The organism is Hyphomonas beringensis (genome assembly GCF_000682755.1).
Classification (GTDB): Bacteria; Pseudomonadota; Alphaproteobacteria; order Caulobacterales; family Hyphomonadaceae; genus Hyphomonas; species Hyphomonas beringensis.
Genome location: NZ_AWFF01000065.1, coordinates 113,217 through 159,162 on the forward strand (window position 1 = coordinate 113,217; position 45,946 = coordinate 159,162).

The 45,946-nt window shown below is 59.9% G+C and carries 47 protein-coding genes and 2 tRNA genes (1 of these 49 running past the window's edge); 34 read left to right on the forward strand and 15 right to left on the reverse strand.

Annotated elements, in window-relative coordinates; all coding sequences use genetic code 11:
• From HY29_RS14905 to HY29_RS14940, 8 genes are all read left to right on the forward strand, one after another.
• Nucleotides 1–137 carry the 3' portion of a PepSY domain-containing protein gene (locus HY29_RS14905; protein WP_034798307.1) on the forward strand. 175 nt of this gene lie to the left of the window's left edge, so only the last 137 of its 312 coding nucleotides appear in the window; its start codon lies beyond the left edge, outside the window; it ends in the stop codon at nucleotides 135–137.
• Nucleotides 138–174: 37 nt separating this feature from the next.
• On the forward strand, nucleotides 175–858 hold the full coding sequence (locus HY29_RS14910) for a response regulator transcription factor (protein ID WP_034798309.1): 684 nt from the start codon (nucleotides 175–177) through the stop codon (nucleotides 856–858).
• Between the two features lie 25 nt (nucleotides 859–883).
• On the forward strand, nucleotides 884–2,317 hold the full coding sequence (locus HY29_RS14915) for an ATP-binding protein (RefSeq protein WP_034798311.1): 1,434 nt from the start codon (nucleotides 884–886) through the stop codon (nucleotides 2,315–2,317).
• On the forward strand, nucleotides 2,314–2,946 hold the full coding sequence (locus tag HY29_RS14920; protein ID WP_034798313.1) for a tetratricopeptide repeat protein: 633 nt from the start codon (nucleotides 2,314–2,316) through the stop codon (nucleotides 2,944–2,946). Before HY29_RS14915 ends, HY29_RS14920 begins: the two co-directional genes overlap by 4 nt.
• Nucleotides 2,947–3,045: 99 nt before the next feature.
• Entirely contained in the window at nucleotides 3,046–3,471 is a 426-nt protein-coding gene (locus HY29_RS14925) for a cytochrome c maturation protein CcmE (protein WP_034798316.1), read from the forward strand.
• Entirely contained in the window at nucleotides 3,468–5,360 is a 1,893-nt protein-coding gene (locus HY29_RS14930; RefSeq protein WP_034798319.1) for a heme lyase CcmF/NrfE family subunit, read from the forward strand. Before HY29_RS14925 ends, HY29_RS14930 begins: the two co-directional genes overlap by 4 nt.
• Nucleotides 5,357–5,773, forward strand: coding sequence for a cytochrome c-type biogenesis protein (locus HY29_RS14935; RefSeq protein WP_034798321.1), 417 nt, complete (start codon nucleotides 5,357–5,359; stop codon nucleotides 5,771–5,773). Before HY29_RS14930 ends, HY29_RS14935 begins: the two co-directional genes overlap by 4 nt.
• A gap of 126 nt (nucleotides 5,774–5,899) precedes the next feature.
• Nucleotides 5,900–7,528: a hypothetical protein gene (locus HY29_RS14940; RefSeq protein ID WP_034798323.1), complete on the forward strand. Its 1,629-nt coding sequence runs from the start codon at nucleotides 5,900–5,902 to the stop codon at nucleotides 7,526–7,528.
• Nucleotides 7,529–7,567: 39 nt separating this feature from the next.
• Here HY29_RS14940 and HY29_RS14945 read toward each other — a convergent pair whose 3' ends face one another.
• Entirely contained in the window at nucleotides 7,568–8,131 is a 564-nt protein-coding gene (locus HY29_RS14945) for a prepilin peptidase (protein WP_051601583.1), read from the reverse strand.
• 618 nt (nucleotides 8,132–8,749) lie between these two features.
• Here HY29_RS14945 and HY29_RS14950 point away from each other — a divergent pair.
• The 11 genes from HY29_RS14950 to HY29_RS15000 all read left to right on the forward strand — a co-directional run bounded on the left by HY29_RS14950 (nucleotide 8,750) and on the right by HY29_RS15000 (nucleotide 19,698).
• Entirely contained in the window at nucleotides 8,750–10,291 is a 1,542-nt protein-coding gene (locus tag HY29_RS14950; RefSeq protein WP_034798325.1) for a Do family serine endopeptidase, read from the forward strand.
• Between the two features lie 36 nt (nucleotides 10,292–10,327).
• Nucleotides 10,328–10,999 carry a response regulator transcription factor gene (locus HY29_RS14955; RefSeq protein WP_034798462.1) on the forward strand — a complete coding sequence of 224 codons (672 nt, stop codon included), beginning with the start codon at nucleotides 10,328–10,330 and terminating at the stop codon, nucleotides 10,997–10,999.
• Nucleotides 11,000–11,032: 33 nt separating this feature from the next.
• The gene (locus tag HY29_RS14960) at nucleotides 11,033–12,436 is read left to right on the forward strand and encodes a sensor histidine kinase (protein ID WP_034798327.1); all 1,404 of its coding nucleotides are present in this window, start codon (nucleotides 11,033–11,035) and stop codon (nucleotides 12,434–12,436) included.
• A gap of 4 nt (nucleotides 12,437–12,440) precedes the next feature.
• Nucleotides 12,441–15,119, forward strand: coding sequence for a bifunctional [glutamine synthetase] adenylyltransferase/[glutamine synthetase]-adenylyl-L-tyrosine phosphorylase (locus tag HY29_RS14965; RefSeq protein ID WP_034798329.1), 2,679 nt, complete (start codon nucleotides 12,441–12,443; stop codon nucleotides 15,117–15,119).
• Between the two features lie 55 nt (nucleotides 15,120–15,174).
• The gene (locus HY29_RS14970) at nucleotides 15,175–15,666 is read left to right on the forward strand and encodes an EF-hand domain-containing protein (RefSeq protein ID WP_051601584.1); all 492 of its coding nucleotides are present in this window, start codon (nucleotides 15,175–15,177) and stop codon (nucleotides 15,664–15,666) included.
• Between the two features lie 100 nt (nucleotides 15,667–15,766).
• A complete protein-coding gene (locus tag HY29_RS14975; protein ID WP_034798332.1) occupies nucleotides 15,767–16,309 on the forward strand; it encodes an RNA polymerase sigma factor in 543 nt (180 codons plus the stop codon).
• Nucleotides 16,306–16,752 carry a hypothetical protein gene (locus HY29_RS18635; RefSeq protein ID WP_051601586.1) on the forward strand — a complete coding sequence of 149 codons (447 nt, stop codon included), beginning with the start codon at nucleotides 16,306–16,308 and terminating at the stop codon, nucleotides 16,750–16,752. The genes HY29_RS14975 and HY29_RS18635 overlap by 4 nt, the downstream gene beginning before the upstream one ends.
• Nucleotides 16,749–17,210: a periplasmic heavy metal sensor gene (locus tag HY29_RS14985; protein WP_034798334.1), complete on the forward strand. Its 462-nt coding sequence runs from the start codon at nucleotides 16,749–16,751 to the stop codon at nucleotides 17,208–17,210. The genes HY29_RS18635 and HY29_RS14985 overlap by 4 nt, the downstream gene beginning before the upstream one ends.
• Before the next feature lie 63 nt (nucleotides 17,211–17,273).
• Nucleotides 17,274–18,722 carry an amidase gene (locus HY29_RS14990; RefSeq protein WP_034798336.1) on the forward strand — a complete coding sequence of 483 codons (1,449 nt, stop codon included), beginning with the start codon at nucleotides 17,274–17,276 and terminating at the stop codon, nucleotides 18,720–18,722.
• Nucleotides 18,723–18,812: 90 nt separating this feature from the next.
• Nucleotides 18,813–19,292 carry a YbjN domain-containing protein gene (locus HY29_RS14995; RefSeq protein WP_034798338.1) on the forward strand — a complete coding sequence of 160 codons (480 nt, stop codon included), beginning with the start codon at nucleotides 18,813–18,815 and terminating at the stop codon, nucleotides 19,290–19,292.
• Between the two features lies 1 nt (nucleotide 19,293).
• A complete protein-coding gene (locus HY29_RS15000) occupies nucleotides 19,294–19,698 on the forward strand; it encodes a GFA family protein (RefSeq protein WP_034798340.1) in 405 nt (134 codons plus the stop codon).
• On the opposite strand, the gene HY29_RS15005 is transcribed toward HY29_RS15000, so the two are convergent.
• From HY29_RS15005 to HY29_RS15030, 6 genes are all read right to left on the reverse strand, one after another.
• Entirely contained in the window at nucleotides 19,695–20,099 is a 405-nt protein-coding gene (locus HY29_RS15005) for a metallopeptidase family protein (protein ID WP_034798342.1), read from the reverse strand. The genes HY29_RS15000 and HY29_RS15005 overlap by 4 nt on opposite strands.
• The gene (locus HY29_RS15010) at nucleotides 20,096–20,416 is read right to left on the reverse strand and encodes a YbjQ family protein (protein ID WP_034798344.1); all 321 of its coding nucleotides are present in this window, start codon (nucleotides 20,414–20,416) and stop codon (nucleotides 20,096–20,098) included. The genes HY29_RS15005 and HY29_RS15010 overlap by 4 nt, the downstream gene beginning before the upstream one ends.
• Before the next feature lie 56 nt (nucleotides 20,417–20,472).
• Complete coding sequence (locus HY29_RS15015; protein WP_034798347.1) at nucleotides 20,473–21,087, reverse strand: class I SAM-dependent methyltransferase; 615 nt, start codon at nucleotides 21,085–21,087, stop codon at nucleotides 20,473–20,475.
• Nucleotides 21,088–21,104: 17 nt separating this feature from the next.
• On the reverse strand, nucleotides 21,105–21,656 hold the full coding sequence (locus HY29_RS15020) for a hypothetical protein (protein WP_155838371.1): 552 nt from the start codon (nucleotides 21,654–21,656) through the stop codon (nucleotides 21,105–21,107).
• Nucleotides 21,657–21,735: 79 nt separating this feature from the next.
• Entirely contained in the window at nucleotides 21,736–23,898 is a 2,163-nt protein-coding gene (gene scpA, locus HY29_RS15025) for a methylmalonyl-CoA mutase (protein WP_034798350.1), read from the reverse strand.
• Nucleotides 23,898–25,817 carry a methylmalonyl-CoA mutase family protein gene (locus HY29_RS15030; RefSeq protein WP_034798352.1) on the reverse strand — a complete coding sequence of 640 codons (1,920 nt, stop codon included), beginning with the start codon at nucleotides 25,815–25,817 and terminating at the stop codon, nucleotides 23,898–23,900. Before HY29_RS15030 ends, scpA begins: the two co-directional genes overlap by 1 nt.
• A gap of 126 nt (nucleotides 25,818–25,943) precedes the next feature.
• On the opposite strand from HY29_RS15030, the gene HY29_RS15035 reads away from it, so the two are divergent.
• A complete protein-coding gene (locus HY29_RS15035; RefSeq protein ID WP_034798354.1) occupies nucleotides 25,944–26,162 on the forward strand; it encodes a hypothetical protein in 219 nt (72 codons plus the stop codon).
• Between the two features lie 34 nt (nucleotides 26,163–26,196).
• On the opposite strand, the gene HY29_RS19630 is transcribed toward HY29_RS15035, so the two are convergent.
• Both HY29_RS19630 and HY29_RS15045 read right to left on the reverse strand, forming a co-directional pair.
• Nucleotides 26,197–26,637 (reverse strand): hypothetical protein, encoded by a 441-nt coding sequence (locus HY29_RS19630; RefSeq protein WP_034798356.1) that lies wholly within the window; start codon nucleotides 26,635–26,637, stop codon nucleotides 26,197–26,199.
• Between the two features lie 130 nt (nucleotides 26,638–26,767).
• Nucleotides 26,768–27,949 carry a glycoside hydrolase family 43 protein gene (locus HY29_RS15045; protein WP_034798358.1) on the reverse strand — a complete coding sequence of 394 codons (1,182 nt, stop codon included), beginning with the start codon at nucleotides 27,947–27,949 and terminating at the stop codon, nucleotides 26,768–26,770.
• Nucleotides 27,950–28,124: 175 nt separating this feature from the next.
• Between HY29_RS15045 and HY29_RS15050 the strand changes: the two genes are divergently transcribed.
• The 6 genes from HY29_RS15050 to HY29_RS15075 all read left to right on the forward strand — a co-directional run bounded on the left by HY29_RS15050 (nucleotide 28,125) and on the right by HY29_RS15075 (nucleotide 33,638).
• Nucleotides 28,125–29,126: an NAD(P)H-dependent flavin oxidoreductase gene (locus tag HY29_RS15050; RefSeq protein ID WP_034798361.1), complete on the forward strand. Its 1,002-nt coding sequence runs from the start codon at nucleotides 28,125–28,127 to the stop codon at nucleotides 29,124–29,126.
• Nucleotides 29,127–29,242: 116 nt separating this feature from the next.
• Nucleotides 29,243–29,662, forward strand: coding sequence for a D-Ala-D-Ala carboxypeptidase family metallohydrolase (locus HY29_RS15055; protein WP_034798363.1), 420 nt, complete (start codon nucleotides 29,243–29,245; stop codon nucleotides 29,660–29,662).
• Nucleotides 29,650–30,117, forward strand: a complete 468-nt coding sequence (locus HY29_RS15060) for a hypothetical protein (RefSeq protein ID WP_034798365.1) — start codon at nucleotides 29,650–29,652, stop codon at nucleotides 30,115–30,117. The genes HY29_RS15055 and HY29_RS15060 overlap by 13 nt, the downstream gene beginning before the upstream one ends.
• Nucleotides 30,118–30,170: 53 nt before the next feature.
• Nucleotides 30,171–31,652 (forward strand): glycerol kinase GlpK, encoded by a 1,482-nt coding sequence (gene glpK, locus HY29_RS15065; RefSeq protein ID WP_034798366.1) that lies wholly within the window; start codon nucleotides 30,171–30,173, stop codon nucleotides 31,650–31,652.
• A 121-nt stretch (nucleotides 31,653–31,773) separates the two neighbouring features.
• On the forward strand, nucleotides 31,774–33,270 hold the full coding sequence (locus tag HY29_RS15070; RefSeq protein ID WP_034798368.1) for a hypothetical protein: 1,497 nt from the start codon (nucleotides 31,774–31,776) through the stop codon (nucleotides 33,268–33,270).
• A 146-nt stretch (nucleotides 33,271–33,416) separates the two neighbouring features.
• Nucleotides 33,417–33,638, forward strand: a complete 222-nt coding sequence (locus HY29_RS15075) for a hypothetical protein (RefSeq protein WP_034798370.1) — start codon at nucleotides 33,417–33,419, stop codon at nucleotides 33,636–33,638.
• Between the two features lie 61 nt (nucleotides 33,639–33,699).
• Here HY29_RS15075 and HY29_RS15080 read toward each other — a convergent pair.
• Nucleotides 33,700–33,774 (reverse strand) — tRNA-Thr (locus tag HY29_RS15080).
• A 77-nt stretch (nucleotides 33,775–33,851) separates the two neighbouring features.
• Here HY29_RS15080 and HY29_RS19835 point away from each other — a divergent pair.
• From HY29_RS19835 to HY29_RS15100, 5 genes are all read left to right on the forward strand, one after another.
• Entirely contained in the window at nucleotides 33,852–33,986 is a 135-nt protein-coding gene (locus tag HY29_RS19835; RefSeq protein ID WP_277813028.1) for a hypothetical protein, read from the forward strand.
• Between the two features lie 156 nt (nucleotides 33,987–34,142).
• Entirely contained in the window at nucleotides 34,143–35,423 is a 1,281-nt protein-coding gene (gene murA, locus HY29_RS15085) for a UDP-N-acetylglucosamine 1-carboxyvinyltransferase (RefSeq protein WP_034798373.1), read from the forward strand.
• 18 nt (nucleotides 35,424–35,441) lie between these two features.
• Nucleotides 35,442–35,894, forward strand: a complete 453-nt coding sequence (locus HY29_RS15090; protein WP_034798375.1) for a DUF2948 family protein — start codon at nucleotides 35,442–35,444, stop codon at nucleotides 35,892–35,894.
• A 2-nt stretch (nucleotides 35,895–35,896) separates the two neighbouring features.
• Entirely contained in the window at nucleotides 35,897–37,198 is a 1,302-nt protein-coding gene (gene hisD, locus HY29_RS15095) for a histidinol dehydrogenase (RefSeq protein WP_034798377.1), read from the forward strand.
• A complete protein-coding gene (locus tag HY29_RS15100; protein ID WP_034798378.1) occupies nucleotides 37,198–37,683 on the forward strand; it encodes a UPF0262 family protein in 486 nt (161 codons plus the stop codon). The genes hisD and HY29_RS15100 overlap by 1 nt, the downstream gene beginning before the upstream one ends.
• On the opposite strand, the gene HY29_RS15105 is transcribed toward HY29_RS15100, so the two are convergent.
• The 3 genes from HY29_RS15105 to HY29_RS19935 form a co-directional block, all read right to left on the reverse strand.
• On the reverse strand, nucleotides 37,680–38,414 hold the full coding sequence (locus tag HY29_RS15105; protein ID WP_034798379.1) for a PepSY domain-containing protein: 735 nt from the start codon (nucleotides 38,412–38,414) through the stop codon (nucleotides 37,680–37,682). The genes HY29_RS15100 and HY29_RS15105 overlap by 4 nt on opposite strands.
• 57 nt (nucleotides 38,415–38,471) lie before the next feature.
• Nucleotides 38,472–41,159 carry a TonB-dependent receptor gene (locus tag HY29_RS15110; protein WP_034798380.1) on the reverse strand — a complete coding sequence of 896 codons (2,688 nt, stop codon included), beginning with the start codon at nucleotides 41,157–41,159 and terminating at the stop codon, nucleotides 38,472–38,474.
• An 80-nt stretch (nucleotides 41,160–41,239) separates the two neighbouring features.
• Complete coding sequence (locus HY29_RS19935) at nucleotides 41,240–41,641, reverse strand: DUF2946 family protein (protein ID WP_034798381.1); 402 nt, start codon at nucleotides 41,639–41,641, stop codon at nucleotides 41,240–41,242.
• Nucleotides 41,642–41,830: 189 nt separating this feature from the next.
• Between HY29_RS19935 and HY29_RS15120 the strand changes: the two genes are divergently transcribed.
• The 3 genes from HY29_RS15120 (at nucleotide 41,831) to HY29_RS15130 (ending at nucleotide 45,276) form a co-directional block, all read left to right on the forward strand.
• On the forward strand, nucleotides 41,831–43,531 hold the full coding sequence (locus HY29_RS15120) for a class I adenylate-forming enzyme family protein (RefSeq protein ID WP_034798382.1): 1,701 nt from the start codon (nucleotides 41,831–41,833) through the stop codon (nucleotides 43,529–43,531).
• 39 nt (nucleotides 43,532–43,570) lie between these two features.
• Nucleotides 43,571–44,272 (forward strand): hypothetical protein, encoded by a 702-nt coding sequence (locus tag HY29_RS15125; RefSeq protein ID WP_034798384.1) that lies wholly within the window; start codon nucleotides 43,571–43,573, stop codon nucleotides 44,270–44,272.
• Nucleotides 44,273–44,481: 209 nt separating this feature from the next.
• Entirely contained in the window at nucleotides 44,482–45,276 is a 795-nt protein-coding gene (locus HY29_RS15130; RefSeq protein WP_034798386.1) for a GNAT family N-acetyltransferase, read from the forward strand.
• Between the two features lie 210 nt (nucleotides 45,277–45,486).
• Here the strand turns inward: HY29_RS15130 and HY29_RS15135 are convergent.
• Nucleotides 45,487–45,563: transfer RNA gene (locus tag HY29_RS15135), tRNA-Arg, on the reverse strand.
• 19 nt (nucleotides 45,564–45,582) lie between these two features.
• A complete protein-coding gene (locus HY29_RS15140; protein ID WP_034798388.1) occupies nucleotides 45,583–45,891 on the reverse strand; it encodes an ETC complex I subunit in 309 nt (102 codons plus the stop codon).
• Nucleotides 45,892–45,946: the final 55 nt, after the last annotated feature.

Consider the following 45,946-nt stretch of genomic DNA (forward strand, 5'->3'; position numbering starts at 1 on the left):
ATCAGCTGGGCGCGGACCTGTTCGACCGGGGCGGCAGTCCGCAATACCGCATCGACTGGATGACCGGAGATGGCCGGAAGGTGCGCTTCATTGTCGACGCCCGTACGGGCCGAATCCTTGACCGGCAAGGCGCTTGACCCGACATTACTCACGAGATTTGTAAAGGACGTTCCTATGCGTATCCTGGTAGTTGAAGATGATGCAGACCTGCGCCGCCAGTTGGCGGATGTGCTGTCGCAATCCGGCTATGCCGTGGATCTGGCGGCAGACGGCGAGGACGGCCACTTCCTGGGCGATACCGAGCCATATGATGCCGTGATCCTGGATCTTGGCCTGCCCAAGATGGATGGGGTCAGCGTTTTGAAGAAATGGCGCGCCGACGGCAAATCCTTCCCCGTGTTGATCCTGACCGCCCGAGATTCGTGGAGCGAGAAGGTGGCAGGCTTTGATGCCGGCGCGGATGATTATCTGACCAAGCCCTTCATCACCGAGGAATTGCTGGCCCGTCTCCGCGCCCTGCTGCGCCGGGCGGCAGGCCATTCTGCGGCGACGCTGGAGGCTGGCAAGCTGGTGGTCGACACGCGCGCGGCCCGCGCCAGCGTGAATGGCGAGCCGGTGAAGCTGACCGCGCATGAATACCGCGTCCTGTCTTACCTGATGCACCATATGGGCCGCGTCGTGCCGCGCACGGAACTGGTCGAGCATATTTATGATCAGGATTTTGACCGCGACTCCAACACGATCGAGGTGTTCATCGGACGCCTGCGCCGCAAGATCGGCCAGGACCGGATCCAAACCGAGCGGGGCCTCGGCTATCGCCTGGTGGTGCCGGACGTCGAAGCCCGCGTTGCGGGATAGGGCGCCGAGGCGCTAAAGCGGACGGATGAGCGACAGCGCCCCTTCCAAACCGACCTTGCTGGACCGCTGGACGCGCCTGTCCCTGGCGCGGCGCATCATGCTGGCCGCTGCAGTGTGGGGGCTGGTCGTGCTGGTCGGCGGAGCGATTGCGCTGTCGGCGGTTTATCGTGCGCAGACGCTGACCCTGCTGGAAGAAGACCTGGAGCAGACACTGGTTGCCCTGACGCGGGAAATGACCCGCGAGGACGCCTTCCTGCCGGATGGCCGTGTGACGGATTCAGACCGGGAATTCTTTGCCGGGGATGTGCGCTTTCGCACGCAATATTCCGGGCGGTACTGGTTAATCGTCGGCGTGAATGAGGCCGGCCAGATCGTCGGCGATATACGCTCCAAAAGCCTGTGGGATGAGCCCGTCCCGATCCGGCAGAAACAATTGGACCGCACGCTCGCCTCCCCCGGCACGACGCATTTTGGTGACTATCGCTTCAGCGGCCCGGCGGGCCAGCGTGTGCGGGTTGCCTCCCGCGCCATCCTGATTGCCGAGCGTCCGACGCCGCTGGTGCTGATCACTGCGGCTGACCGTGCGCCGAATGATGAAGCGGCCGAGCGCTTTCGCAGCTTGCTGTTGTTCACGATGATTGCGCTGTTCGGTGGCGTGTTCGCGGCGATGGTGGCGGGTATCCGCTATTCCCTGCGGCCCCTGCAGAAGATCGGTCATGACATTGCCGAAGTGCGCGAAGGCACGCGGCAGAAGCTGTCAGAGGATTACCCGTCAGAAGTGCGCCCGCTGGCCGATGAGTTGAACAAGCTGATCGATCACAACCGGCAAGTGGTCGAACGCGCCCGCACGCATGTCGGTAACCTTGCCCATGCCCTGAAAACACCGCTGGCCGTGCTGCGCAATGAAGCGACAGGCGACACCCAGCTGGATGATGTCGTACGCCGCCAGAGCGAAGCGATGCAGACCAATGTGGAACATTATCTGAAGCGCGCCCGGGTTGCCGCGCGCGCCGAGGCGCTGGGCGCGCGGACCGAAATCCGCCCCGTTCTGGATGGCCTTGCGCGGATGCTGAACCGCCTGTTTGACCGCAAGGGCGTCAACGTGTCCGTTGACGGCGGGACGAATGCCGTGTTCCGGGGAGAGCAACAGGATCTGGAAGAGATGGTCGGCAATCTGATGGAGAACGCCTGCAAATGGGCGCGCAGCGAAGTTCTGGTGCGCGTGGACAATACTGCAGATGCGTTGGTCATTGCGGTGGAAGATGACGGTCCAGGCCTGACGCCGGAGGAGCGCGAAGGCGCCCTGAAGCGCGGCGTGAGACTGGACGAGACGACGCCTGGAACGGGTCTGGGCCTGTCTATTGTGAACGAACTGGCGGAGTTGCACCGGGGGAGCCTGGAACTCGGCGATGCCAGTCTGGGCGGCCTGAGCGCCGTATTGAGGTTTCCGAAGAGATGACACGTCTGAACTGGATCATTGCCGCAATCTGTGTCGCCCTTGGCATTGGCGGCTATTTGCTGATCGGCAAGCCCGGCATGGCGGACCAGCCCATGGCCGAACGGCAGGCGGGCCTGATGAAGAAGATCCGCGAACACCCGGAACAGCTGACCCCGGCAGAGACCCTGTCGCGCCTGGAAGCCACAGTGAAGGAACGCCCGGACGATCCGCAGCCGCATTTCTTCATTGGAGAGATCCTGCGGGCACAGGGCCGAACCTCTGATGCCGCGCGGGCGTATCAATCTGCGCTGCGCCGGGACAAGGATTTCGTGCCGGCCCTGGTGGCGCTGGCCAATACGCTGGTGGAGCTGAACAATGGCGCGGTCAGCCCGGAAGCGACGCGCCTCTTCGCCAAGGCCTATGAACTGGACGAGACGCAGGTCCGCTCCGGCATGTGGGCCGCGATGGGCGCAGCGCAGGCAGGCGACCAGGAAAAGGCCGAGCAGGCCATGCGCTATATTTATTCCCGCCTGCCGGAAGACGACCCGCGCCGCGACCGCTTCCGTGCCATGATCGATGCCATCGGCCAGGACGGCGACGCAGCCCCACCCGCCGCAAGCCCTGAAACGCCGGAACCGCAACAGGAATAGGCTTCCCGCAAGCCGGCAAAGGATCTTGTTGCAGCTCCCTGACAAAAGGTTACATCTGCCGCACTCCCAAAAGGGAGCGGTGCAGCCTATAAGGGCCCCATGCGAGCACGTACACGGCGACTCTATACATTCGGCATTGCGGCCTTGCTGCTGGCAGCAGCGGCGGCGCTGGCATTCTTTGCCCTGCGCGAGAATGCGAACCTGTTCTACACGCCGGAAATCCTGGCTGAGAAGGGCACGCCCGATCATGGCAAGGAAGTGAAAGTCGGCGGCTGGGTAGAGCCCGGATCGCTGACCTATTCCGAAGATGGCGCAACGATGATCTTCACGGTCATCGACAACAGCCCGAACACCATCACCGTCAGCTATACCGGCATTGCACCGGACCTGTTCCGCGAAGGCCAGGGCGTCGTCGCGACCGGTACATTCCAGGCTGATGGCAGCTTCACTGCGCGCCAGATTCTGGCCAAGCATGACGAGAATTACCAACCGCGGGAACTGAAACCGCTGGAAGCGGCGGGATGATCGAACTTGGCCATCTGGCGGCCTTCCTGTCTCTGGCGCTGGCGCTGGCGCAGGGGATTTACGGCCTTATGGGGCAGCGGCGTATAGCTGGCTGGGCGGCGATGGCCGCGTTCGGCCTGATGCTGATCTCGTTCCTGACGCTGGTTATGGCCTTTGTGCGGTCTGACTTTTCCGTGGCGCTGGTGGCGCAGCATTCCCACACGCTGAAGCCGATGCTGTACAAGATCTCCGGCGCGTGGGGGAACCATGAGGGCTCCATGGCGCTGTGGTGCCTGGTGACGCTGGGCTTTGGCGCGGCGGGTGCAGTGTGGATGAAGACCGGGCGCGAAAAGCTGGAAGCGCGTACGCTGGGCATTCAGGGCCTGCTGGCCGTTGGCGCGATGAGCTATCTGCTGTTTGCGTCGTCGCCCTTCCTGCGCCTGGACCCGGCCCCGTTTCAGGGCGCGGGCCTGAACCCCCTGTTGCAGGACCCGGCGCTGAGCTTTCACCCGCCCATGCTGTATCTCGGCTATGTCGGCTATTCCTTTGTCTTTGCGCTGGCCGCGGCCGGCATGATGGAAAGCCGCATTGATGCGGTCTGGGCGCGCGAAGCGCGGCGCTGGTCTCTGGCGGCCTTTGTGCCGCTGACCATCGGCATCGCGCTCGGGTCCTACTGGGCCTATTACGAGCTCGGCTGGGGCGGCTGGTGGTTCTGGGACCCGGTGGAGAATGCCTCCCTGATGCCGTGGCTGATCGGTGCCGCGCTGCTCCATTCCGTCATCGTGACGGAGAAGCGCGAGGGCTTTTCTGCCTGGACCGCGCTGCTGGCGGTGCTGGCATTCCTGTTCTCGATCATGGGCGCCTTCCTTGTGCGCTCCGGCGTTTTGACCTCCGTGCACGCCTTTGCTGTTGATCCGGAGCGGGGGGCGATCCTGCTGTTCGGTCTCGTCCTGTATGGCGGATTTGCGCTGATCCTGTTTGCGCTCAGGGCCTACAAGCTTTCCGGGGGCAAGCCCTGGGTATTGCTCAGCCGCGAAGGTGCGCTGATGGCGAATAATATCGTGTTGATCGTGGCGACGCTGACGGTGCTGCTGGGCACATTGTTCCCGCTGATGGCGGAAGCGGCCGGCAAGACGATCTCAGTTGGCGAGCCCTATTTCCGGCTGACCTTCACGCCGATGCTGGCCGCCTTGCTGGTGATCTTGCCTGTGGTACAGGCCTGGGCGTGGGGCAAGGCGGATCTCAGCAACTGGATGAAATGGGCCGCAGGCGGCATTGCGCTGGTGCTGGTGTTCATGGCTTTGGGCGTCGGCATCTGGAGCATTTCGCTGGGCGCGGCCTTTGGCCTGGCGCTGGGCGTATGGCTGGTGTTTGGCGCGCTGTATGAACTGTCACGCCGGGCGGTGACCGTGAAACGTGTGTTCAAGATGCCGCCACGTGTCTGGGGTATGACGCTGGCGCATGTCGGTCTCGGCCTGTTCGTGATCGGCGCGGTTGTGGAGACGACGGGGCGTTATGAAACCACGGTCGCCCTGGCCGAAGGTGGCACGGGAACGGCGGCTGGCTGGACGCTGACGCTGGACGAAGTGCGCGCGATCGAAGGCCCGAACTGGTATGCAGACCGCGCGGTGCTGACGGCGGTGAAAGGCGGCACGAAAGCCGTGCTGGCCCCGATGAAACGCTACTATCCCGCCGCGCAGATGCCGACGACGGAAACGGCGATCCACAAGACCGGCACAGGCGACCTCTATATGGCGCTTGGCGAACAGCGCATTGTGGATGGTGAGCCGCGCTGGGTGTTCCGCGTCTATTTCAATCCGCTGATTGACCTTGTCTATTTCGGCGTCATCCTGATGGCGATTGGTGGCGGCTTCTGCCTGTGGCCGCGCAAGAGGACGAAAACGGCATGAGGTTTCTGGTCATCCTGTTGGCATCTGTCTTCATGATGGGCGCCGCCTGTGCAGAGGATGTGGCGCTGGACAATCCGAATGAGGAAGCCCGCGCCCAGGCCCTGATGCGTGAGCTGCGCTGTGTGGCCTGTGAGAATGAGCCGATCTCCCAGTCTTCCGCGCCGATTGCTGAAGACATGCGGGCCCGTGTGCGCGTGATGATCGAGGGCGGGGCGAGCGATACCGAAGTGCGCAACTGGTTTGAGGACCGGTATGGCGAGTTCGTACTGTTCCGTCCCAAGAGTGACAGCCTCTCCGGATGGGTGCTGTGGGGCACGCCGTTTGCCTTGCTGGTGTTTGGAGGCCTGATTGGCCTGGCCGTCGCGCGCTCGCGCAAGGCATCGGTCGAGCCGGTGAGGCCGGAAGATATCTAGCCTGAGCGTGAGGGGATCGACCCACTGTCGCCTCACCGGGGCCGCGGCCCGCAATAGGCTCTGCTAATATTTGAAAAGTTTTAGGGGTGCGATTAAACCATACGCGTATGCAAAAAGGGGACGCGTATGATCCGGATTTTTCTGACTCTTTTGGGGTTTGTGACGGCGTTTGCCGCGAGTGCACAGGCGCAGACCGTTCAGCGGGACTGGACGCCCTATGAGCAGAACAAGCAATGCATGATTTCCGAGAACTATTTCAATCCATCCCTGCAAATGGATGGAACGAAGAAATGGTTTATCGTGGATGCCTCGATCGCGACGACGATCCTGAAATGGTATATCAGTGGCGACCAGTTCCTGAACGAAATGGAGTTTCCGGCCCGTGAGCGCCTCGCGGCCTGTTTTAACGGAACGCGCGACTGCGGTCTGCCGCGCAATGACGACATCGCCCGGGATCTCGATCTCTTGGACCTTTCCGACTTGCCGGCGAACAGCGTTTCGATCGCCTATTTCAAAAACCCGCCCCCTGAAAGCGCCGTGCGCTATGCCATGGCGACGGTCGGCGACTGTTTCGGCTCTGCGGGTGATGGCGTCTATCTCGACGAGGTCGGGCTGACGGAAGCCGCGCTACCTATTGATATCTGTTATCGTGCCGGCAACGCGATGTTCTATCGCAGCAGTAGCAAGTACCGCAGTGAAGCGCCGGCCATGACCGATGCCCAGATCGCAAAGTATGGCGACTGGGGCATTCTCGCCAAAAATCTTATCGATCAGAGATTCAACAAGCCTGATGAAGAGGTCACGCAGTGCGGCGTCGCGCCAGCAGAGCTGATGCCATCCTTCATGCAATTCTATGATGACAATGGCTACGGCCTTCTGGAGGACGCGGAATACGTGGCTGCGCAGGAAGCGGAGGCTGCTGCAGCGGCGCAAGCTGCTGCCGAGAAGCAGGCGCGCGAGGATGAATATCTGCGCAAGTCCAAGCGCGAGCGCCTTCTGGCTCGCAACGACTATCAGCGCTTCGGCACGCTGGATGGCTGCCAGATCGCCTATTCCTACGTCTTTGGCGGTATCAACCGCGACAAGCTGAGTTTCATCGTCGACCCGGTGCCGGATAGCGGCATCAGCTGGGCCCTGCAATTCGAGAAGACACAGGCTGCCGGACAGGAATGCCCGGCCATGCCGCAGGAGCTGGGCGACTGGATCGCGAAACAGGATCCGAAACTGTTCGAAGCCTATGGGGCCGAGGAGGAATTCCGGAACAACAAGCCGAACGTCTGGAACGACAATGACTGGAAGGCCTTTGTCGAACGCTGGATGTGGCGCGACCAGACCTTCGCCGAGACCTATGTTCAGGGCGGGAATTGCCAGGCGGCAATCTGGTACTCCCGGAACATTGCCCATGACTGGAGCAAGTTCAGTCAGGCTGAAGAGGATTTCGTCGGCCTCGCCCGCGTCTTTGGGCGTTGGGGCGCCCCCGACAAAGCCTTATGCGCGGCTATCCCGCCGGATGTGCTGCCCTTGGCCCGCAAGACCTGGGAGCGTCATTACAATCAGGTGATGCGTGAGAAAGCCCGGCAACAGGCCGAGTGGGACGCCGCCAATCGCCGGGAAGCTGCGCGCCGCGCCGAGATCGACGCCGCCTATGATGAGCTGCTCAACTGGAAGCCGCCCTATCAGAAGCAGTCCGAATTGCGCTGCTACAATGTGGAAGAGACCAAATACGGCACGCGTCAAAGGTGCTTCAGCGACTAGGGGTGACCAAGCCACGACGGGCTCATATGAGCCTTCGCCCTAGTAGAGCCCGGCGGGCAGGAGATAATCCGCGCCCAGCCACACGATCCAGCCGCCGAGGGCGATGAAGGGCCCGAAGGCGATTGCGCTGGTGCTGTCGAATGTGCGTTTGCTGGTCAGTGACAGGATGCCGACAGCGAGCAGTCCGCATACGGAGGCAACAAGCATGATCGGAGCAAGGCCGGCCCAGCCGGTCCACATGCCGAGTGCGCCGAGCAATTTGGCGTCGCCCCGGCCGAGGCCGTCCCGGCCCCGCATCTGGCGATAGGTAATCTCTACCATTACCAGAAGCGTATAGCCCGCGAAGGCACCGATCAGATGATGGGGCCAGGCATCAGGCCGGGTCAGCCATACCATCAGCGCGCCCAGAATCAGGACGGCGAGATTTAGCGCGTCCGGTAATGTCAGCGTGCGCAGGTCAATGATGCTGAGCGCTACGAGCAGGGCGCCCAGCCCAAGGCTGAACCAGAGCAGAGGGCCATTGGGAACAAATGCAATCGCGCTGATCGCCACTATGGAGAGCAGGGCCAGGCTGGCCAGTATGAGGAGCGCATTGCGGGTCAAACGGACAGCCTTTCAGTGTCTGGAACCGCGACAGGGAAACAGCACGCCGGCAGAAAAATCAATCGATTGCAGGCCTTGGTATGCCGGCGTCGCCATCCTGTACCTTCCGTCAGCTGGGTGGGGACGACGCTAGACGTATGGCAAGACCCCCGGGCGATGTCCTGGCAGAGGACGGTGCCAGAGGGTGGCAAAAGCCGCAAAGCCCGCAAAGCAGGCCTTGGCGACGCCGGCAACTCTTTCAGGGGCTAAATCGCATGTCTGCTGGGACGAATAAACCTGTCATCTGATGCAGGAGCACCAGCAAAGCTATCGTCCGTTCCCAACCCCAGAAACATATTCTGGGGGCATGATGCGTTGGGGTAACAGAGATTACAAGATTTTTTTGGGCGGATTTCGAACAATATTTTTAACATGCGTTAAATTCTCGCAAGAGGCGAGAAGCTGGCGATGACACTGTACATCTGGTACCCTGATTTTGCCTTTCGCGTTCACATTCCGGAGAGCATACCCCCGAGACGGCCCCCCTTACTGTCTTTTAATGACCACATTCCTTGTGGCATGCTTATGCTGACCCACATTCGCTTTAACCGGCAATTTTTCAGTGACTTGGAGAGATTTATGAAGACGATAGGCATCTCGAGACAGGCCTTGGTAGCCGCGCTGTTTGGTGCAGCAGCAGTCGGCACCATGGCCGTCGCCCCGAAGGTCTTCAGCCCGGAAGCGGGCGCGCAGCCGATTACGGTGCAGGCGCCCCACAATGCCCCGCTGAGCTTTGCAGACCTGATTGAGCAGGTTGAACCTGCCGTTGTGAGTGTGAACGTCACAACCGAGCGGGAAGTTGGCCGTCTGCGCGACATGGACCAGTTTTTCGAACAATTCCGCGGAATGCCGGGCTTTGATGAATTCCTGGAACAGCGCCGCCAGGAACAGGAAGACCAGCAGGATGAGCCGGAAGTTCAGGAAGGCCGCTCGCTCGGCTCCGGCTTCTTCATCTCTCAGGATGGCTATATCGTTACCAACAACCACGTTGTTGATGGCGCCAAGGAAATTCAGGTTGTCCTGAAGGATGGCCGCGAGCTGGACGCTGAACTGGTCGGCACCGACAAGCAGACCGACCTGGCCGTTCTGCGTGTGACCGAAAAGGGCGAGTATCCTTTCGTGCACTTCGGTTCAGCTGAGACCATGCGCAAAGGCGACTGGGTCGTCGCGCTGGGCAACCCGTTCGGCCTGGGCGGCACGGCAACGGCAGGTATCCTGTCCGCTGACGGCCGCGAGATTGGCCCGGACAGCCCGTACACAGACTTCCTGCAAATTGATGCGTCCATCAACCGGGGTAACTCTGGTGGTCCGACATTTGACCTGGATGGCAATGTCATTGGTGTGAACACGGCGATCTTTTCGCCGACGGGCGGTTCTGTCGGAATTGGTTTTGCCATTCCGGCAGAGCTCGCCGATGAAATCACGCAGGCGATCATCAAGGACGGCAAGGTATCCCGCGGCTGGCTGGGTGTTTCCATCCAGGATCTGACCGAGGACATGGCCGAAGCCCAGGGCATCAAGAATGCCGAAGGCGCGATCATTGCCGATGTGACCAATGGCAGCCCGGCAGAAAAAGGCGGCCTGGAGCGCGGCGACATCATCCTGTCTGTCAACGACAAGAAAGTGACGGACGCGACCTCCACAACCCGTGTTGTCGGGTCTTTGATCGCGAATACGTCGAACAAGTTCGAGATCATTCGTGGCGGCAAGCCGAAGACACTTAAGGTGACTGTGGGTGAGCGTCCGGAAGATCCGTATGCCCGCACCGTCCCGGCCTCTTCCAGTGCGCCAGCTGACAAGCCGGAGAAGGGTACGACCGTCAAGGATGTCGGCGCGACGTTCGAGCAGATGGATGACGAGCTTCGCAGCCGTCTTGGCCTGCGCAGCGGTGAAAGCGGTCTGGTCGTCACGCATGTCGACAAGGGCGGCGTGATGGACAAGGCGGGCCTGGCGGAAGGCATGGTGATCCTTGAGGTCAACAACAAGCCTGCTGCATCTGTGGATGATTTCCGCAAGGCCATCGCCGATGCCCGCAAATCTGATCGTACAAAAGTGTTGATCGCCATCCGTGTTGGTCAGATCACGAACTACCGTACGATTGACCTTTCAGATGCTAGCTAGGAGAGCAGAATGCTGGATACGGTTCAGGAAGACACCATGCGCGTTCTGGTAATCGAAGACGATCTGGAAATGGCCAGCTTCATCGAGAAGGTTCTCGTTGAGGCGGGTCACCAGGTGGACATGGCCACGGATGGCGAGCGTGGGCTCGCCATGGCGCGGGCGTCGGAATTCGACGCCCTCGTGGTCGACCGGATGCTGCCGGAAAAGGATGGCCTGACGCTGGTCAAGGAATACCGGGAAGCTGGCGGTCAGACGCCGACCCTGTTCCTGTCCGCGCTTGGCGATGTCCAGAACCGTGTTCAGGGCCTGAAGGCCGGGGCGGATGACTATCTGGCCAAGCCGTTTGCGCCGTCCGAGCTGGCCGCGCGGGTCGAAGCGCTGGGCCGCCGTGTGCCGACCGAGCAGCAGGTTACCGTGCTGAAGGCAGGCGACCTGGAAATGAATCTGCTGACCCGCAAGGTGACGCGGGCCGGGCAGAAGATTGATCTCCAGCCGCGCGAATTCCGCTTGCTGGAATATCTCATGCGCCATGCCGGGCAGGTGGTGACGCGCACCATGCTGCTGGAGAAAGTCTGGGATTATAATTTCGACCCCCAGACCAATGTGATCGATGTTCACATCTCTCGCCTTCGTGCGAAGATCGACAAGGAATTTGAAGAACCCCTGCTGCACACAGTACGCGGTGCCGGCTATCGGCTGCAGGGCTAGACGCGGATGCAGACGACTGGCACGTAGCGAGGCATGAAACTCGCCCTGCCGACTTTTCTGCGAACGACGACGTTCAAACTGGCGCTGATCTACAGCGCCATGTTTGCGGCGTTTTCGGCTGCGCTGCTGGTCTATCTGTATTACTCGACCGTCTACTACATCCGTGCCGAAAGCGAGCGGCGGATGGATCTGGAATTCGAGCAGCTGGGCAATGCCTACTATACCGGCGGCATGGAGCGGCTGAGCCAGTCTGTGCTGGAACGCATGACACGCACGGGCTCGACCTATTTCTACTATCTTGAAGATGCATCCGGCCGAAAGATTGCCGGGCACTTTGGCCGGTTGCCCGCTGCACCGCCGCAGTCTGATGTGGTGCAGACGGTGTATTTCACCTTCGAACAGAAAGAGCCGGACGGGACAATTGTGGAGCGCCCGGCGGCGGGCCGAATCGTGCGGTTGACGAATAATGGCGGCGCCTTGCTGGTCGCGTTCGACACCGCGCAGCAGACCGCGATTGTTGGCCGTATTCAGCGGGCGATCTTTATTGCCGCGCCGATTGGTCTTGTCCTGTCTCTGCTGGGCGGTATCCTGATCTCTCGCGGCGCGGCGCGGCGGGCCGACGAACTGGCGCGAACGGCGGAGGCCGTGATGGGCGGAGAGCTGGGGCGGCGCGCGCCGGTACGCGGCTCTGGCGACGAGTTTGACCGGCTGGCCTCCCGCCTCAATGCCATGCTGGACCAGATCGAGAAGCTGGTGGAATCCACGCGACATACAGGCAATGCGATTGCGCACGATCTGCGCTCGCCCCTGTCACGCCTGCGCAACCGGCTGGAGATTGCGCTGTCAGAGCCGATGTCCAAGGAAAGCGCTGAGGCGACTTTGGGCGAGACGGTGGAAGAGGTGGACCGCGTGCTGGGCACGTTCAACGCCATTCTGCGCCTCGCGCGACTGGAGGCCGGAGCCGAGGGCGAACGCGTGCGCATGGATGTGTCCGGCCTTGGTGAAGAACTGGCCGAACTGTTCGATCCGGCCTGCGAGGAAGCGGGCCTCAGCTTCAAGAGTAATATCAGCCGTAATATGATGGTGCTGGCTGACCGGGATCTGGTGGGCCAGGCACTTTCGAACCTGCTGGACAATGCCGTGAAGTATACACCGGAGGGCGGCGCGATCTCTTTCAGTATCGCACGCGGGCCGAACAATACGGTCGATATGATGGTCGTGGATTCCGGGCCGGGTGTGCCGGAAGAGGCGCGGGCGCGCGTGGTACAGCGCTTCCAGCGGATGGATTCGGCGCGGACACAGCCAGGCTCCGGTCTTGGGCTGGCACTGGTCGATTCCGTGGCCGATATGCATGGGGGGGATTTTATCCTGACAGACGCGGGCGGGCCGCCTGAAGCCCCCGGGCTGAAAGCCATCCTGCGCCTGCCAAGGGTTTAGACGTATGCTGACTATCAAGCCGATTGCTGAAACGCCGGAGCGGGTGCTGGGAGAGGCGCTGGACGCCGCGCCCTATCTGCGCCGCCTGAAAGAGCGCGGAATTTCCGGAAGCTGGCAAGAGGCGCTGGCAGATGTGAAGGCTATTCCGGAGGGCACGCCCGAAGACGAGGCCATGCAAATCATGCGCCGGGCAAAGGCGCAGACGCATTTGTCGCTCGCCTCGGAAGACCTCTCCGGCGCTTTGGGCGTGATGGACGTGACACGGGCCCTGACTGAGTTTGCCGGGGCGAGCGTTGATGCCGCCCTGCGGACGGCGCTTTCCAAACGCGGTCTGAAAAATCAGGGCATGTTTGCCGTCGCGCTCGGCAAGATGGGCGCGTATGAGCTGAACTATTCCAGCGATATCGATATTGTCGTCATGTATGACCCCGAGGTGTTCGACGGCGGCGACAAGGGCCCCGCAGAGACAGCTCAGCGCGTCGCGCGCGATCTGGTGCGTTTGATGGAAGAGGTGACCGGAGACGGATATGTGTTTCGCACAGATCTCCGCCTGCGCCCGGACCCATCTTCAACGCCGTTGGCCGTCTCTACACGGATGGCGGATGTCTATTATGAGAGCGTTGGTCAGAACTGGGAGCGCATGGTCTGGATCAAGGCGCGCGTTGCGGCGGGCGATCTGGCATGCGGGGCGAAGTTCCTGAAAGTGATCGAGCCGTTCGTGTGGCGGCGTAATCTGGACTATTGGGCGATTGGCGATATTCAGGCCATCAAGCGCATGATCAATAGCAAGGCGGGCAGTGCCGGGCTGGAGAATGTCGCCCCCGACGTGAAGCTGGGGCCGGGTGGCATTCGGGAGATTGAGTTCTTCGCCCAGACGCAGCAGCTGATCCTGGGCGGGCGTCAGCCACAGCTGCGTGACAACACAACGCTGGGCGCGCTGAAGGCGCTGACCGAGGCAGGCGTGGTGCAGCCGGACACGGCTGAAAATCTGGAAACGGCCTATCTGGCGCTGCGCAATCTGGAGCACCGCGTCCAGATGCGGCGGGACGAGCAGACCCACACCGTGCCGGCAGATGAGGGTGACCGCGCCGATGTTGCCCGGCTGTGCGGCTATGAGGATCTGGCGAGCTTTGACCGCGACCTGCTGGAAACCCGCCGCATGGTGCAGGCAGCCTATGATGATCTCTTCGCGCATGAGGATCGCGCCCTGCACGACAATCCGCTGGGCAATTTGGTCTTTACCGGCGTGGATGATGATCCGGGTACGATAGACACACTGGCAGGCCTGGGGTTCAGTGATCCAAGCGCAGCCATCAATACGATCCGCAACTGGCATAGAGGGCGCGTTCCGGCGACCCGCACGCCGCGAGGCCGCGAATTGCTGACGGCGTTGTTGCCGGGCATGTTGATGGCGATGGGCAAGGTGGGCGAGACGGATGAGGCGTTCCGCTGGTTCTCCCGCTTCTTTGAAGGGCTGACCTCCGGCGTGCAGACGCTGGCCATGTTGCTGGCCGAGCCGGAACTGCTGGATGATCTTGTCGCGACATTGGCCCTGGCGCCTCGCCTGGCGGAAATCCTGTCGCGCAGGCCGGATCTGCTGGAGGCGCTGGTCAGCCGTCAGGAGCCGATGCGGCCGATCATCACCGATGACATGTCATTTGATACAGCGCTGGATGTCTGGCGACGGTATCATCGTGAACGGAGCTTCCTGACCGGGCACCGCCTGTTGCACGGCCTGATCGATGCGCAGGATGCAGCGGGCTATTGGTCCGAACTGGCGGATGAAACGATCCGCGAAATGGCCGCCGCAGCGGAGCGTGAGACGGCTGGCCGGTATGGTCCGCCGCCAGGGCGCTGGGGCATTTTCGCCATGGGTAAGCTGGGCGGTCGGGAACTGACGGCGGGGTCTGATCTGGACATCATCGTTATTTACGATGCGGACCCGCTGGAAGCGCAGACCTGGTACACACGGTTCACGCAGCGCCTGATCACGGCGCTGACTGCCCCGACAGCGGAAGGTGAACTCTATGAGGTCGACATGCGGCTGCGTCCCTCTGGCCGGGCGGGGCCCGTGGCGGTCAGCCTGCCAGCCTTTGAGCGCTATCAGAACCAGGACGCCTGGACCTGGGAGCATATGGCGCTGACGCGGTTGCGCCCTGTGGCCGGGGATGCTGGTCTCAGCCAGTCCATCATGGACATTGCGCATGAGGCCATTGTGAGCCGCGCGAAGACAGATGACGGCAAGATTTCCGCCGACATCACCGAGATGCGTCAACGCCTCTATCGCGAAAAACCTGGCAAGGGGCTCTGGGATCTCAAGACGGCAGAAGGCGCGTTGATCGATGCGGAGTTCATCGTGCAGCAGGACATGCTGCTGGCGGGTGATCCTGATGTGATCATTCCCAACATACGCGATGCGATTGCCCAAGCCTCTTTGGCGCCAGCCGATCGGCAGAAGCTGGGCGAAGGCGTGAAGCTGATGCAGTCCCTTCAGCAGGTGCAGCGGCTGGCCCTGGGCAGCGATATCCAGGCCGACAATTTGCCCGAAGGCCTGAAGGACAGGCTGTGCCGCGCAGCCGGGGCAGAAAATTTTGCAAAGCTTGAAGAAGAATTATCTTCAATGAAATCAGGCGTTCATGCGCTGGCAGTGGAAAAATTGCATCTGGGAGCGACGGATTCCTGAGGGCCCGGGCGTTCAACACGCGATGGGTACAACACTGAACAGGAATTATTCTCTCATGAAACGTATTACCCTTGCGACCGTATCCCTTGGCGCCATTGCCGCTATTGCTTTGCCTCTGGCAGCCAATGCCGGACCGCGTGGTCATGGCGACCATCATCGTGGCATGATGAAGGCCTATATGGCCGAGATCGACGCCAACGGAGATGGCGATATTACCACCGAAGAAGTCGAAACTTTCCGTGCGGCCAAGTTCGCCGAAATCGACACCAATGCTGACGGCGAAGTCTCCCCGGCAGAGATGACGGCCCATCACGAGGCAGAGCGCGCCAAGCGCCGCGCCGAGCGTGAAGCCCGCATGTTTGCGAAAATGGACACCGATGGCGACGGCGTGATCAGCGTCGAGGAATTCAACAGTCGCCAGATGCCAGGCTTTGAAAAGGCTGACACGGATGGTGACGGTGTGGTCACCGCAGAAGAGCGTGACGCCATGAAAGCCAAGATGAAAGAGCGCTGGAGCAAGAAAAAGGCTGGACCGAAACCCGAATAATCCCTCCCAAGGGACGGGCCGGATGGACACGCATGTTAAAGCACATACAAGCGCAACATGATCTCGCCCTTTCGGCCCGTTTTCGGTTAGGCTCTGCTTCGTGGCTTTTTCATCCGACCTTGACCAGATCACCCGGGCGGCGGCAGGCGATCCTGCGGCCGTTTCGGCTCTGGTGGACAGATATAGCGGCGGCGTACTGGCGGTTGCCACGCGCATGCTGGGCGATGTTCAGGAGGCGGAAGACGTGACACAGGAAACATTCCTGCGCGCGTGGAAGGCCCTGCCGGACTGGCAGCCGCGAGCGAAGTTTTCCACCTGGTTGCACAGGGTGGCGCTGAACCTCTGCTATGACCGGCTGAGGAAGCGACGCGAAGTAACGATGGAACACCTGCCGGAAAGAACGGATCCGGCGCTGAACCCGGCAGAAGAGCTGGAACAGAAACAAAGAGTGCGCGCGGTTGAGGCAGCCATTATTGCCCTGCCAGAGCGTCAGGCAGCCGCCTTGACCTTGTGCGCCCTGCAAGGCCACTCTCAGGCAGAGGCTGCAGAGATTATGGAAGTCAGCGTGGACGCGCTGGAGAGCCTGCTGGCCCGCGCCCGACGCGGATTGAGGGCCAGCCTGATGGAAAGGACCGGGTCATGAGTGCACGGAACATCACTGCAGAACGTTTGCTCGCGCTGATCGAGACGTACGGCGCAGATGTCGACGCCTACCCGGAAGATGAACGCGACAGTGCCCGCGCGCTGTTGACGGCTGAGCCGCAGACTTTTGCCGCCGCGGTGGAAGAGGCCCGCAGTCTGGACATGCTGCTGCAGGCTGTGCCGGCCGTGGATACGCCAGCAGATTTGCGCGCGCGCCTGATAGACAGTGCACCGAAACCGGCAAAGGCGGCGGGCCGCAGATGGCGCCTGCCGGTATGGATTCCGGCCGGGGCGATTGCGTCGCTGTCGCTGGGCCTCTTTGCCGGGATGAGCGTTGCCCAAACCTCCACACCTGCTCAGGAAGATCAGGCGCAGCAACTGGTCTATGCCGCGCTTGGTTTTGATACCTATTCCATGGACCTTGAAGATGAGGCCCCGCAATGACCGAGCCAGTTTCTTCCCCGCGCCGTATTCCGTTCTGGCTGACCATCTCATTGCTGGGCAACATGATGTTGCTGGGGCTGGTGGGCGGCATGGTGCTGCAAAAGCGCGGGCCCGGTGATGAGCCACCGCCCGGACCTCCGGGAAAGGAAAGGCCGCTGTCTGAAGAAGACCGCAAGGCCTTCTATATGCTTTTGAAGGAATCCTACCGCTCGACCAAGCCGGAACGCAAAGCCCGGGATGAGGTGCGCAGCCAGTTGGCCGATGTGCTGACCCGGCAACCTTTCGATCGGCCTGCTGCAGAGGAGGCTTTCCGCAAGCTGCGCGCGTCTGATGAGCGTGTGCATGCTGCGGCGCATGAGGCCATGATTGACCGGCTGGAGGCCATGGACCCGGAAAAGCGGGCCATGATGGCCGAGCGTCTGGCACGCGGGCCGGAGCGCCACCGCCACAAGGACTGAGCCTGTGGGGCTTTCCTTCCCTGCGCATACACGACAATATGCGCGCGAAAAGGGAGAGAGGCGATGAAGGAATACTCCGATTATGACGCGATGGGCCTGGCGGAACTTGTCAGGACGCGTCAGGTATCCGCGAGTGAGTTGCTGGATGAAGCCGTGCAGCGGGCAGAGGCCGTGCAGGGCGATCTGAATTGCTTCTCGGTGCTCTACCCCGATCTTGCGAAGCAGCAACTGTCAAAGGGAGACCAGACTGGCCCCTTCGCTGGCGTGCCCTTCGTGACGAAGGATCTGGCCGTTGCGGTGAAAGACGCGCCCCTCACCAATGGATCGGTCAGCTGGAAGGGACATATTGCCAGCCAAGACTCCACGCTCACCCAGCGCTACCGGGATGCGGGCCTTGTGTTCTTTGGCCAGACGACCAGCCCCGAATTCGGCCTGACAACCACCACCGAGTCCACGCTCTATGGCCAGACCCGAAACCCCTGGGATGTGACCCGCACATCCGGTGGATCTTCTGGCGGGGCCTCTGCGGCGGTCGCGGCGGGTGTGTTGCCCATGGCGCAGGCCAGCGATGGCGGCGGGTCTATCCGCATTCCTGCGGCCTGTTGCGGCCTGTTCGGCATGAAGCCGTCACGCGGGCGCATTCCGATGGGACCAGGGCGCACAGAGAACTGGAACGGCCTCTCCACGGTACATGCCCTCAGCCGCAGCGTGCGCGACAATGCGGCCCTTATGGACGCAACGCATGGACCGGAGACCGGCAATCGCTATCAGGCGCCCAAGCCGGCCCGGCCTTTTCTGGAAGAGGTATCGCGCGATCCGAAGTCGCTGAAGATTGCGCTGTGGAGCACCGCGCCGAATGGCACCCAGCCTGATGAGGATGCGGCGGCCGGACTGGCCGCGACGGCAAAACTGCTGGAAGACCTTGGCCATACGGTGGTTGAGGCCTCTCCGAAGATTGATGGGGAAGCCATCAGCAAGGCAGCCCTGTTCACGATCTCCGCCAATATTGCCGCCATGATAGATGATCGTGCCGAGATCACCGGGCGCCAGCCCGAGGAGGGTGAGCTGGAGCCGATTACGCTGGCCATGTCCACGCTCGGGCGCACTGTGCCGATGGTGGAACTGGCCAAGGCCAATAATCTGTTCAACGAGAATGCCATCACGTTTGAGACATTCCTGAATGAGGGCGGATATGATCTGATCCTGACGCCAACCCTGTCACGGACGCCGGAACAGCTGGGTGTGATGGCCCTGACGGCCAATCCGGAATCGATGGGTGCTGCCGTGGCGAGCTTTTCGCCACATTGTCCATTCTTCAATCAGATCGGGGCGCCGGCCATGTCTGTCCCGCTGCACTGGACGCCGCCAAGTGAGGAAGCCCCGCAAGGCCTGCCAATCGGGATGATGTTTGGCGGACGTTATGGTAGCGAGGCCCTACTGTACTCTCTGGCCGGACAATTGGAGCGTGCACAGCCTTGGGCGCATCGACGTCCACCTGTGTGGGCAGGATAGCCTTAAAATTTTCAACTTTTACAGCCATTGATGTCTTCCGTGCCAGCATGTCAGAATGCTGAAAGATCAATTGTGTAGGGGAAATATGGGATGATCAGACCTCTCTTTTGCGCGGTGGCGGCTTTTGCAATGGCGGTTCCTGCACTTGCCTGGCCAATTGCACCGGAAAATGCCGGCAAGGTTTTGACCAGTGCCGGCAGCGAGAACGTGGAAGTCACTTGGTTGGACGATGATGTTGCGCGCGTGGACGCAAAGCAGGACGAGTATTACTACTCTGTGCGGCTGATGGATTGTGATGAGTCGAAAATGTGCGCTTCGGCCATGTTCTTTGCGACATTCACGATGGCAGGATCACCCGATCTTGCGATGTATGAGCAGACCAATCTCTATAATGACAGTTACCCGTTCGGGCGCGCCTTCATCCTGCCGAGCGAGAATGGCGAAAGCTATAGCATTGGTGTGGATTACGGGCTTGATCTGCAGAACGAGCATAATTTTGACGTCGAAGACCTGAAGATGTTTGAAGATATCCTCTCCTCCTATGCGGTGCATATGTCTGAAGAGAACTGATATGACAGAAACTAGCTGGCGCCCCGGCGGGTGCCATTGCGGGGCAGTACGCTACGAGGTGAAACTGCCCCACGCTTTTGAAGTTGAGGATTGCAACTGCTCCATCTGCGCGATGAGCGGCAATATCCATGTCATCGTGCCAGGAATGAATTTCCGCCTTCTTCAGGGGGCGGATAAATTGTCTGAGTACACGTTCAATACGGGCGGGGCGAAGCATCGCTTTTGCAGTGTCTGCGGCGTGAAGAGCTTCTATGTGCCGAGGTCAAACCAGGATGGCTATGCCGTAACCTGGCGGTGCCTGGACTATTGGCAGGATTTCGATGTGACCATCAATCGTTTCGATGGTCAGAATTGGGAAGCGAATGCGGGCGCACTGGCGCATAAGTCAAAAGCCCCGGCGCCCTAGTCTTCGCCGCCCAGCGTGCGGTGCATATCTTCATCGGACCAGCCGAAATGGTGGCCAAGCTCGTGGATGAAGACGTGCTCCACCATCTCGGTAATTGTGGCATCCTCCCGCACGGCCCACTCCATCAGCATCGGCATGCGGTAGAGATAGATCAGCGGGCGGTTCATGGAAGGGTAGGTCACGCTTTCATGCGTTAGCGGAACCCCAACATAAAGACCGCTGAGGCCAAGGGCGTTAGGGATCTTCATGTCGCGCAGGATGGCCTCTTCGGCATAGTCCGACACGATGATGCGGATGTCGCCTGCAGCATCGCGCATATGCTTTGGCAGGCGCTCAAGGCAGGCGGTTGCGATGTCCAGCATCGCGTCTGCTGTCGGGGCAGTTTCGTCCAGAACGCTCATGCGAGGGTGACGGCTGTTCCAGAGACAGCGACCATCATCATGGAGCCGTTCTGGCCGATGACCGTGTAATCGAATTTCAGGCCAACAACCGCGTCCGCGCCGAGTTTTGTGGCTTCCTCCACCATCTCCGCCAGCGCATCGTCTCGCGTTTCGCGCAGCGTGCTCTCATAGGCATTGGAGCGACCGCCAACGATATTGGTGAAGCTGGCGAGAATGTCTTTCCCGATATGTGCGCCAATCACAATCTCTCCGCAGACAATGCCGAGATATTTCGAGATTTCATGCCCTTGAAGGGTCGGTGTGGTGGAGATGATCATGGTAGGCGCGCTCCTTATCGAATAACAATATATAGATGGGAGGCTCTGCTACCGTTTCAAGTGGCTTTTTCAAAGACGAGCGCAGTCCACTCAACGCCGCGTGCCTTGTTTTCTGCCATGATGGAAGTCTTGCGGATGTGGCTGATAGATTGGAGCCCATGAGCAGCGGCCAGGGCGATGGTTTCCTCGCCGGTCACATCGAACATGCGCCGGCCGTCCGGGATGGGGCCGTGACGCAAACTCATGAAGAGCCGGGCGCCTGGAGCCAGCAGCGTGGAAATGCGCTCCATTCCTGTGGCTCTCTCATCTTTGGTCAGGTGCATCCAGACGGCATTCATCATCACCATGCCGAACACCTCTTCACGTGCGCGCGTATTGGTAAGGTCCGGCAGGATGTCTTCCAGCCATGTGATCTCAGGTTCCGGATGAAGCTTTGCCGCCCGCAGGCGCAGGGCCGCGACAGGTTCCACCGCCAGCACGGTGTGGCCAAGCGAGGCGAACCAGGCCGCGTCACGCCCGGTGCCTGCGCCGATGTCCAGCGTGCGGACCGGTGGCTCAGGAAACAGATGTCGCCAGTGCGCATGCGTTTCGGACGCCGCCCGCGCTTCATAGCGCACGAACAGATCGTCTGCCTCTTCGGCATATCCGGAAGTTGAGGTTAGCTCGGCCATGCGGACGCTTTCTGCTTTTAGTCTGTCGTTTGAGTGCAAGACTTGACCCAGGCGTTCGGAGCAGCCCTCTTGTAAGCGTCCGGGCTTAACTCGATGAAGCTCATACTTTTATAGCTCCAGATATAGATCCGACAATCCTTCAGGGCGGCAGCATGCGGATGGGTTTTGAACGGTTCAAGTGCGCGATGATAGGACCATAGCACGGAGTGCTGAGTAGAGGCGTCAGCATCGAATTTCGCGATTGCAACGCGCCTTGCAACCTCAAGACTGACGGTCAGCATAAGCCAGGTAACAATCACGAATATTGATACGAAGGCAGGAGCAGAAAATTTCCAATTCATTCCCCGCCTTCTCGCGAGTTTGATGGAAATATATGCTGCGGTGATGCCTAGTATAGTGGCAAGGCTTGCATACGCTTTCGCCAGGCTCTCGTCATTGCTCATAAGCCAGAGAAAACCTAATGCTGGCAAAAAGGTGTTTCTAAATAAGCCTGCGCTTAGCAAGAAGAAAATGATGATGGCTGCAGCGATTGATGCTGCGCCACCGATAATCTCATACAGAATCCGCAATTCACCCTCCAAAGGTCGACTCAACGCCACTTTAAGGGTGAATTCGGATTCAGTTTGTAAACTTCAGGGAGATTCTGTGTTACTCCGCCGCCGTTTTCGCGCCGTCGTCGTCACCGTTCAGCACTTCCAGCATCTTGATGGCGCTGTCGGCGATGACAGTGCCGGGCGGGAAGATGGCGGTAGCGCCGGAGGCGTAGAGCGCATCGAAATCCTGCGGGGGGATCACGCCGCCCACAATGATTTGCGTGTGCGCGGCGCCTTCATTGCCCAGCGCGCGTTTCAGCTCCGGCACCAGGGTCAGGTGTCCGGCCGCGAGCGAGGAGGCGGCGACAATGTCCACACCGGCTTTGCGGGCATCGGCCGCGGCCTCTTCCGGCGTCTGGAAGAGCGGGCCGATCTCGACATCCCAGCCCAGATCCATCAGCGCTGAGGCGACGACCTTCTGGCCACGGTCGTGCCCGTCCTGGCCCATCTTGGCGATGTAAATCTTGGGGCGGCGCCCGGCTTTCTTCTCGAATGCCTGGGCGAGGGAGACGGCCTGTTCAGCCTTGTCATTGCCCTTCACGCCGCCGCCATAGACGCCCTTGATGGAGCGGATAACGGCGCTGTGGCGGCCTTGGCTGCGTTCGACGGCTTCGGAGATTTCGCCAACGGTCGCCTTGGCGCGCGCTGCGTCCACGGCCAGCGAAAGGAGGTTGCCTTGCGTGCCAGCGGCGGCCTCGGCAATCGCGTCCAGCTTGGCAGTGACTTCGGCCTCATCCCGCTCTGACTTTAGGCGGGCGAGCTTGTCCAGCTGCATGCGGCGCACGGCGGCATTGTCAACCTTCAGCACAGGGACATCTTCTTCTTCGTCCAGCAGGAATTTGTTGACGCCGACAACGGTCTGCGTGCCGCTATCGATGCGCGCCTGCGTATTGGCGGCGGCTTCCTCGATACGTAGCTTCGGCACGCCTTCCTCGATGGCCTTGCGCATGCCGCCCAGCTTTTCGACTTCCTCAATATGGGCGAGGGCCTTTGTGGCCAGGTCATGCGTCAGACGCTCGACATAATAGGAGCCGCCCCACATGTCGATCGTCTGGCAAGCGCCGGCTTCCTGTTGCAGGAAGAGCTGCGTGTTCCGGCTGATACGGGCGGAAAAGTCTGTCGGCAGGGCGAGGGCTTCGTCGAAGCTGTTGGTGTGCAGCGATTGCGTCTGCCCGCCGGTCGCGGCGATGGCCTCAAGACAGGTGCGGATGACGTTGTTGTAAACATCCTGCGCGGTGAGGGACCAGCCGGATGTTTGCGAGTGTGTCCGTAGGCTGAGGGATTTCGGGTTCTTCGGATTGAACTCTTCCTTCACCAGCTTCGCCCAGAGCAGGCGCGCCGCGCGCATCTTTGCAACTTCCATGAACGTGTTCATGCCGATAGCCCAGAAGAAGGAGAGGCGCGGCGCAAACGCGTCCACATCCAGCCCTGCATCCACACCGGCGCGGATGTATTCGATGCCATCTGCCAGCGTGTAGGCGAGTTCCAAATCTGCCGTCGCGCCCGCTTCCTGCATGTGATAGCCGGAAATGGAGATCGAGTTGAATTTCGGCATGTTCTGCGACGTATAGGCGAAGATGTCAGAAATGATCCGCATCGACGGTTTGGGCGGATAGATATAGGTGTTCCGCACCATGAACTCTTTGAGGATATCGTTCTGGATCGTCCCGGCCAGTTTCTCCGGTCCTACGCCCTGTTCCTCAGCCGCCACGATATAGAGCGCCAGGATCGGCAGAACCGCGCCGTTCATCGTCATGGAGACGGACATCTTGTCCAGCGGGATGCCGGAAAAGAGGGTGCGCATGTCGAGAATGGAGTCGATGGCCACACCGGCCATGCCGACATCGCCCGAGACGCGGACGTGATCGGAATCATAGCCGCGGTGCGTGGCCAGGTCGAACGCGACCGAGAGGCCTTTCTGCCCAGCGGCCAGATTGCGGCGATAGAAGGCATTGGAGTCTTCAGCCGTTGAGAAACCCGCATACTGACGAACTGTCCAGGGTTGGTTCGTGTACATGGTCGGATAGGGGCCGCGGCCAAAGGGCGGCAGGCCCGGATAATCGTCCAGATAGTCCAGATTATCACGGTCATCGGCCATGTAGGCCGATTTCACATCGACGCTTTCCGGCGTTTCCCATGGCTCGCCCAGATCAGGCGATTTTGCCTTGGCGTGCGGGCTGCCGAGATCAATCTTGGTGAAGTCAGGAAATTTGCTCATTACTTCACTCCCAGTTCTGCGTGGGCAAGTTTTAGCGTGTGCAGCACATCGCAGCCCATGAAGATGTTTGTGTCGATGCCTTCGCCTTCGAATTTTCCGGCGAGCCAGACATGCAAAGCGCCAGCGGCTTTCAGGGCATTGGCTGTTTCGGCGGCCTCATTCTCATACCGGGCGTCTGCGCCGCAGATGCAGGCGAGCTTGCTGCCTGAGGCCTTGAAGGCCGCGACGGCTTCTGCAGCCGATTGTGGCGGCACGGGCGGCTGCGTCGCTTCCAGTCCGCCAGCGGCGAACAAGTTGCGGGCAAAGTCCGCACGGGCATTGTGCTCCGCCAGCGGACCAAGTGTCGCCAGGAAAATGGTCGGCGTCTTGGCGGCAGAGGCGGCCGCATCGCGCAGGGCTTCATATTCGCCGGCCAGTCGGATCGGCTCCAGCGGCGCGCAAGTGACGTCGTCCTCGGCAGGCGGCATTTCCTTCTGGACGAAATGCTTGAAGCCTTCATCTGACATGCTGCCCTGCGGCGTAACGGACACCTCTTCGGCCACAGGCGCGGTGATCTCGTCGAGCAGCGGGAATTCGCTGATACCCGTGATCGGCACTTTGCGCTTGGCGATGGCCTTGGCGCGCTCTGTGCGGGTGGCTGCAACGCGGTCCTGGAAGGCACCAGAGATGAGAGAGGCTGCGAAACCGCCCTCATGCTCAATGGCTTGGAATTCCTTCCAGGCGGCTTCGGCCAGATTGTCTGCAAAGGTCTCGGTGAACCATGCGCCGCCGGTTGGATCTGCCACGCGGCCCAGCTGGCTTTCTTCCATGGCGATAATTTGTGTGTTGCGCGCGATACGGCGACCAAGCTCTTCCGGAATGCCGAGGGCTTCGTTGAACGGGCGGATCGTCACGATGTCTGCGCCGCCGACGGCTGCGGCAAAGGCCGCGCCCGTGTTGCGCAACATGTTGGTCCAGGCATCATACCGCGTCAGCATCCGCGCAGAGCTTGTCGCGTGCAGACGCATCGGCACAGCGTCCTGGTCCATTGCATCCAGGCAGCGGGCCCATAGGCGGCGAGCGGCGCGCAGTTTGGCAACGCCGAGCCCGTAATTGGAATCCAGTGCCAGCGCGAAACTCATGCGTGGGATCACTGTGGAAATGTCCATGCGATGGTCGAGGCGGCGCAGCGTGTCGACAGCGCTGGCGATCAGGGCCGCGAGCTCTTGTGCTTCAGAGCCGCCAGCCTCGTGCACCATCCTGGCATCAATGCGCAAAAGACCCGCATTCAGATAGGCCTTGCCCAGCTGCTCCAGCGTTTCCGCAAGTCGCGCAAAGGACGGGTTCAGCCCGCCTTCCAGCGTGCCTGTGCGGGCAAGATTGCCGAGCGGGTCCATGTTGAAGTCGAGCTTCAGATTTCGGGAATCGGCCTGGCTTTGCCCCCACAGGGCCAGCAGCGTCGCGGCTTGCGCCCCAGTGTCTGCAGCATGGTCGAGGGCGATGGTGGCGATGTCTGCGCGCACGTCATCCAGCGCGGCTTTCAACTCGTTCAGCGTGGTGATCTGAATGCCGTCGCGGCCTGTCGAGTCCAGTTTCAGCTCAATCGACATCACGCCGCGTTCAAGATCGCGCAGGATTTCCTCATTCGTCACATGGGGGGACGGATGCGTGAAAGTCTGGCGGATATCCCAGGGCATGAATTTGTCCGGCGCAGCGGTCGGGCCGCGCAGATAGGGCGCTTCGCCCGGTGTGCCGAGCGGATCGGAGGCCGAAGGAAAGTCACTCTCGCGATAGAGGGGGTGGATCTCCAGCCCGTCTGCGGTCTTGCGCGTGATCGAATCAATACCGCGGCCTTTAAGGGCCTTTTCGACGCTCGCGAGCCAATCGGCCTCGGTCGCATCGGGGAAGCTGCTGCTCAGGGAAAGGATGTCATCTGCCATGAGCCGGCATTTATGCTGAACAGATAGGGTTTGTGAACTCTTTCCGATGCGTCAGGGGCGAAAGGTCGCTTGACTGAGACAGCACAAGCATGCGATTGAGAATTATTCGCAAATAGGAGCGAAGTGATGTCAGCCAAACTTCTTACTTTCCAGCCCCGCCAGACTGAACGTTCTGATGCAATGAAACGCCAATCGCCTCAGGACTTCATGCAGCGTCACATGCAGGTGTCCAGTGTCGCCATTGACGGGCTGTTGGAGAGTGGGGATCCGGATGACGTCATATCCATGCTGCATCGCCAGCAGAGCTGGTTGGCGATGATGCAGGACCGGCTGGCCAAGGGTTGAGGGACCCGGGGCCAGCCGGCAGATGCATGACAGTCTAGCCGCGCGCGTAATTCCACGCGGACAGGTGACCAATCAGAGATGAAATGTCGGACTGGTTGCGGATTGGATACCGCTCAAGCTGGGAAACTTCGAATGGCTTGGCATCGCCATAGGTCTCGTTCCAGGCGGTATCGAGTTTTTCTTCCGTCAGTTCACCTTTGAACTGCGCCGTCTGAATGTTGTCATCAGAGGCGTCTGAGGTCTGGGTGCCTGGCAGGTAAATCGTACCGTTTGAGAAGTCGACGGCGAAAGCGATCACGCCCGGCACAAGGAAAAGGAGGAGGCCGATGCCATCGAGAATGGCAATGGACGGGTCGATGCGGCCATTCCTCTGGCCTTTGCGTTCCGGATAAAGGATGGTTCCGCAGGCGGAAAGAGATGTTGCCAGCATGGCGGTGCCACCTGCAAGCAGGATACGGCGTCGAGCTGAATTCATGGGGGCGTCTCCTTGTTATGGCCGCTAACGCGGCGGGGCCACAACGCGCAGACCGCGAAAGAGTTGCTCCAGACACGAAAAAAGCTGGCGAGAGCCCCGCCAGCTTTCTGGTGTTCGTGTGTTGCCTGGCTTATTGGCCTGGCATCGGATTTACCGGCTCGATGGTGCCATCATCGTTTACGGTCAGCTCCGTAATCTTGACGTTCCGCAAATGGCTTTTCCCGGACAGCTGAACGTCATGATAGGCGAGATACCACTTTCCATTGTGCTGGAAGATGGAGTGGTGATTGGTCCAGCCTTCGACCGGTTGATTGACGACGCCCTGATAGGTGAACGGGCCATAAGGGCTGTCACCCGTCGCATAGACAATCTTGTGCGTGTCGCCTGTGGAATAGGACAGGTAATATGTGTCCCCGATGCGATTGACCCAGGCGGCCTCAAAGAAGCGGCGGTCATGATCCTTTGCCTTGATCGGGTCTCCGTTCTCATCAAGGATCATCACATCCTTTGGCGCTTCTGCGAAGGAGACCATATCGTCAGCCATTTTGGCGATCTTCGGCATCAGCGCGACATCGTCTGGCTGGTCGGCTTCATCCTCATTTGTCAGCGGATCATCGTTGACCAGATCCGTGTTCAGGTTCGGATCATCATTGTATTCGCCTGTTGCCCAGCGTTGCAGCTGGCCGCCCCAGATGCCGCCGAAATACATGTAGTATTCGCCGTCATCATCTTCGAAGACAGACGGGTCCATCGAGAAGGACCCTTCAATGGCTTCCGGCTCGGCGGTGAAGGGACCGGTCGGGCTGTCTGACACAGCCGCGCCTATGTGGAACACTCCGTTCTCATCCTTGGCCGGGAAATAGAGATAGTATTTGCCATCCTTGTGGGCTGCGTCCGGTGCCCACATTTGCTGGGCGGCCCATGGCACATCGTCCACGTCTAGGCCTACATCATGGATCGTAACATCGCCCCCGACCTCATCCATGGAAAGAACGATATAGTCGCGCATTGCGTACTGGCTGCCGAGATCATCTTCCGGAATGCCCGCGTCATAGTCGTGGCTTGGATAGACATAGATACGCTCATCATCCCAGACATGGACGGACGGGTCGGCCGTGAAGATTTCGGTGACGAGTGGCTGTTCCAGATATTTCGAATCAGAGGCGGTGGTGTCTTCCGCTGTCTCCGTTTCGACAGGTGGTGTCTGTGTGACCGTCTCCTGCCCAGCAGGTGCAGGCTTTTCGCCAGAGCAGGCGGCAAGATGCGTCGCGAGTATGATAGCGCTACCAAAAATAAGGCTGGCTTTCCGCATTCCGTTTTCTCCCTCGGTGGTTTCTTGTGTGAATGTGCTGGATTGGGTGACAGTCTGGCCTGAAGCTGCTGTGAGGGCAAGAGGTATCCCCAACGTAACGGGTTGTGCCGCATGGACCAGCCGCTAGTTTCCGTTTACGTAAACTGTATCCTATTCAGTAATGAGGTATTCGCTCATGGCACTGCCCCCCATTCTTCAGAATATGCGCCTGCCCGTCATCGGGTCTCCGCTGTTCATCATTTCCAATCCGGATCTCGTGATTGCACAATGCAAGGCCGGTGTGGTCGGCAGCTTTCCCGCGCTGAATGCGCGCCCGGAACATGTTCTGGACGAATGGCTCGACCGGATCACAACAGAGCTGGCCGAGTACAATGAGAAGAATCCTGACCAGCCCGCCGCACCTTTTGCGGTGAACCAGATTGTTCACAAGACGAACAACCGCCTCGATCATGACGTAGAGATGTGCGTGAAGTACAAGGTGCCGATCGTGATCACGTCGCTTGGCGCGCGTCAGGAAGTGAATGACGCGATACATTCCTATGGCGGTATCGTGCTGCACGACATCATCAATGTCGTCTTCGCGCACAAGGCGCTGGAAAAGGGCGCCGATGGCCTGATCGCGGTTTGCACGGGCGCAGGCGGCCATGCCGGCACGCTATCGCCCTTTGCGCTGATCCAGGAGATTCGCCAGTTCTTCGACGGCCCGCTGGCGCTCTCTGGCTCCATCGCCAATGGCGGCGCCATCGCGGCAGCCCAGGCCATGGGCGCAGACCTTGCCTATATGGGCTCTGCCTTCATTTCCTGTGACGAAGCGAATGCGGTTGATGGCTACAAGGACATGATTGTCGACTCCAAGGCGGGCGACATTGTCTACTCAAACCTGTTCACTGGCGTGCATGGCAACTATCTGGCCCCGTCGATTTCCCGCGCGGGCCTAGACCCGAACGATCTGCCGGAAAGCGATCCGAGTAAAATGAATTTCGGGTCCGGCGGCAATCAGGACGCTAAAGCCTGGAAAGATATCTGGGGCTGTGGCCAGGGCATTGGCGCCATCCAGAAGCGTATGCCGACGGCAGAATATGTCGCCCAGTTGAAGCGCGAATATGATGAGGCGCGCGCGGCCCTGGCAGAGGGCAAAGGTTTCTCTCCGAAACCGATCCCTGCGCAAATGGTCTGACTTATCCCCTGCTTCTGATGCTGAAAGGCCCCTGAAGTCCGAGTGATTTCAGGGGCCTTTTCTTTTCTGGGCCAAATCGAATCCGGCAGGGCTGGGCCCGTGTCAGCCTTGCGCTCATGCTGATCCGATCTTTCACCCTGTTCGATACAAGCGGCTGGCAGTGGCCGCATTTTTCTCCCAGAGAGCTGTCCTGCAAATGTGGCGGACGTTTGTGCGATGGCGAATACTGGCACGATCCGGAGTTTCTGGATGCGCTGGAGACGTTGCGCTCGGCGGTTGGCCAGCCGCTGGTCATCAATTCGGGCCATCGCTGCGCGCTCTGGAATACGCATGTCGGCGGCGCCGCGCATTCCATGCACAGGCAGATCGCCGTTGATATTGCGCTGGCCGGGCATGACCGCTTCGCGCTGCTGGACGCGGCCGAGCAGGGCGGATTTACCGGCATCGGCTTTGGCCGTCATTTTCTTCATCTGGACCGGCGCGGCAAACCTGCCCGCTGGTATTATTCGGGGAGCAAGGCGCTATGGGAGAGGTAATCAGCCTGGCGGCCAGCGCAGCCGGGGGCGGCGTATTTGGTTTGGTCGGCACGGTGATCGGTCGGGTCGCCGGCTATTTCGAGCAGCGTCAGGCGCAAGCGCATGAGCAGGTGCGCTGGCAGCATGAAGCCCAGCTGCTTACCCTGCAGATGGACGCGCGGCGAGAGGCCGCCGAAGCCGAAATTCGCCAAGCCGAGACGGCGGGCAGCTGGACGGGGCTTGCTGCATCCATTGAAGCCGACGCCGCGATTGGCGACAGCTATGCTTGGGTGAATGCCGTGCGGGCGCTGACCCGGCCCGTGCTGACCCTGCTGCTGTGGCTAATCACCTGGCTGGTCTACACCAGCGCACCAGAGCCGGAGCAGGCCAAGATTGTCGAGACGGCGACCTTTGCAGCAACGGCGGCCACGCTCTGGTGGTTCGGGGATCGCGGGACAAAGCGCATGGCGCGTTGACCAGATGCGGCCGCCCGGTCCATCCTGCCTGAAACAGCTAAAGGGCAGGATGCATGGGCGACTATATTCTCGTCATTGATGAGGGCACGACCTCGACACGGGCCATCGTGTTTGACCGCGATCTGGAGCAGGTCGCCGTCGCCCAGAAGGAAGTGCCGCTGACCTATCCCAATGATGGCTGGGTAGAGCAGGATGGCGAGGAGATCTGGCAGAAAACGCTGGACGTCTGCCGGGATGCGATCACGCAGGCTGGTGGTGTGGAGAAAATTTCCGGCATTGGCATCACCAACCAGCGCGAGACAACGCTGGTGTGGGACAAGACAAGTGGCAAGCCCCTTGCCCCGGCCATTATCTGGCAGGATCGGCGCACGGCACAAATCTGTGACCGGATGAAAGCGGACGGGCATGAACCTGCCGTCCAGGCGGAAACAGGGCTGCTGATCGACCCGTACTTCTCTGGCACGAAGATCGGTTGGGTTCTGGACAATGTGGAGGGCGCCCGGGCGAGGGCCGAGGCAGGCGAGTTGGCCTTTGGCACGGTGGAGAGCTTTCTGATCTGGAAACTGACCGGCGGTGCCTCCCACGTCACCGATGTGACCAATGCCTCGCGCACCTTGCTGTATCGCCTTGGCCTCGGAGACGATGGCGGCTGGAGCGAAGCCATGTGCGCGCTGTTTGGTGTGCCTGCCTCCATGCTGCCGGAGATTCGGCAGAATGCGGATGATTTCGGCACAAGCGAGGAAAGCCTTTTCGGTAAGGCGCTGCCCATCCTGTCTGCGGCGGGCGACCAGCAATCTGCGCTGGTTGGACAGGCCTGTATTCTGCCAGGCACGGCGAAGATCACCTATGGCACGGGTGCGTTCCTGGTTGCGAATTCCGGCACGGACCGACCGCATTCGTCCAATCGCCTCCTTGGCACCGTCGGGTATGAGGGCGCCGGCAAGGGGGCGATGGCATTGGAAGGCTCCATCTTCAATGCGGGCACGATTGTGCAATGGCTGCGCGATGATCTGCGCCTCGTCTCCGATGCCGGCGAAACCGAAGAGATCGCCGCGGGGCTCAGCAATAATGGCGGGGTCTATATCGTGCCGGCCTTTACCGGCCTCGGCGCGCCGCACTGGGCGGCGGATGCGCGCGGCACGATTACCGGCATCACACGTGCGACGACGGCGGAGCATCTGGTACGCGCAGGCCTTGAATCCGTGGCCTATCAGACGCGGGATCTGCTGGATGCTTTCGAGGCAGATGGCGTCGCCATCAAGGAGCTGCGCGTCGATGGGGGCATGGTGGCCAATGACTGGCTGATGCAGTTCATTGCCGACATTTGCGAACGGCCAATCCTGCGGCCGGACTATCGCGAGATGACGGCCCTCGGTGCGGCGGCTTTGGCCGCGATCCAGCTTGGCTGGCTGAAGCCGGAAGACTGGGCTGAGCGCGACGTGCCTGGCACGACATTCGAGCCAAAGATGCAGCCCACCGAAGCGGCCAGACTGCGCCAGGGCTGGGCCACGGCCCTGCGCAAGACGCTGGCCTGACGCGACAGGGATATTTCCGCGCACCCGTGAAAATTTAACCACTCTGAAAGGGATGGGCGACAGGTCCTAATTCTCATACGCCGGTGTCATCAGGGTCGGCGAAACGATGGGATTATTTGTCATGATGAACCGGGTTGCCTCTTCTGTGTTTGCGCTCGCCATGTCGCAAGTTCTACTTCCTGCCGCGCTGGCAGAAGACGCAGAGACGGAAGCGCTGAAGGCGCGTATCGAGAAACTGGAAGCCGACAATGCCAAGCTGATGGCAATGGTTGAGCGCCTTGTGGATGCAGCCGAGATCGACCGCATCTCGCCCGCGCCGACCGCTACGCCGGACAATGGTGAAACGACGGTTGAATACAGGGAAACGCCAGGGGCCATCGGGATTGACCCGTCCTATGGCTACAAATTGACTGACCATGCCGAGGGCGTGAACAAGAAGCGCATCCTGCAGCTGAAGGCGCGTCAGAGCGGCGAACTGGACAGGGTGGTAACGCTGTCGGGCGGCATCACGGCCATCGCGGACTATCAGACCAGCAATCGGGACGACAAGTTTGGCTATCTGATGCGTCACCCGACCCTGAACAACCAGATTGGCGATACAGCCTCAGAGGCTGTGCTGCATAATGCGACCCTCGCCGCGACGGCCAACCTGACGGATGACATCACCGCCTATATCGAATTCCTATATGATCCCGAGCAGAGCTTTGGCAGCGGAACGATCACAAGCCTTACCCGCAACCAGGTACAGCTGCGCCGTGGCTATGTGATGTGGGGCAATCTGGACAAGACGCCGCTCTATGCCGCGATCGGCAAGATGGACACACCGTTCGGCATGAATGACACGGTCAGTCCGTTCACCAACTCTACCGTCTGGCACTCCTTTGCGGGCCTCGCCTATGGCGCGGAGGTTGGTTATCTGAAAGACGGGCTCAGCCTGCGGGCCATGGCCATTCAGGGCGGTGCCCAGTTCCGCGCGGCAAATACCTCGGTCGATGGCACCAATGTGCCGTCAAAGCTGAACAATTTTGCGGTGGATGCGAATTACACGGCAGACCTGGGCGAGGGCAATGATGTGATGCTCGGCGCCAGCTATGAGCATGGCAGCCCGTATTGCCAGAGCTATCCAGTGGTTCACTTCAATCCGTGTGATGACAATAATCCCGCCTGGTCAACCTATGGCGCGATGGACTATGGCCCGTTCCGCATCCTGGCAGAATACGCGCAGACGACCGATGTATGGCCGGGCAGCGAAGTGCCAGACCTGACCAATCCGCTCAGCCAGTATGCCGCGCAAAAGACAAAATCCTACATGCTGGGCGGCCGCTATGGCTTTGGCACTGAAGTGGAAGACGGGCTGATGCAGTCTGCCCTGTCGCTGGAATTCAGCACCTTTGTTGCCGGAGATGAAGGCGCCCCATGGGAAAACCAGGACCAATGGGTGCTCGGCTATTCGCGCTACCTCGTCGCCAATGTGAATCTGTTCGGCGAACTGATCCATGTCGATGGTTACGCGCCGCTCAACTTTGTCAGCGGGGGTAATCTCGATGATGGTAGCACCTGGTCTGACCGTGACGGCAAGACCGATGTGATTCTCGTTGGAGCGCAGGCAGCCTTTTGATGATCGTTTGAGTGGAGGGGGCAGAATTGCTCGCCCCGCTTTGAGTCTCCTGTCGATCCAACAATTCCTGGCCGCATCGGAACAGACAGAATCCCCTTGCGTTGATGAGTTATCGACAAGCCAAGCAGAACAGATGGGAGGCTCTCATGAGCAATCAAAAGCAAGAGAAGACAACACAAGCCGACATTGCCCGCCGCGCGCTTGAAGAAAAGCAGTCTGCAGATACCGAGCAGGGGCATGAGCATCTTGAAACCGAGACATCTCATGAAGGCCAGGTTCAGGGCACCCAGCGCGGCGCGCCAACAAACGGCCTGTTGAATGCCGAAGGCAACCGGCCTGTTCTGGAGCGCAGCCGCAAGGTGCGGTAGCGCCGAAAGCGTCAGAGTGTCTGCTGTACACTCAGTTCAGGATGTATCGGAAACCTGTTGCTGGTGCCGCGAGGGAGAATTGAACTCCCGGCCTCATCATTACCAATGATGCGCTCTACCACTGAGCTACCGCGGCGTTGCAGAAACAGAATGCGGGCTTTAGCTTATGAAACCTGACATGAAAAGACCGTTTCAGCGCGAAATACACCTCATATGACAGACAAGAGCACAGCAGATGACAAAGCAGCTCGCCGGGCAGAGGCCTTGCGGGCAAATCTGAGGCGTCGGAAAGCCGCCAATCGCAAGGCGAAGGATGCCCAGTCCGATGAGGGCAAGGACAAGAAATAGCTTGGCAGCCTTCATGGGAAGGAAGCGGCCGGACGGTATTTGGACGCCGAAATCGTGCCGGCGAGCCTAGGCATAAGTAAGTCTTGGATAAAATCGTACAGTCCCTGCCACATTCAGGCCCTTTCAAAGCCGCGAAGCGCTGTATAAGCGGTTTCCATGGATAGATTGCACATCAAGGGCGGCGCTCACCTGAACGGCCGCATTCCGGTATCCGGCGCGAAGAATTCTGCGCTGAAGCTCATGGTCGCCTGCCTGTTGACGGACCAGCCAATCACGCTGACCAACATGCCCAGCCTGGCAGATACGCGCTTTCTGGCGCAGCTCATGGAAACGCTGGGCGTGGAAGTCTACTGGCCGAAAGGCGAGTCGACCTGCCACCTGAATGGCGCGGAGCTGAAAAGCACCATCGCGCCTTACGACCAGGTGCGGAAGATGCGTGCCAGCTTCAATGTGCTTGGCCCGCTGATTGCCCGCTCTGGCCACGCCACCGTGTCTCTCCCGGGCGGCTGTGCGATCGGGGCGCGTCCGGTTGACCTGCACCTGCAGGCACTGGAGGCGATGGGCGCAGATCTCCGCGTGGAGCAGGGCTATGTGAAGGCTGCGGCCATTCATGGCCTGAAGGGCGCCCATATCAATTTCTCCATGCCGAGTGTCGGCGCGACCGAGCATGCCATGCTGACGGCCACGCTGGCCGAGGGTGAAACCGTGCTGGAAAACGCCGCGCGTGAACCTGAAATCGAGGATCTGGCAAACTGTCTGAACTCAATGGGCGCGAAAATTACCGGCGCGGGCACATCAAAGATTCGCATTCAGGGCGTTGAGAAGCTGAACGGCACGACCCACGCTGTAATGCCAGACCGGATTGAGGCGGGCACCTATGCCATGGCCGCGGCAGCTGCTGGCGGAGATGTCACGCTGGAAGGCGCGCCGGTGGCGGCGTTGGGTGCGATGATCTCCAAGCTGAAAGAAGCTGGCGTGACGGTTGAAGCAGACGAGGCGGCCAATACGGTACGTATCGTACGCAATGGGACGCGGCTGAAATCCGTGAATGTCTCTACCCAGCCGCATCCGGGCTTCCCGACAGATCTGCAGGCCCAGTTCATGGCCCTGATGAGCCTGGCAGACGGCACAAGCATCATTCGCGAAACCATTTTCGAGAACCGCTTCATGCACGCGCCGGAACTGCAGCGCCTGGGCGCGGAAATTCTGGTGCGCGGGCAAGAGGCCATTGTAAAAGGCGTGCCGCAGCTGACAGGCGCGCCAGTAATGGCGACAGACCTGCGCGCGTCTGTCTCTCTGGTGATTGCGGGGCTTGCCGCAGAGGGGGAGACTGTGGTGAACCGTATTTATCACCTGGACCGGGGTTTTGAGCGACTGGAAGAGAAGCTTAACGCCTGTGGTGCAAGCATTGAGCGCCGGTCGGGAGACGACGAATAGATTGTTCAAGGGGCTGTTATGGCTGACGTAAAACCACTTCGCCTCCTCGCCGAAAGTGTCGAGGATCTGGAAGTCATTTCAGCGGCCATTCAGGATAGCGTCGTCAAGGCGGAAAACCTGAATTATGAGTCCCGCCACCGTCGGTTCACGCTGGAACTGAACCGGTATCGCTGGGAAGGCCAGGGCAAGCGCGCCAAGGAAGGTGAGCGTGTCCGCTCATTGCTGGCTTTTGACGGGGTATTGGGCGTTAAAACCCGTGCGGTGAACAAGGCCGATCCGGAAATGATCCTGTCGCTGTTACAGGTGACATTCACGCCGTCTCAGGAACCGCCGGGCGGAACCGTGACGCTGCTGTTCGCTGGGGACGGCGAAATTGCACTCGACGTTGAAGTACTGGATGCAACCCTGCTGGATAGTGACTATGTGTGGCCCACGCGCCACCTGCCCAATCACGAGCGGCGCCGGAGATAGATATGGCCCGCCATTTTGATGCCTCACACGCCGCTTTCGAAAGCGAGTTCGCCGCCTTCCTGAAGGAAGAGCGCGGCACGGGGCATGATGTGGCGGATATCGTTTCCGGCATTCTGAAGGATGTTCAGGCGCGTGGCGGTGAGGCCGTGGCCGAATACACTGCCAAATTCGACAAGTTGCAGATCGATCCTGCGACACTGCAATCGGACAATGTGAATCTGCATCTTCTGGCTGCGCAATGCCCGCAGGATCTGCGCGATGCCATTGATTATGCGCATGACCGTATCGCGGCGTATCACACCGCGCAGCGCCCAAGCGATCACAGCTTTACCGACGATGCAGGTGTGCAGCTCGGCTGGCGGTGGACGGCGCTGGAAAGTGTCGGCGTCTATGTGCCGGGCGGCCGGGCAAGCTATCCGTCTTCGGTTCTGATGAATGTCGTGCCGGCGAAAATTGCCGGTGTGGACCGGATCGTAATGGTCGCGCCTGCGCCAGATGGCCAGCTGGCCCCGGCGGTCGCCTATGCTGCCGTGAAGGCGGGCGTAGATGAGTTTCACCCGATTGGCGGCGCACAGGCCGTTGGCGCGCTGGCGTTTGGAACGTCAAGCCTCGCGCCGGTCGACAAGATTGTCGGTCCCGGAAATGCCTTTGTCGCAGAGGCAAAACGCCAGGTTTTCGGCCGCGTCGGCATCGATACGATTGCAGGCCCATCAGAGATTCTGGTGATCGCAGATGAAACGGCAAACCCGGACTGGATCGCCGCTGATCTGCTGTCTCAGGCAGAGCATGACCCCTCGTCTCAATCCATTCTGATCACCGTGGACAAGTCTGTGGGCAAGGCTGTGGATAAGTCTGTGGAAAGTCAGTTGAAATCCCTCTCGACGGGCGAGCGCGCGGCCGAAAGCTGGAACGCGCATGGCGCCATCGTCGATGCGCCGGATCTTGCCACTGCAGCAAACATTGCGAACCAGATCGCTGCCGAGCACCTTGAGCTGGCGATTGCCGATCCAGATGCCCTTTTGCCGAGCATTCGCCATGCTGGCGCAGTCTTCCTGGGCCACCACACGCCCGAAGCGCTGGGCGATTATGTGACGGGCTCCAACCACGTTCTGCCGACCAGCCGGGCGGCGCGGTTCTCGTCAGGCCTTGGTCTGTATGATTTTCTGAAACGCATGAGTGTTCAGCGCGCGAGCCCTGAAGGCTTTGCGGCCCTTGCGCCAGCCGCCCTGCGCCTGGCTGAGGCCGAGCGCCTGCCAGCCCATGCGCGCTCTGTTTCCATTCGGTCCAACAGGGAACCGGGCTGATGAGCAATGACAGGCTCATCGGTGTCGAGATCGACGATGAGACGCTGGGCGCCTCCGGCCCGGATGCCGAGCATGAGCGGCGCGTTGCTATCTTTGATCTGCTGGAAAGCAATTCCTTCAAGCTGCTCGACAAGGATCAGGGGCCCTATCTTCTGGTCCTGTCAAAGATTGAGCGCCGTCTCGTCTTTGCTGTGCGGGACGAGAAGGGCAATGAGGTGCACACCTTCATCCTCTCGCTGGGGCCGTTCCGGGGCGTGATCCGTGATTACTTCATGATCTGCGACAGCTATTATGACGCCATCCGCACGCAAACGCCGCACCAGATCGAGGCGATCGACATGGCGCGGCGCGGCATTCACAATGAAGGCTCGGAATTGCTGGCCGAGCGCCTGGAAGGCAAAGTGCATGTTGATTTCCAGACGGCCCGCCGGCTCTTCACGTTGATCTGCGCCCTGCATGCCGGACAGACCCGCTCAGCCGGCTAGAGCCTGCTGAGACTTTTCCGGCGCTTCATGGCGGCTCTGCCCTGAAGAAAGCGACGCATTCGGAAGAACAGGATCACCAGACCGGCGATAGAGACCAGAACGCCCAGAAAAGCCGATATAATCAGCAGGGGGTGGTTGAAGTCCGCCCCGTCATTATAGTCCATCACGTGCAGTCGCCAGAAAAAATCAAATAGTCGCCAGGTAGAAGATCGCCGGGCGCGAACGATTCCGCTATCTGGGTCGACATAAAGCCGCGTGTCTCCCTCATCCTGGAAGACAATCTGCCAGACAGGGCCTCCTGGACCATACTCCGACGGCGGATTTTCCAGAAGCTGGACGCTTTTCACCGGTACGTCGGGGGCAAAATCATGCTCCGCAATTGTGCGGGCCAGAGTCTCGGGCAAGGGCGTCAGGCGCTTGCCATCCTCAGCAGAGACCAGGACGACCTGGTCGCCGCTCTGCAGCCGCCAGACCGGCGTGCCGGCCAGCCCGTCAAGCGTTGCCTCGTCAATCGCCATGAGACCAGCAGCGTCAGTCGCCTGTTGCAGAGAGAGCAAGGATGCAGGTGAAACCGCCAGTGCCGGGTGCTCGGCAATGTTATGTTCACTGCGCACCTGCTCGATCGGCAAAGCGCTCATTACCAGACCGCCGAGCAGCCAGAGAAAAACCTGCAGGCCGATCAGCAGGGCCAGCCATTTGTGGACCCGAACGGCCCATCGCAGAATGATCATTATATCTATCCTGAAAGGGCGCTCCCGGCAGCGCTAACCACCGGAAGCGCGTTGGGCCTAGTAGTTCAGCGTCGCCCGCATATAGAAGAAGCGGCCGAGCAGCGAATAGGTCATCGTGTCGGTATTGCCATCGGACCAGGACTGAACAAATGGCGCTTTCTCATCGAACAGATTGTCGATGCCAAAGCCCAGTTCTGCCGTGTCTGACACGCGATACCGCCCTTGCAGATTGTGATAGATGACGGGATCGATATTGTACCCGACGCCTTCAGGGTCTCCGTACAGGTCTGTCGCTTCGCCAATATATTGTGCGTTCCAGGTTGCGCCCCAGCGGTCAGAAGACAGCGTCCAGCTCATCTGGCCACGCCATTCCGGATAGCCACCTTCGCAACAGCCAACTCCGCCGACATATTCAAACGGATCCGCCCCGTCGAAAGCTACGGTTTCATAGTCGATCAGATAGGTTGCCTGCAGCTCGACATGGCTATCCAGCTGGCCGAGTTGGCCGGTGTGGAAGACGCCGAAATCGATGCCGCGCATGGTCTCGTCGCCGGTATTGGAGCTTTGCGCCGATAGAAAGTTCACATCGCCTGTCAGCGGATTGCGCGTATGCTGGCTGCTGTCACAGAAAGGATGGCTGAAGCCCGGCGTTGTGTAGCAGCTGGCCAGCTTTGCCGAGCCAGACGTCTGCCGGATCGCGTCTTCAATCTCGATGTCGAAATAGTCGACGGTGACGGACAGGCCAGGTACAAAGTCAGGCTCTGCAACAAGGCCCAGGGTGAACGTTTCTGAGGTTTCCGGTTCCAGGTCCGGGTTGCCGCCCTGATCTGTCAGGATGACGGAGCCGAACTGTTCGAAATTGATCGGCACGCCTGCCGCCTGGCAGTTCTGGTAGATTGTGCTGGACGGGTCGAGATCCGCGTAATTGGAACACGGGTCTGTCGTTGGCAGTTGCGCTTCGCTGACCCCGGAGAACAGTTCCCGGACGCTCGGTACACGGAAAGCGGTGGACCATGTCCCGCGCAATTTGAAGGATGGAACAACCTGCCAGTTAAGGCCGAGCTTGTAGTTCGTGTCTCCGCCGAACAGGTCGTAATCGGAATAGCGAACGGCTGCATCGAGATCCAGCACGTCTGCAAAGGCGGCGTCTTTCAAGAGAGGCAAATTGATTTCGCCGTAAATCTCGCTGGCCTTGATGCTGCCCCGGATGGCGTCCTGGGCACTGCCGAGCGCATCGCCGGAAGCGAGCAAGGCATCCGGCTCCAGCCAACCTTCATCCTCGCGCACTTCAAAGCCGACCGCGATGCCGACCGGGCCTGCGGGCAAGTCAAACACCTGACCCGTGAGATTTCCGGTCAGGCTGCGTTGCTCATTGCCGCCTGTGTCTCTCTGATTGACGAGGATATAGTCGCCCACCTCCTGCGTCAGGTCGCCCTCGCCGAGAATGTCGGCGCATGGGATGCCGTTGGAGCCGCAAAGGTTCGGGTCCAGGGTCTCGGCAAAGCGCCGCGTGTTGATGTTGTTGAGTAGCGCATCTGTGGCGGTGTTGCGGCCCCAATTGAGGGCAATGTCATATTGCCAGCCAGAACCAAACTCACCTTCAAGCCCGGCGACAATGCGCCAGGTTTCGACATCCTGCTCAAATGTACGGGCACCGAACTCGGTCGTACGGCGCCGGAGAACGATGATGTCCTCTCCGGTCGGGTTCGTTGGGTGCGACGCGGAAATCTCAATGTCTTTCAGGGTCGCGGGCGATGCCGGCTGGGTAGAGGTGCGCCAGTTGAACAGGGCTTCCGAGAAGAAATTGGTGGTGTCGTTCAGCCGGTACTTCCCAAAGGCGCTGAAGCTGAGGCGTTCAACAGGGTTCGAGGCGTTGAAGTAAGGGTTGAAGTTGAAGCCATGCTTCTGGATATCAAACGGCTCGTAGACATCCCCGCCAATGAAGTTGATCTGATCGCCATTTGGCAAGACGGCGCGGCCGCCAGCTGTTGCGGAGCTGCCCGGTGTGCACTCCAGACTGCCATTGCCGTCCAGATCTGCAAGAGAGCAGGGCGCGCGCGGCGACAGCGGCGCGGCCTGATTGTCCTGATAGTTCATGTTGAGCATCAGGCTGCCGCGGTCATTTTGAACGCCCCATGTCAGGTCCAGCAGGTATTCTTCGCCGTCCCCTTCGCCGGTCACGCCATATTTGCCCTCAATCTGCAGGCCATCAAAGGCGTCTTTGGTGATCAGGTTTACAACGCCTGCCACTGCATCTGCGCCATATACCGCCGAGGCGCCGTCTTTCAGAACTTCGACCCGGTCGAGGATCGAGACGGGGATCATGTTCAGATCAACGGAGTCATTGGCGCCTGATCCACCGGCAACCACTCGGCGGCCATTCAGCAGGACCAGCGTGCGGTTCACGCCGAGGCCGCGCAGATTGACCTGCGCGGTGCCCCAGCCGCCCCCGACCCAATAGGCCGCATTGGCATTCCCGGCAAAGCCGGCAGAGAAAGGCGCGCGCTGTAGCAGCGTTTCGACATTGGTAATGCCCAGATTCTTGATCTGGTCTTCATCATAGATCGACATCGGGCCAACAGATGTCAGGTCATCACGGACGATCCGGCTACCGGTCACGATGACGGTTTCCTGGACGGCGTCCTGATCCTGGGGGGCCTCCTGAGCGAAGGCGGTGTTGTAGTTTGTAGCGGCAAGGGCCGCGAGCGAGGTGCCTGCCAGCAGCAGGGTTTGAAGGTGTTTCATATGTATCTCACACAAGGAAGGCATGCCGCGCCAAGGCGCAGCTCAGGGCGTTCCGCCAGGCGGAACGGCGTCAAATGCGTTCAGATGTGTGAGGGAGGTGCGCGCGAGCCGAGGGGCGGCCCATGCGAATGCCGGGAAAAGCAAGGCTCGTAGCGAACCGGAACGAAATGCGGACCAAAAGGCGCCGGCGCCGCGGGAAGGCTCAGCGTTGGGACAACCATCCCATGCGCCATGACGCAGAGCGGACAGTGATTTGAATGGGAAGGTGCATCAGGCTGTTGCTCGTCTGCCAGCCTGGCAATCTTCGACAAGGTTCTGGTGACGGCGGCATTGGGGACTTCGCCTGAGGGGCCACAGTAAAAGCCGGAAAAATCCAGTCCCCGTGCCTGGCCATAAGACATCGCGCCTGGCTGGAGCCCCAGCAGGCTGATGGCAAGCATCGCCAGGAAGCGTGCTGTCGCAGAGTGTAGCCGTGACCACATGGCCGGGCTGTTAGCTCATTCTGAAAATGCTGTCATGTGCGGCATGATGCGCACATGTCGCGGTGTATTTATTACAGATGGAGCAGTTTGTGGGGTAATTCGGCGTTGCTTAAGGCGTCTTGCCCCCACGTCCTCTATTCCTGACGCAGCGTCATTGTGTATGATCCGGCAAAAGTATCCGGAGGAAGCATGCACTATACCGAACTGCTGAAGGCACGTGAGGAACTGACAGGGCCAGGCGGCGATTTCGAGATCGTTGAAGCCGATGTCCTGGGCAACAAATTGCGCGTTTACAAGAATGCGCCGCCCAGCATCCGCGAGTTATGGCTGTCGACGCTGCAATACGCTGAGCGTCCTTATCTGGTCTATGAAGACGAAACGCTCACTTACGCCGAAACCCACCAGCGGACCAATGCGCTGGCGGCCTGGATGTTCGCGCAGGGCGTGAAGCCGGGGGACCGTGTCGCAGTCGCGATGCGCAATTATCCCGAATGGATGCAGATCTACTGGTCCTGCGCCTCGGTTGGCATCGTGGTTGTGGGCATGAATGCCTGGTGGACGCCGGAGGAAATGGCCTACGCCCTGAAGGATTCAGAGCCGAAAGTGCTGTTTGTGGATTCCGAGCGCCTGGAGCGCGTCCGCGCCATTGGAGACATTGGCGACATCAAGCTGGTCGGCGTGCGGCTGCCTGAAGTGCCGGATGATGTGATGGCTTGGGACGAGGTGATCGCGCATGGCGGAGAAATGCCTGCGGTCACGGTCGACCCGGATGCCGATGCGTGCATTTTCTATACGTCTGGCACGACGGGGTTTCCGAAGGGCGCGCAGCTGACCCATCGGGGTTGTGTGGCGAATCTGTTCAACATGATGTTCTCTTCCGCCTCCACGGCGCTGGCGACACAATGGGCGACGGGCGAAGTACCCCCGGAAGAGCCGCCCGTGCCGGTGGGCTTGGTCTGCACGCCTCTGTTCCATGTCACGGCCAATAATTGCGCGGCCTATCTGATCACGGCGGCTGGCGGCAAGATCGTGCTGATGTATCGCTGGGATGCTGGCGAAGCGCTCAAGCTGATCGAGCGGGAGTCTATTACGGCGATAAGCGGTGTGCCAGTCATGGCGCGGGAGCTGATCAATCATCCGGACTTTGAAAAGACGGATACGTCCACACTTGCATCACTTGGCGGGGGTGGGGCGCAATTGCCGCCGGATTTGGTGCAGAAGATCGATTCGCAAGTTGCAACGGCCCGCCCGAACACGGGCTATGGTATGACAGAGACATGCGGCATCATCACCTCGGTCTCGGCAGACTTCTTCGTCGACAAGCCCGACAGCGCCGGCCCGGCCATGCCGAACTTTGAGACAAAATGCGTGAACGAGTTTGGCGAAGCCGTACCGCAAGGCGAAGTGGGCGAGCTGTGGGTGCGCGGGTCATCCGTCATCAAGGGCTACATCAACCGGCCTGAGGCGACGGCGGAATCGATCACTGATGGCTGGCTGCACACCGGCGACATTGCGCGCATCGACAAGGATGGCTTCATCTACATTGTTGACCGCAAGAAAGACATGGTGCTGCGCGGCGGCGAGAATGTGTACTGCGCGGAAGTCGAATCGACGCTCTACCGCCATCCTGCTGTTGCAGAATGTAGCGTGTTTGGCGTTCCGGATGACCGGCTGGGTGAAGAGGTCGGCGCCGCGGTTGTGCTAAAGGATGGTGAAAGCCTGACAGCAGAAGAGCTGCGCGCACATAGCGCGGCGATCATGGCGAAGCACAAGGTGCCACGCTACATCTGGTTCCTGAATGCGTTGCCCCGCAATGCCAGCGGCAAGTTCATCAAGCGTGACCTGAAGGAACAGCTGACCAAGGAAATGGACAACGCGGAAGTCAGCTAGCTCGCTGAGGGCCGCATTTCAGGCGTGGGGACGCAAGCGATGAAGATATTTTACGGACTTCTGGCGGCAGCATTTTGTGTGATGTCGCCAGGTGCGATTGCCGAAGAGGGGGCCGGGATTCCCTTCTGCGAAGCCGGCGTGATGTGGGATACGCACCAGATCAAGGCGGGCTATTTCAAAGACGCCGATGGCCATGTCACCCTTCAGCAGATCACCTTCTTTCCAGACAAGAAGCTGGAATTCATGGATGAGGCACTGGCTGCAGCCCCTCCCGCCAGTTCGGTCTGGCTGGAGTATCGCGGGGACCTGAACGGGGAGAATGCGAAAGAGTCGATCATCTTGGCTTTTTATGATTTCCCCGGCGCAAAGGACCAGTTGAAAGCCTGTGGCAAGTATGGGTTTGGCTCTCAGGACTTCGTCTACACACCTGTCGCACGAACTGTGCAGGCTGCAGATGGCAGCACGCAGACAGAGTGGCGCTGCACCATCGATTCGCGTTTTTATTTCTATGAGAAGAATCCCGAGGCGGCGGGCGGCGATGAGGTGGATGTTGAAATAGGGGGACGCGAGGTGACCCAGCCGCCATTCATTCGCCGGGACGTGGTGATCGTCTCCCCGGTCGTGGCTCGGCTCCTCATCCCGGTAGATTTCGGGAAGGACGTCCTGTTCCACCTGGACCTTCAGAAAACCCGGATGAAGAAACGGTACGAAGCCGGTGAATGCATCCCGCGTCCCGAATAAGCCGGTGATCGTTTAGGTGAATGCCAATGCGGCATAAGCTTGCACGTTTTGGCGATTTTCATGCACACCCCCCTGTCAAGCGCTTTATGCCCGACGCAGAGTGGGAGTGAAGTACGAAGTTGACGTTCGTGCTCTGTGCAGCAAAAGTCTCGAATGAGCTCTTATCGTTTGTTGCTGCACGAATCTCGAGCGGCTGCTAAGAGACGGGCATGTCGATTGTCACACTTACTCCTGGATCCCTTTCAAACGAGCACATTTGCTGCGCCATTTCGGACAAGAAATGCGTGACGGGCTATAAAGCCAAGAAGCGGTGGCTCTCAGACCAGTACGAGCATGGATATCGCTTTTCCCGTTTGGATGAACGCGGCAAGGTCTTCATAGAATACGGTCCCGGGGAACACACTTGGATGCCTGTCGAGGCACCGGACTGGATGGTGATGGGATGTTTCTGGGTTTCGGGTCGATTTAAGCAGCAGGGGCATGGAAAGGCACTTCTGCAAACCGCTCTTGATGAGGCTCGTGCGGCCGGTTTGGCCGGATTGGTATCTGTCGTGGGCAAGAAAAAGATGCATTTTCAGAGCGATGGGAAGTGGCTTCTTAGACAGGGCTTTCGAGAGATCGATGAGACCGAAAGCGGTTTCAGTTTGCTTGCACTCGGTCATGAGGATGATGGCGCAGTCAGAATTCCAAGATTCTCTGAGAGCGCCAAGCGGGGCCTTCCATCTGACACGAAAGGCATCACCGTCTTCTATTCTGAGCGGTGCCCTTTTACGGACTTTCATATCAGTAGCTCACTTAGGGAAACTTGTAAGAAACGGGGACTTTCCGCAACTGTGGTAAAGCTGGATAGTCTCGACAAAGCACAAAACGCGCCCACACCCGCGACCATTTTCAGCTTGTTTGTCGATGATCGTTTCGTGACCACCGATTTGAGTGTCTGCATGGATAGCCGGTTTGACAAAATCATCGAAAAGGCAGGCGAAGGCAAAGCGCTCGGTTTGTAGGGGCTGGACGGTCTTCGGCAGTGCAAGGATTCTGGTAATCGTCACCGATAGATAAGCAGTCGTCAGGCTTGCCGGTGCGAAAGCCAACTTCGCCCGCTGAGCCGCCATTCACGACGGTCATGATCAATGTCTCGAAACAGCCGGTATGTGCATCCTTATGTGTACAGTGTGCAAGCTTATGGTTCATTGGCAGTGAATGCCATAAAGTCATGGCGACCCCGGCAGGATTCGAACCTGCGACCGTCCGATTAGAAGTCGGGTGCTCTATCCAGCTGAGCTACGGGGCCGGACAGTGCCGGCAGCCCCCTAGTGCGTCCAGGGTTGCTTGCGATCTGCGTCAAAATTAGCCGAGTAAGACTTTACAAGGCGTTTGCGCTCATGCGTCGGCTCAACCGTGAAGGTCATGCCCTGGCTCTGCGCATAATCGATGGCCTGTTCCCGTGTGTGGAAGGTCAGGCGGACCTGGCCGGATGTATCATCGATACTGGTCCAGCCCATCAGCGGGTCAGCAGAGCGCTTTGCGTCATTGTCTACAAATTCGAGAACCCAGGTTTTCGTCTTGGCCCGGCCAGACGTCATGGCGCTCTTGGCAGGTTTGTAGATACGCGCTTGCATTGATGAGCCTCACCGCTGCGAAAGAAATGGTCGGAGCGATAGGATTCGAACCTAC

Excerpts from the sequence above, each read along its gene's own strand:
- HY29_RS14910 (WP_034798309.1), top strand. The coding sequence starts at position 175 with ATGCGTATCCTGGTAGTTGAAGATGATGCAGACCTGCGCCGCCAGTTG.
- HY29_RS14915 (WP_034798311.1), top strand. The coding sequence starts at position 884 with ATGAGCGACAGCGCCCCTTCCAAACCGACCTTGCTGGACCGCTGGACG.
- HY29_RS14920 (WP_034798313.1), top strand. The coding sequence starts at position 2,314 with ATGACACGTCTGAACTGGATCATTGCCGCAATCTGTGTCGCCCTTGGC.
- HY29_RS14925 (WP_034798316.1), top strand. The coding sequence starts at position 3,046 with ATGCGAGCACGTACACGGCGACTCTATACATTCGGCATTGCGGCCTTG.
- HY29_RS14930 (WP_034798319.1), top strand. The coding sequence starts at position 3,468 with ATGATCGAACTTGGCCATCTGGCGGCCTTCCTGTCTCTGGCGCTGGCG.
- HY29_RS14935 (WP_034798321.1), top strand. The coding sequence starts at position 5,357 with ATGAGGTTTCTGGTCATCCTGTTGGCATCTGTCTTCATGATGGGCGCC.
- HY29_RS14940 (WP_034798323.1), top strand. The coding sequence starts at position 5,900 with ATGATCCGGATTTTTCTGACTCTTTTGGGGTTTGTGACGGCGTTTGCC.
- HY29_RS14950 (WP_034798325.1), top strand. The coding sequence starts at position 8,750 with ATGAAGACGATAGGCATCTCGAGACAGGCCTTGGTAGCCGCGCTGTTT.
- HY29_RS14955 (WP_034798462.1), top strand. The coding sequence starts at position 10,328 with ATGCGCGTTCTGGTAATCGAAGACGATCTGGAAATGGCCAGCTTCATC.
- HY29_RS14960 (WP_034798327.1), top strand. The coding sequence starts at position 11,033 with ATGAAACTCGCCCTGCCGACTTTTCTGCGAACGACGACGTTCAAACTG.
- HY29_RS14965 (WP_034798329.1), top strand. The coding sequence starts at position 12,441 with ATGCTGACTATCAAGCCGATTGCTGAAACGCCGGAGCGGGTGCTGGGA.
- HY29_RS14970 (WP_051601584.1), top strand. The coding sequence starts at position 15,175 with ATGAAACGTATTACCCTTGCGACCGTATCCCTTGGCGCCATTGCCGCT.
- HY29_RS18635 (WP_051601586.1), top strand. The coding sequence starts at position 16,306 with ATGAGTGCACGGAACATCACTGCAGAACGTTTGCTCGCGCTGATCGAG.
- HY29_RS14985 (WP_034798334.1), top strand. The coding sequence starts at position 16,749 with ATGACCGAGCCAGTTTCTTCCCCGCGCCGTATTCCGTTCTGGCTGACC.
- HY29_RS14990 (WP_034798336.1), top strand. The coding sequence starts at position 17,274 with ATGAAGGAATACTCCGATTATGACGCGATGGGCCTGGCGGAACTTGTC.
- HY29_RS14995 (WP_034798338.1), top strand. The coding sequence starts at position 18,813 with ATGATCAGACCTCTCTTTTGCGCGGTGGCGGCTTTTGCAATGGCGGTT.
- HY29_RS15000 (WP_034798340.1), top strand. The coding sequence starts at position 19,294 with ATGACAGAAACTAGCTGGCGCCCCGGCGGGTGCCATTGCGGGGCAGTA.
- HY29_RS15005 (WP_034798342.1), bottom strand. The coding sequence starts at position 20,099 with ATGAGCGTTCTGGACGAAACTGCCCCGACAGCAGACGCGATGCTGGAC.
- HY29_RS15010 (WP_034798344.1), bottom strand. The coding sequence starts at position 20,416 with ATGATCATCTCCACCACACCGACCCTTCAAGGGCATGAAATCTCGAAA.
- HY29_RS15015 (WP_034798347.1), bottom strand. The coding sequence starts at position 21,087 with ATGGCCGAGCTAACCTCAACTTCCGGATATGCCGAAGAGGCAGACGAT.
- scpA (WP_034798350.1), bottom strand. The coding sequence starts at position 23,898 with ATGAGCAAATTTCCTGACTTCACCAAGATTGATCTCGGCAGCCCGCAC.
- HY29_RS15030 (WP_034798352.1), bottom strand. The coding sequence starts at position 25,817 with ATGGCAGATGACATCCTTTCCCTGAGCAGCAGCTTCCCCGATGCGACC.
- HY29_RS15035 (WP_034798354.1), top strand. The coding sequence starts at position 25,944 with ATGTCAGCCAAACTTCTTACTTTCCAGCCCCGCCAGACTGAACGTTCT.
- HY29_RS19630 (WP_034798356.1), bottom strand. The coding sequence starts at position 26,637 with ATGAATTCAGCTCGACGCCGTATCCTGCTTGCAGGTGGCACCGCCATG.
- HY29_RS15045 (WP_034798358.1), bottom strand. The coding sequence starts at position 27,949 with ATGCGGAAAGCCAGCCTTATTTTTGGTAGCGCTATCATACTCGCGACG.
- HY29_RS15050 (WP_034798361.1), top strand. The coding sequence starts at position 28,125 with ATGGCACTGCCCCCCATTCTTCAGAATATGCGCCTGCCCGTCATCGGG.
- HY29_RS15055 (WP_034798363.1), top strand. The coding sequence starts at position 29,243 with ATGCTGATCCGATCTTTCACCCTGTTCGATACAAGCGGCTGGCAGTGG.
- HY29_RS15060 (WP_034798365.1), top strand. The coding sequence starts at position 29,650 with ATGGGAGAGGTAATCAGCCTGGCGGCCAGCGCAGCCGGGGGCGGCGTA.
- glpK (WP_034798366.1), top strand. The coding sequence starts at position 30,171 with ATGGGCGACTATATTCTCGTCATTGATGAGGGCACGACCTCGACACGG.
- HY29_RS15070 (WP_034798368.1), top strand. The coding sequence starts at position 31,774 with ATGATGAACCGGGTTGCCTCTTCTGTGTTTGCGCTCGCCATGTCGCAA.
- HY29_RS15075 (WP_034798370.1), top strand. The coding sequence starts at position 33,417 with ATGAGCAATCAAAAGCAAGAGAAGACAACACAAGCCGACATTGCCCGC.
- HY29_RS19835 (WP_277813028.1), top strand. The coding sequence starts at position 33,852 with ATGACAGACAAGAGCACAGCAGATGACAAAGCAGCTCGCCGGGCAGAG.
- murA (WP_034798373.1), top strand. The coding sequence starts at position 34,143 with ATGGATAGATTGCACATCAAGGGCGGCGCTCACCTGAACGGCCGCATT.
- HY29_RS15090 (WP_034798375.1), top strand. The coding sequence starts at position 35,442 with ATGGCTGACGTAAAACCACTTCGCCTCCTCGCCGAAAGTGTCGAGGAT.
- hisD (WP_034798377.1), top strand. The coding sequence starts at position 35,897 with ATGGCCCGCCATTTTGATGCCTCACACGCCGCTTTCGAAAGCGAGTTC.
- HY29_RS15100 (WP_034798378.1), top strand. The coding sequence starts at position 37,198 with ATGAGCAATGACAGGCTCATCGGTGTCGAGATCGACGATGAGACGCTG.
- HY29_RS15105 (WP_034798379.1), bottom strand. The coding sequence starts at position 38,414 with ATGATCATTCTGCGATGGGCCGTTCGGGTCCACAAATGGCTGGCCCTG.
- HY29_RS15110 (WP_034798380.1), bottom strand. The coding sequence starts at position 41,159 with ATGAAACACCTTCAAACCCTGCTGCTGGCAGGCACCTCGCTCGCGGCC.
- HY29_RS19935 (WP_034798381.1), bottom strand. The coding sequence starts at position 41,641 with ATGTGGTCACGGCTACACTCTGCGACAGCACGCTTCCTGGCGATGCTT.
- HY29_RS15120 (WP_034798382.1), top strand. The coding sequence starts at position 41,831 with ATGCACTATACCGAACTGCTGAAGGCACGTGAGGAACTGACAGGGCCA.
- HY29_RS15125 (WP_034798384.1), top strand. The coding sequence starts at position 43,571 with ATGAAGATATTTTACGGACTTCTGGCGGCAGCATTTTGTGTGATGTCG.
- HY29_RS15130 (WP_034798386.1), top strand. The coding sequence starts at position 44,482 with ATGTCGATTGTCACACTTACTCCTGGATCCCTTTCAAACGAGCACATT.
- HY29_RS15140 (WP_034798388.1), bottom strand. The coding sequence starts at position 45,891 with ATGCAAGCGCGTATCTACAAACCTGCCAAGAGCGCCATGACGTCTGGC.